The sequence below is a fragment of the Deinococcus metalli genome (assembly GCF_014201805.1).
Classification (GTDB): Bacteria; Deinococcota; Deinococci; order Deinococcales; family Deinococcaceae; genus Deinococcus; species Deinococcus metalli.
In genome coordinates, this window is the sequence record NZ_JACHFK010000001.1 from 274053 (window position 1) to 329786 (window position 55734).

Annotated in this window: 57 protein-coding genes and 1 riboswitch (2 of these 58 running past the window's edge); of the genes, 23 read left to right on the forward strand and 34 right to left on the reverse strand. The window is 72.0% G+C overall.

All coding sequences use genetic code 11. From position 1 onward, the window contains the following. From mqnC to cysK, 3 genes are all read left to right on the forward strand, one after another. A protein-coding gene (mqnC, locus tag HNQ07_RS01390) for a cyclic dehypoxanthinyl futalosine synthase (protein WP_184109107.1) crosses the window boundary here: on the forward strand, window positions 1-907 show its 3' portion. Its footprint begins 275 nt before the window's first position; 907 of the gene's 1182 nt are visible here — the last part of the coding sequence; its start codon lies off the left edge, out of view; it ends in the stop codon at window positions 905-907. Continuing rightward, window positions 885-1298, forward strand: a complete 414-nt coding sequence (locus tag HNQ07_RS01395; RefSeq protein WP_184109108.1) for a hypothetical protein — start codon at window positions 885-887, stop codon at window positions 1296-1298. The genes mqnC and HNQ07_RS01395 overlap by 23 nt, the downstream gene beginning before the upstream one ends. Before the next feature lie 70 nt (window positions 1299-1368). Then, window positions 1369-2331, forward strand: a complete 963-nt coding sequence (gene cysK / locus HNQ07_RS01400) for a cysteine synthase A (RefSeq protein ID WP_184109109.1) — start codon at window positions 1369-1371, stop codon at window positions 2329-2331. Between the two features lie 52 nt (window positions 2332-2383). Here cysK and HNQ07_RS01405 read toward each other — a convergent pair whose 3' ends face one another. Further along, window positions 2384-3121, reverse strand: coding sequence for a DUF937 domain-containing protein (locus HNQ07_RS01405; protein WP_184109110.1), 738 nt, complete (start codon window positions 3119-3121; stop codon window positions 2384-2386). Between the two features lie 214 nt (window positions 3122-3335). Here HNQ07_RS01405 and HNQ07_RS01410 point away from each other — a divergent pair, with 214 nt between their 5' ends. The 5 genes from HNQ07_RS01410 to HNQ07_RS01430 all read left to right on the forward strand — a co-directional run bounded on the left by HNQ07_RS01410 (window position 3336) and on the right by HNQ07_RS01430 (window position 7762). Then, on the forward strand, window positions 3336-4142 hold the full coding sequence (locus tag HNQ07_RS01410; protein WP_229831796.1) for an ABC transporter permease: 807 nt from the start codon (window positions 3336-3338) through the stop codon (window positions 4140-4142). Then, a complete protein-coding gene (locus HNQ07_RS01415) occupies window positions 4135-4962 on the forward strand; it encodes an ABC transporter permease (RefSeq protein ID WP_229831795.1) in 828 nt (275 codons plus the stop codon). Before HNQ07_RS01410 ends, HNQ07_RS01415 begins: the two co-directional genes overlap by 8 nt. A 102-nt stretch (window positions 4963-5064) precedes the next feature. Next, complete coding sequence (locus tag HNQ07_RS01420; RefSeq protein ID WP_184109111.1) at window positions 5065-6012, forward strand: ABC transporter ATP-binding protein; 948 nt, start codon at window positions 5065-5067, stop codon at window positions 6010-6012. 116 nt (window positions 6013-6128) lie between these two features. Then, window positions 6129-7091 carry a glycosyltransferase family 2 protein gene (locus HNQ07_RS01425; protein WP_184109112.1) on the forward strand — a complete coding sequence of 321 codons (963 nt, stop codon included), beginning with the start codon at window positions 6129-6131 and terminating at the stop codon, window positions 7089-7091. Window positions 7092-7123: 32 nt separating this feature from the next. Further along, window positions 7124-7762, forward strand: a complete 639-nt coding sequence (locus tag HNQ07_RS01430) for a DNA-3-methyladenine glycosylase (protein WP_184109113.1) — start codon at window positions 7124-7126, stop codon at window positions 7760-7762. Window positions 7763-7812: 50 nt separating this feature from the next. Here the strand turns inward: HNQ07_RS01430 and HNQ07_RS01435 are convergent, their stop codons facing one another. Beyond that, a complete protein-coding gene (locus HNQ07_RS01435; RefSeq protein WP_184109114.1) occupies window positions 7813-8469 on the reverse strand; it encodes a hypothetical protein in 657 nt (218 codons plus the stop codon). A 3-nt stretch (window positions 8470-8472) separates the two neighbouring features. Beyond that, a riboswitch (cyclic di-GMP riboswitch) is annotated at window positions 8473-8556 on the reverse strand. A 170-nt stretch (window positions 8557-8726) separates the two neighbouring features. Here HNQ07_RS01435 and HNQ07_RS01440 point away from each other — a divergent pair. Both HNQ07_RS01440 and HNQ07_RS01445 read left to right on the forward strand, forming a co-directional pair. Further along, the gene (locus tag HNQ07_RS01440; protein ID WP_184109115.1) at window positions 8727-9260 is read left to right on the forward strand and encodes a PaaI family thioesterase; all 534 of its coding nucleotides are present in this window, start codon (window positions 8727-8729) and stop codon (window positions 9258-9260) included. Continuing rightward, window positions 9257-9664: a hotdog fold thioesterase gene (locus HNQ07_RS01445; RefSeq protein WP_184109116.1), complete on the forward strand. Its 408-nt coding sequence runs from the start codon at window positions 9257-9259 to the stop codon at window positions 9662-9664. Before HNQ07_RS01440 ends, HNQ07_RS01445 begins: the two co-directional genes overlap by 4 nt. Window positions 9665-9677: 13 nt before the next feature. Here the strand turns inward: HNQ07_RS01445 and meaB are convergent, their stop codons facing one another. The 4 genes from meaB to scpA are packed head-to-tail and all read right to left on the reverse strand — an operon-like array spanning window position 9678 to window position 13590. Continuing rightward, a complete protein-coding gene (meaB, locus tag HNQ07_RS01450) occupies window positions 9678-10631 on the reverse strand; it encodes a methylmalonyl Co-A mutase-associated GTPase MeaB (RefSeq protein ID WP_184109117.1) in 954 nt (317 codons plus the stop codon). A gap of 31 nt (window positions 10632-10662) precedes the next feature. Further along, window positions 10663-10989 carry a hypothetical protein gene (locus HNQ07_RS01455; RefSeq protein WP_184109118.1) on the reverse strand — a complete coding sequence of 109 codons (327 nt, stop codon included), beginning with the start codon at window positions 10987-10989 and terminating at the stop codon, window positions 10663-10665. A gap of 13 nt (window positions 10990-11002) precedes the next feature. Next, complete coding sequence (locus HNQ07_RS01460; protein WP_184109119.1) at window positions 11003-11416, reverse strand: hypothetical protein; 414 nt, start codon at window positions 11414-11416, stop codon at window positions 11003-11005. 23 nt (window positions 11417-11439) lie between these two features. Then, window positions 11440-13590, reverse strand: coding sequence for a methylmalonyl-CoA mutase (gene scpA, locus HNQ07_RS01465; protein WP_184109120.1), 2151 nt, complete (start codon window positions 13588-13590; stop codon window positions 11440-11442). Between the two features lie 217 nt (window positions 13591-13807). On the opposite strand from scpA, the gene HNQ07_RS01470 reads away from it, so the two are divergent. The 6 genes from HNQ07_RS01470 (at window position 13808) to nspC (ending at window position 19654) form a co-directional block, all read left to right on the forward strand. Beyond that, window positions 13808-14452 (forward strand): YbhB/YbcL family Raf kinase inhibitor-like protein, encoded by a 645-nt coding sequence (locus HNQ07_RS01470; protein WP_229831794.1) that lies wholly within the window; start codon window positions 13808-13810, stop codon window positions 14450-14452. 125 nt (window positions 14453-14577) lie between these two features. Continuing rightward, complete coding sequence (gene rpe, locus HNQ07_RS01475) at window positions 14578-15252, forward strand: ribulose-phosphate 3-epimerase (protein ID WP_184109121.1); 675 nt, start codon at window positions 14578-14580, stop codon at window positions 15250-15252. Between the two features lie 94 nt (window positions 15253-15346). Continuing rightward, window positions 15347-16072, forward strand: coding sequence for a 2-phosphosulfolactate phosphatase (locus HNQ07_RS01480; RefSeq protein ID WP_184109122.1), 726 nt, complete (start codon window positions 15347-15349; stop codon window positions 16070-16072). Window positions 16073-16129: 57 nt separating this feature from the next. After that, window positions 16130-16624 carry a DcrB-related protein gene (locus tag HNQ07_RS01485; protein WP_184109123.1) on the forward strand — a complete coding sequence of 165 codons (495 nt, stop codon included), beginning with the start codon at window positions 16130-16132 and terminating at the stop codon, window positions 16622-16624. A gap of 55 nt (window positions 16625-16679) precedes the next feature. Further along, window positions 16680-18302: a DUF4034 domain-containing protein gene (locus tag HNQ07_RS01490; RefSeq protein WP_184109124.1), complete on the forward strand. Its 1623-nt coding sequence runs from the start codon at window positions 16680-16682 to the stop codon at window positions 18300-18302. 131 nt (window positions 18303-18433) lie between these two features. Beyond that, window positions 18434-19654 (forward strand): carboxynorspermidine decarboxylase, encoded by a 1221-nt coding sequence (nspC, locus tag HNQ07_RS01495; protein ID WP_184109125.1) that lies wholly within the window; start codon window positions 18434-18436, stop codon window positions 19652-19654. Window positions 19655-20083: 429 nt separating this feature from the next. Here the strand turns inward: nspC and HNQ07_RS01500 are convergent, their stop codons facing one another. The 3 genes from HNQ07_RS01500 to HNQ07_RS01510 all read right to left on the reverse strand — a co-directional run bounded on the left by HNQ07_RS01500 (window position 20084) and on the right by HNQ07_RS01510 (window position 23306). After that, entirely contained in the window at window positions 20084-21364 is a 1281-nt protein-coding gene (locus tag HNQ07_RS01500) for a DUF4384 domain-containing protein (RefSeq protein WP_184109126.1), read from the reverse strand. A gap of 145 nt (window positions 21365-21509) precedes the next feature. Then, window positions 21510-22286 (reverse strand): DUF554 domain-containing protein, encoded by a 777-nt coding sequence (locus HNQ07_RS01505; RefSeq protein ID WP_184109127.1) that lies wholly within the window; start codon window positions 22284-22286, stop codon window positions 21510-21512. Window positions 22287-22355: 69 nt separating this feature from the next. After that, window positions 22356-23306, reverse strand: a complete 951-nt coding sequence (locus HNQ07_RS01510) for a leishmanolysin-related zinc metalloendopeptidase (RefSeq protein WP_184109128.1) — start codon at window positions 23304-23306, stop codon at window positions 22356-22358. Window positions 23307-23734: 428 nt separating this feature from the next. Here HNQ07_RS01510 and HNQ07_RS01515 point away from each other — a divergent pair, with 428 nt between their 5' ends. Together HNQ07_RS01515 and HNQ07_RS01520 are read left to right on the forward strand one after the other, a co-directional pair. Continuing rightward, window positions 23735-23938: a helix-turn-helix domain-containing protein gene (locus HNQ07_RS01515; protein WP_184109129.1), complete on the forward strand. Its 204-nt coding sequence runs from the start codon at window positions 23735-23737 to the stop codon at window positions 23936-23938. Window positions 23939-24034: 96 nt separating this feature from the next. Beyond that, window positions 24035-24757 (forward strand): hypothetical protein, encoded by a 723-nt coding sequence (locus HNQ07_RS01520; RefSeq protein ID WP_184109130.1) that lies wholly within the window; start codon window positions 24035-24037, stop codon window positions 24755-24757. A gap of 18 nt (window positions 24758-24775) precedes the next feature. Here the strand turns inward: HNQ07_RS01520 and HNQ07_RS01525 are convergent, their stop codons facing one another. The 3 genes from HNQ07_RS01525 to HNQ07_RS01535 are packed head-to-tail and all read right to left on the reverse strand — an operon-like array spanning window position 24776 to window position 27511. Continuing rightward, entirely contained in the window at window positions 24776-26041 is a 1266-nt protein-coding gene (locus tag HNQ07_RS01525; protein ID WP_229831793.1) for a cytochrome P450, read from the reverse strand. Further along, window positions 26034-26873 carry a DivIVA domain-containing protein gene (locus tag HNQ07_RS01530; protein ID WP_184109131.1) on the reverse strand — a complete coding sequence of 280 codons (840 nt, stop codon included), beginning with the start codon at window positions 26871-26873 and terminating at the stop codon, window positions 26034-26036. The genes HNQ07_RS01525 and HNQ07_RS01530 overlap by 8 nt, the downstream gene beginning before the upstream one ends. Continuing rightward, a complete protein-coding gene (locus tag HNQ07_RS01535) occupies window positions 26870-27511 on the reverse strand; it encodes a YggS family pyridoxal phosphate enzyme (RefSeq protein ID WP_184109132.1) in 642 nt (213 codons plus the stop codon). The genes HNQ07_RS01530 and HNQ07_RS01535 overlap by 4 nt, the downstream gene beginning before the upstream one ends. 255 nt (window positions 27512-27766) lie before the next feature. Between HNQ07_RS01535 and bamA the strand changes: the two genes are divergently transcribed. The 3 genes from bamA to HNQ07_RS01550 all read left to right on the forward strand — a co-directional run bounded on the left by bamA (window position 27767) and on the right by HNQ07_RS01550 (window position 33555). After that, a complete protein-coding gene (gene bamA / locus HNQ07_RS01540) occupies window positions 27767-30424 on the forward strand; it encodes an outer membrane protein assembly factor BamA (RefSeq protein WP_184109133.1) in 2658 nt (885 codons plus the stop codon). A 113-nt stretch (window positions 30425-30537) separates the two neighbouring features. Next, on the forward strand, window positions 30538-32103 hold the full coding sequence (locus HNQ07_RS01545; protein WP_184109134.1) for an NFACT RNA binding domain-containing protein: 1566 nt from the start codon (window positions 30538-30540) through the stop codon (window positions 32101-32103). A 96-nt stretch (window positions 32104-32199) separates the two neighbouring features. Beyond that, the gene (locus HNQ07_RS01550) at window positions 32200-33555 is read left to right on the forward strand and encodes an HD-GYP domain-containing protein (RefSeq protein WP_229831792.1); all 1356 of its coding nucleotides are present in this window, start codon (window positions 32200-32202) and stop codon (window positions 33553-33555) included. 55 nt (window positions 33556-33610) lie between these two features. On the opposite strand, the gene HNQ07_RS01555 is transcribed toward HNQ07_RS01550, so the two are convergent. The 11 genes from HNQ07_RS01555 to HNQ07_RS01600 form a co-directional block, all read right to left on the reverse strand. Then, window positions 33611-34546, reverse strand: coding sequence for a carbohydrate kinase family protein (locus HNQ07_RS01555; RefSeq protein WP_184109135.1), 936 nt, complete (start codon window positions 34544-34546; stop codon window positions 33611-33613). Window positions 34547-34865: 319 nt separating this feature from the next. Then, window positions 34866-35351 carry a GNAT family N-acetyltransferase gene (locus HNQ07_RS01560; RefSeq protein ID WP_184109136.1) on the reverse strand — a complete coding sequence of 162 codons (486 nt, stop codon included), beginning with the start codon at window positions 35349-35351 and terminating at the stop codon, window positions 34866-34868. Further along, a complete protein-coding gene (locus tag HNQ07_RS01565) occupies window positions 35351-35917 on the reverse strand; it encodes a QcrA and Rieske domain-containing protein (protein ID WP_184109137.1) in 567 nt (188 codons plus the stop codon). The genes HNQ07_RS01560 and HNQ07_RS01565 overlap by 1 nt, the downstream gene beginning before the upstream one ends. 58 nt (window positions 35918-35975) lie before the next feature. Further along, entirely contained in the window at window positions 35976-37010 is a 1035-nt protein-coding gene (locus tag HNQ07_RS01570; RefSeq protein WP_229831791.1) for a c-type cytochrome, read from the reverse strand. Continuing rightward, window positions 37010-37495, reverse strand: coding sequence for a cytochrome c-type biogenesis protein (locus tag HNQ07_RS01575; RefSeq protein ID WP_184109138.1), 486 nt, complete (start codon window positions 37493-37495; stop codon window positions 37010-37012). Before HNQ07_RS01575 ends, HNQ07_RS01570 begins: the two co-directional genes overlap by 1 nt. Beyond that, complete coding sequence (locus tag HNQ07_RS01580) at window positions 37495-38076, reverse strand: TlpA family protein disulfide reductase (protein WP_184109139.1); 582 nt, start codon at window positions 38074-38076, stop codon at window positions 37495-37497. The genes HNQ07_RS01575 and HNQ07_RS01580 overlap by 1 nt, the downstream gene beginning before the upstream one ends. A 39-nt stretch (window positions 38077-38115) precedes the next feature. Further along, on the reverse strand, window positions 38116-40098 hold the full coding sequence (locus tag HNQ07_RS01585) for a heme lyase CcmF/NrfE family subunit (protein ID WP_184109140.1): 1983 nt from the start codon (window positions 40096-40098) through the stop codon (window positions 38116-38118). Window positions 40099-40108: 10 nt separating this feature from the next. Further along, window positions 40109-40582: a cytochrome c maturation protein CcmE gene (gene ccmE, locus HNQ07_RS01590; RefSeq protein WP_184109141.1), complete on the reverse strand. Its 474-nt coding sequence runs from the start codon at window positions 40580-40582 to the stop codon at window positions 40109-40111. Further along, window positions 40579-40704, reverse strand: coding sequence for a hypothetical protein (locus HNQ07_RS23915; protein ID WP_260322697.1), 126 nt, complete (start codon window positions 40702-40704; stop codon window positions 40579-40581). Before HNQ07_RS23915 ends, ccmE begins: the two co-directional genes overlap by 4 nt. Further along, window positions 40697-41404, reverse strand: coding sequence for a cytochrome c biogenesis protein CcsA (gene ccsA, locus HNQ07_RS01595; protein ID WP_184109142.1), 708 nt, complete (start codon window positions 41402-41404; stop codon window positions 40697-40699). Before ccsA ends, HNQ07_RS23915 begins: the two co-directional genes overlap by 8 nt. A gap of 222 nt (window positions 41405-41626) precedes the next feature. After that, entirely contained in the window at window positions 41627-43438 is a 1812-nt protein-coding gene (locus tag HNQ07_RS01600; protein ID WP_184109143.1) for a S8 family serine peptidase, read from the reverse strand. A 173-nt stretch (window positions 43439-43611) separates the two neighbouring features. Here HNQ07_RS01600 and HNQ07_RS01605 point away from each other — a divergent pair, with 173 nt between their 5' ends. After that, window positions 43612-46068, forward strand: a complete 2457-nt coding sequence (locus tag HNQ07_RS01605) for a tetratricopeptide repeat protein (RefSeq protein WP_184109144.1) — start codon at window positions 43612-43614, stop codon at window positions 46066-46068. A 34-nt stretch (window positions 46069-46102) separates the two neighbouring features. Here the strand turns inward: HNQ07_RS01605 and HNQ07_RS01610 are convergent, their stop codons facing one another. From HNQ07_RS01610 to HNQ07_RS01660, 11 genes are all read right to left on the reverse strand, one after another. Further along, window positions 46103-46804 carry a heme exporter protein CcmB gene (locus HNQ07_RS01610; protein ID WP_229831790.1) on the reverse strand — a complete coding sequence of 234 codons (702 nt, stop codon included), beginning with the start codon at window positions 46802-46804 and terminating at the stop codon, window positions 46103-46105. Further along, complete coding sequence (ccmA, locus tag HNQ07_RS01615; protein WP_229831789.1) at window positions 46801-47457, reverse strand: heme ABC exporter ATP-binding protein CcmA; 657 nt, start codon at window positions 47455-47457, stop codon at window positions 46801-46803. Before ccmA ends, HNQ07_RS01610 begins: the two co-directional genes overlap by 4 nt. Next, the gene (locus HNQ07_RS01620) at window positions 47442-48125 is read right to left on the reverse strand and encodes a cytochrome c biogenesis CcdA family protein (RefSeq protein ID WP_184109145.1); all 684 of its coding nucleotides are present in this window, start codon (window positions 48123-48125) and stop codon (window positions 47442-47444) included. The genes ccmA and HNQ07_RS01620 overlap by 16 nt, the downstream gene beginning before the upstream one ends. Before the next feature lie 59 nt (window positions 48126-48184). After that, the gene (locus HNQ07_RS01625; protein WP_184109146.1) at window positions 48185-48598 is read right to left on the reverse strand and encodes a penicillin-binding protein; all 414 of its coding nucleotides are present in this window, start codon (window positions 48596-48598) and stop codon (window positions 48185-48187) included. A 58-nt stretch (window positions 48599-48656) separates the two neighbouring features. Next, window positions 48657-51086: a transglycosylase domain-containing protein gene (locus HNQ07_RS01630; protein ID WP_184109147.1), complete on the reverse strand. Its 2430-nt coding sequence runs from the start codon at window positions 51084-51086 to the stop codon at window positions 48657-48659. Window positions 51087-51117: 31 nt separating this feature from the next. Then, window positions 51118-51495 carry a response regulator gene (locus HNQ07_RS01635; protein WP_184109148.1) on the reverse strand — a complete coding sequence of 126 codons (378 nt, stop codon included), beginning with the start codon at window positions 51493-51495 and terminating at the stop codon, window positions 51118-51120. A 61-nt stretch (window positions 51496-51556) separates the two neighbouring features. Beyond that, the gene (locus HNQ07_RS01640; protein WP_184109149.1) at window positions 51557-52651 is read right to left on the reverse strand and encodes a GGDEF domain-containing protein; all 1095 of its coding nucleotides are present in this window, start codon (window positions 52649-52651) and stop codon (window positions 51557-51559) included. Window positions 52652-52777: 126 nt separating this feature from the next. Continuing rightward, complete coding sequence (locus HNQ07_RS01645; RefSeq protein ID WP_184109150.1) at window positions 52778-53395, reverse strand: thymidine kinase; 618 nt, start codon at window positions 53393-53395, stop codon at window positions 52778-52780. A gap of 111 nt (window positions 53396-53506) precedes the next feature. Beyond that, window positions 53507-53725, reverse strand: a complete 219-nt coding sequence (gene rpmE / locus HNQ07_RS01650) for a 50S ribosomal protein L31 (protein ID WP_184109151.1) — start codon at window positions 53723-53725, stop codon at window positions 53507-53509. An 82-nt stretch (window positions 53726-53807) separates the two neighbouring features. Further along, window positions 53808-54371: a nucleotidyltransferase family protein gene (locus HNQ07_RS01655; RefSeq protein WP_184109152.1), complete on the reverse strand. Its 564-nt coding sequence runs from the start codon at window positions 54369-54371 to the stop codon at window positions 53808-53810. Continuing rightward, window positions 54368-55372: an ADP-ribosylglycohydrolase family protein gene (locus HNQ07_RS01660; protein ID WP_184109153.1), complete on the reverse strand. Its 1005-nt coding sequence runs from the start codon at window positions 55370-55372 to the stop codon at window positions 54368-54370. The genes HNQ07_RS01655 and HNQ07_RS01660 overlap by 4 nt, the downstream gene beginning before the upstream one ends. 85 nt (window positions 55373-55457) lie before the next feature. Here HNQ07_RS01660 and HNQ07_RS01665 point away from each other — a divergent pair, with 85 nt between their 5' ends. Further along, window positions 55458-55734, forward strand: partial view of a DUF4388 domain-containing protein gene (locus tag HNQ07_RS01665; RefSeq protein WP_184109154.1) — the 5' portion only. 245 nt of this gene lie beyond the right edge of the window; 277 of the gene's 522 nt are visible here — the first part of the coding sequence; its start codon is at window positions 55458-55460; its stop codon lies off the right edge, out of view.

A 55734-nucleotide genomic window follows, 5' to 3' on the forward strand; every position in this document is an offset into this window, starting at 1 on the left:
CGAGCAGATCTCCGCAAAGATCCGCGAACTCGAGGCGGTGGGCGGCACCCGCATCCTGCTCCAGGGCGGCGTGAACCCGGAACTCGGCCTGGAGTACTACACCGGCCTGCTGCGGCATGTGAAGGCCCACCACCCCACCATCCGTATCGACGCCTTTTCCCCGGAAGAGGTGCTGTTCATGGAAAAGGCCTTCGGGCTGACCCTGGACGACCTGCTCGACACCCTGATTGACGCCGGACTGGACGGCCTGCCGGGCGCGGGCGGCGAGATCCTGGAGGACGACGTGCGCGCCAAGGCGGCGCCCGCCCGTATCCGCAGCGCCGACTGGTTCCGGATCATCGATGCCGCGCAGCGCAAGGGCCTGTACACCATCGCCACCATGGTGATCGGCTTCGGCGAGACCTACGCCCAGCGCGCCGCTCACCTCGTGAAGATCCGCGAGCAGCAGGACCGCGCGAACCGCGAGTACGGCGGCAACGGCTTCTCGGGCTTCGCCATGTGGACGCTCCAGACCGAGCACACCCGGCTGGCGGGCAAGGCGCCGGGCGCGACCGCGCACGAGTACCTTCAGCAGCTTGCCGTGGCGCGGATCGCGCTGGACAACGTCCCGAACATCCAGGCGTCGTGGCCGGCGCAGGGCTTCAAGGTCGCGCAGGCCGCGCTGTACTACGGCGCGAACGACCTGGGCTCGACCATGCTGGAGGAGAACGTCGTCTCGGCCGCGGGCGGGCACGGGCGGCACAACGCCACCGTGCGCGAACTCATCCGGATTGCCGTGGACGCGGGCTACACGCCGGCCATCCGCAACAGCCGTTTCCAGATCATCGAGTGGCCGGATGTCCGCGCCGCCCTGCACCAGCAGGACGCGAACCCGGAGCGAGAGCGTGCCGTCGGTGCGGCCGGGTAACGGCCCCGAGACCGGCGCGCCGCGGACGACCATGCTGGCCCTGGTCTACATCCTGTGCGAGCGCCGGCCCCGCGCGCCCGCCGTGGGCGAATGGGAGGCCGAGGCGCGGTTTCTGCTGCCCACGCCCACCGCCTTCCTGGAGGCGCTGGAGACCGCCGGGCTGGCCGACCGGGGCCATCCCACGGATCTGGGCGTGCAGGTCAGCACCGACATCCTGTTCGAGGACGGCGACATCACCGGGCAGACCGTGGTGCACCCGGCCGAGCTCCTGTCGCTGGCGGCCCATGTGGACGACGCCACCCGCGTGCGGGTGCACGCGTGGCACGCCTTCGCGCAGGCCCTGGAGCACGACGGCCAGGACGCGCGGCTGGTGATCTGGTTCATCCGGTGAGCATGGCGTCTGGCATCGCAATCCTGCACAGCGTTCCGGTGCGCGCGGCGGCGGCGCCTATCCTGAACGCATGATCGAGTCCCTGATCGGCCACACGCCCCTCGTGCAGCTCATGCGCGTCACGGACCGCAGCATGGCGGACGTCTTCGTGAAACTGGAGGGCCAGAACCCCGGCGGCAGCATCAAGGACCGCACCGCGCTGGGTCTGATCGAGGATGCCGAGCGCCGCGGTGTCCTGCCCCCCGGCGGCACCATCGTGGAGCCCACCAGCGGCAACACCGGCATAGGGCTGGCGCAGGTCGCGGCGGCCAAGGGCTACCGGCTGATCCTGTGCATGCCCGCCAGCATGAGCGAGGAGCGCAAGCGCACCCTGGTCGCGTACGGCGCCGAACTCGTGCTGACGGACCCCAAGCGGCGCATGCTCGCCGCCATCGAGGAGGCCGAGAAAATCGCGCAGGAACGCGGCGCGGTCATGATGGGCCAGTTCACGAACCCCGCCAATCCCGCCGTGCACGAGGCCACCACCGGCCCGGAGCTGTGGGAGCAGATGGATGGCCGCATCGACGCCTTCGTGTACGGCAGCGGCACCGGCGGCACCATCAGCGGCGTGGGCCGTTACCTCAAGCGCATGAACCCGCAGGTGCAGGTGATCGCGTGCGAGCCCGCGCGCAGCAACGTCCTGACCGGCGGCGAGATGGGCACGCACGGCTTCCAGGGCATGGGACCGGGCTTCATTCCCGCCAACCTCGACCGCAGCGTGATCGACGACGTGATCGACGTGTGGGAGGAGGACGCCTACCCCCTGGCCCGCCGCCTGGCGCAGGAGGAAGGCATCTTCGTGGGCATGAGCAGCGGCGCGATGGCGTGGGCCGCGCTGGAGGTCGCCCGCCGCCTGGGGCCAGGCAAGCGCGTGGCGACCATCGCGTGCGACACCGGCGCGCGCTACCTGACCACGAACCTGTTCTCCGACGAGAGCGCCACGCCGGCCGGGTACCTCCCGTACTCGCGCGAGAAGATCGTGACGCCAGCCTGAACGCACAAGAGCGCGCGGCGGCCCACTCCGGCCGCCGCGCGTTCTCTTCTCTTCAGCTCCGCCGACCGCCGAACATGCCGATCAGGTCATTCAGGGCGTTGCCGTCGCCGTCGCGGTCGAGCACCGAGTTCAGGGTGCCGACCATGCCGCCCAGATCACCCAGACCTCCCGGCGCGCCCTGTGACGGCAGCCCCGGAATGACTGCCCCGCCGCCCAGGCCGCTGTCCTGCGGCGACGGGTAGTGGGGCTGCTGATACTGCGGCTGCTGGGGCTGCGCCTGCTGACCACCGCCCAGGATGCCGCCCAGCACCGAGCCCAGGCCGCCGCCGCCGAGCACGCTGCCCAGGATGCCGCCCAGATCGCCCATGCCGCCGGCCCCGCCGCCCTGTCCCTGCTTCTGCCGGCCCAGGTACGCCATGACCAGTGGGGCCAGCATGCTCAGGATCTGGAGGGCGAGCTGCGGGCTGATGCCCGCGCGCTGGCTGACCGCGTTCGCAGCGGCCGACTGCTGCCCGCCGAACACGTGGCCCAGAATGCGCTGGCCGTCCTGCACGTCCGGCACCTGACCCTGCTGGAACTGGTCGATGGCCGAGCCGTCGTGCTGGTCCACGGCGTTGGCCAGGGCGTCCAGACCGCCCGGCTGCGTGGCGTTGCGCGTCAGGGCGCCGAGCAGCAGCGGCACCGCCGCCTCGATCGCGGATTCGGTCTGCTGCGGTGACGTGCCGAGCTGCTGCGAGACCGTCTGCTGCGCCTGTCCCATACCGCCGAGCCTGCTGAGGATGTCCATCATGGTGGGGTGCCTCCTGTGGAGTGATGTGCGGTTCAGCGTACCCCGCGGGAGCGCGGCGTCCCATGATGGCCACGTGAAGGACCCTGCCGGCAGAGCTGGCCGGCGCTGAGCCATCCGGCGTATTTCGCCTGCGGCGGCCCACGGGTACGTTAAGCCGTTCCCAAGGCAGCGTCACCGGAGGTTCCCCCTGCATCCAGCCCAGATCCTCACGCGCGTGCGTCCGTCCGGGCTGGCCCTGGCCGTGTCGGTGGCCCGGCTGGGCTTCCGGCGGCAGTTCGCGTACCCGCAGGCGGCGCTGTGGGGCATCGTCACGAACGGCTTTTTCGGGGTGCTGCGGATCGCCATTCTGGTCGCGCTGTTCGGCGCGCGCCCGCAGGTGGCGGGCTACACGGTCCAGGCGGCGGTCACCTACGCCGGCCTGACCCAGACCCTGATCGCGGCGCTGGCGCTGTTCGGCTGGACCGACTTCATGCGCGCCGTGCACCGCGGTGAGGTCGTCACGGACCTGCTGCGCCCGCATGACCTGCTGGGGTTCCACGCGGCGCAGGACGCCGGGCGCGCGGCCGGCCAGTTCGTGCTGCGAGGCCTGCCCATGCTGGCGCTGTTCGCCGTGGGCTTCGGGGCCGTGTGGCCGGCGGGTGTGGAGGGCTGGGTGACGACGGTCCTGAGCCTGCTGCTGGCGTGGGCGCTCAGCTTCGCGTTCCGCTTCGTGGTGAACTGCGCCGCGTTCTGGTCGCCGGATGCCGTCGGGATCGGCCGCTTCGCGTGGGCGCTGTGGGGTCTGGGCTGCGGCTTCCTGATGCCGCTGGCGTTCTTCCCGGCGTGGCTCCAGGCCGCGCTGGCGTGGACGCCCTTTCCCGGCATGCTGAACACCCCGGTCGAGGTGTGGCTGGGCGTGCGAACCGGCGGGGACGCGTGGCGGGCGCTGGGGGCGCAGCTCGCGTGGACCGTGGCGCTGTACGCCCTGGCGCAGGCGGTGCTGGCGCGCGGGCTGCGCCGCCTGGAGATCCACGGTGGGTAGGGCCGTGATCATGCTGGGCGACCTGCGGCTGTACGCCCTGCTGCTGCGCGCCCAGATCCGTTCGCAGGGCGTCTACCGCGTCTCCTTCGCGCTGGACGCGCTGGCCGCCGCCCTGATCACGGCCACCGAGTACGCCGCCTTCGCGCTGGTGCTGCCGCGCTTCGGGTCGCTGTCGGGCTGGACCCTGGGCGAGGTGAGCGTGCTGTACGGCCTGGCCGAACTCGCCTTCGTGCTGATGGACCTGCTGTTCGGCGGGTTCGACGCCCCGAACCTGTCTGCGCACATCCGCAGCGGATCGTTCAGCACCTTCCTGCTGCGGCCGGCACCGCTGCCCGTGCAGGTCTTCGGTTCGGACTTCGCGCTGCGCCGCGTCACGCGGGTCGTGCTCGCCGCCGGCATCCTGTGGTACGGCGTGTCGCAGGTCGCGGTCCCGTGGACGCCCGGCGACGTGGCCCTGCTCGTGGGCAGCGTGGTCGGGATGATCTGCTTTTTCGGCGGCCTGTTCGTCATTGGCGGCACCCTCACGTTCTGGACCGTGGACAGCGTCGAGGCGATGAACGTCCTGACCTACGGCGGCCGGGCGCTGATCTCGTACCCGATGGATATCTACGGCTCGCTGCTGCGCCGCGCCTTCACCTACGTGATCCCCGCCGCGTTCCTGTCGTACTTTCCGGTGCTGCACGTCCTGCACCGGCCGCTGCCGGACGGCCTGCCCGGGTGGGCCGCGTTCGTGTCGCCGGTTGTGGGACCGCTTATGCTCGCGGCCGCCTTCGCGTTCTGGACGCTCGGCGTGCGCCGCTACCAGGGCACGGGAACATGAGCGGGGGCCGGAGCACACAGGGCAGGGCGCCGAGGGCAGCGGCGCTCCGGCTCCTCTGGTCGTTCCTCAGCTCTTGCTCCACTGCCCTCCGGAGGCGCCACCATGATTGACGTCCAGCAGCTCCGCAAGATCTACCGGGTCCGCAGCGGCGGCGTGCTGCGCGGACAGACGCGCGTGATGGAGGCCGTGAAGGACGTGAGCTTCACCGTGCAGGCCGGCGAGGTGGTCGGGTATCTCGGGCCGAACGGGGCGGGGAAGAGCACGACCATCAAGGTCCTGACCGGCCTGCTCGTCCCGGACGGCGGCGTGGTCACGGTGGGCGGGCTGGTGCCGTGGCGCGAGCGGCGCCGGCATGTGGCGCGGCTGGGCGCGGTGTTCGGGCAGCGCACCACCCTATGGTGGGATCTGCCGGTGCGCGACAGCCTGGACCTGCTGCGGCACGTGTACCGCGTGCCGGCAGGCCGCTTCCGCGAGAACCTCGCCCGCTTCACCGAGCTGCTGGAGCTGGAGCCGTTCCTGGGCACGCCGGCGCGCTCGCTGAGCCTGGGCCAGCGCATGCGCGCCGATCTGGCCGCCGCGCTGCTGCACGACCCCGCCCTGCTGTTCCTCGACGAGCCGACCGTGGGGCTGGACGTGGTGGCGCGCGAACGCATCCGGGCCTTCGTGGAGCACGTGAACCGCGAGCAGGGCGTGACCGTGCTGCTCACCACCCATGACCTGATGGACGTGCAGCGCCTGGCCCGGCGGGTCATGATCATCGACCACGGCACGCTGCTGTACGACGGCGCACTGGCCGCCCTCCAGCAGCGCTACGGCGGCGCGCGCGAACTGCTGGTCGACTTCGAGACCGCGCCCACGTGTCCCGACGTGCCCGGCCTGGACCTCGTGCACGCCGAGGGCGCCCGCGTGCGCTACGCCTTCAGCGGCCCCGCCGCCGGACCCATCGCCCGCGTGACTGCCCACGCACCGGTGCGCGACCTGACTGTGCAGGAACCGGACCTCGACACGACCATCCGCCGCATCTACGAGGAAGGGCTGCTGCGCGTCTGAGTCCAGACTCCGGATGGATCTCCCATCCGACCCCGACCTTCATTCAGCCTTAGCATTTTCGGTAGGTTAAGGCAGGTCGGCAGTCCGGGGCCGCCCCCTGCTCTTACAGTTTCGGCATGTCGCCGGACCCCGTCACCGTCATCCTGTGCGTGTACAACGGGGCCACCCACCTCGACGAGACGATCCGCAGCGTCCGCGCCCAGACGTACGCCGCGTGGCAGCTGCTGATCGTGGACGACGGCAGCACCGACGCCTCCGCCGACATCGCGCTGCAGCACGCCGCGCAGGATGACCGCATCCAGCTGGTCCGGCAGCAGAACGCGGGCGTGCGCGCCGCCCGGAACCTCGCGCTGCGCACCGCCCGCACCCGCTGGGTGGCCCTGATCGACCACGACGACCTGTATCTGCCCACCAAGCTCGAGACGCAGATGACGTATCTGGCGGCGCACCCGCACCTGGCCGCGCTGGGCACGCACGGGTACCGCATCGGGCAGCGCGGCCGGCGCCTGGGGTACTTCGACGTGGGACCGCGCGACGAGGCGCACAGCCGCGCCCTGGTGGCCGCGCACTCGATCATCTATCTGCTGGCCGCCAGCGTGGTGTTCGACCGGGAACTGGCGCTGCGGGTGGGGGGCTTTCCCGCCCTGCAGACCGCGGACGACATCGGCCTGTGGAGCCGCATGGCCGACCACGCGCCCGTCGTCGCGCTGCCCGAGCGGCTGGTCGCGTACCGGGTCCACGCCGGCAGCCTGAGCGGCCGCAAGCTCAGCTTGCAGCGGCTCGAGGCGGACTACATCCGGCACGGCAACGCCCAGCGCCACGCGGGGCAGCCGGAGCAGACCTTCGGGGCCTTCATGCAGGCGTGGGACGCGCAGCCGCCCGCCGTCCGGCGCGCGTTTGAACGCGAATCGGCCAGCCTGAGCGCGTACCGCACCGCCGGGGGCCTGCTCGCGGACCGGCACCCGGCCGGCCTGCTGTGGCTGGCCCGCAGCGTCCTGCTGAGTCCGCGCGCGCGGCTGGAGCGCGTGGTGCGCCAGCTTGGCCTGCGGGACCTGTGGCGCCGGCGCGCGGTCCCCTGACCGGGCCATGAAGCGGATAAGCTCGGCAGCGTATGTCGCTGCCTCCGCCCGTGACCGGACCCCTGCCGCCGGCCCACTTCGCCGGCGATCCGGTGCGCACGGCGCGCGGCCTGCTGGGCGCGACCCTCGTCCACGTCACGCCCGGCGGTGGGCGGATGGCCGGCCGCGTCGTGGAGACCGAGGCCTACGACTGCCCGCGCGACCCGGCGTGCACGGCCGGCCGTTTCCACGCGGCGCGCACGGCGGACATGGCGGTGTCGCCCGGCCAGTGGCTGTTCTGGACCGCGCACGGGCACCCGCTGCTGCAGGTCGCGTGCCGCCCGGCGGGCGTGCCGGCCAGCGTGCTGATCCGCGCCATCGAGCCGCTGGAGGGCGTGGCCCTGATGCTCGATCACCGTCCGGTCACGCGGGAACGCGACCTGACGAACGGCCCGGCGAAACTCGTGTATGCCCTGGGCCTGGACCCGGCGCGGGTGGCCGGCACGCCGGTGGACAGCGCCGCGCTGCACCTGCTGCCGCCTCCGTGCCCCCTGCCGGACGCCGAGGTGGCGGTCACGGCCCGCATCGGCATCCGCGAGGGCCGCACCCTGCCGTGGCGCTTTTTCGTGCGGAGCAGTCCGTGGGGGTCGCCCGCCGTGCCCAGCATGGACCTGCTGCCGGGCAGCGAATAACGCGCGCCGTCCGTACCCCTAGGGGCGCGGACGGCGGAGCAGGTCGGGCTTTACTTGAAGTTGCTGAGGGTGACGCTGGAATCGCCGATCTTGAAGCTCAGGTTGCAGCCAGCCATGCCGTTGTTGTCCGCGCTGATCTTGGCGCTCACGCTGGCGTCGTTGGTGCCGCCGGAGGTCAGGATCGTCAGGGCCTTGGACACGTTCGCGTCGCCCTTGCCGACCGACGCGACGTTGCCGGACAGCGCGTAGGTGCTCTGGCCCACGCCGCTGTCGGTGCGGGTCGCGGTGATGTTCACGGCGGGCGTGGCGGTCAGGGTGACGGCGCCGGCCTTGTTCGAGGAATCCCACACGGACACGCTGAGCGAGTCGACGCTGAGGCTGAACGAGTCGGGCATGACGCAGGTGCCGGACAGGACGACGGACTTCAGGCTGGCCTTGATCTCGGCGGCGTACGGCTTGATGCCCAGCGGAACCTTCGAGAGGTCGAAATCATCGAAGGAGCCGGCGGGCACGGTGGCGCTGGTGTCGTACTGCACCGACGTGCCGACGCGCTGGACCATCAGGGGGCTGGTCGCGGTCAGGGTCGCGCCGTCCAGGTGGGCGGGGTTGCTGATGTTGACCGGGGGAATCACGGCGCCGACGATGCTGCCGCAGCTCGCCAGCAGGGGAAGGCCGGCGGCAAGCACGGCCAGGGTCTTGATCTTCATGGAGGGCTCCTCGATCGGTCTCACCACTGGCTCGCTTCACCCCAGGTGACCGGGTAGGGGGCGAAGGTCACGGCCTCCGAGGGGAACAAAGGGGCGACGGACGTCACCGGCCAAAGGACGTGCTCTGGTTGACTCCAGTCTGGGCACGGCCCTCTGACAGGATTCTCACCTGCGCCCCGGCGCGGGTTCGCCCGAGCGGCCCCGTAGAGTATGATGCCCATCATCTCATCAGGGCCGAGTGCCCGGAAGGACTCTCCATGCAGGACGTCAGCACGCCGGCCCCGCCCACCCGCCACCGCACGTACTCCTGGGGCGATCCGCTCACCGGCGCCCACGCCGCGCGCGGCATGAGCGGCCTGGAGTATCTGCGCGCCATGTCGCGCGGCGAGTACCCGGCCCCGCCCATTGCGCACAGCCTCGACTTCAGCCTGGCCCACGAAGACGACATCGAGCCCGGCCGGGTCACGTTCCGCATGACCCCGCAGGAATTCCACTACAACCCCATCGGCAGCGTGCACGGCGGCGTTTTCGCCACGCTGCTCGACTCCGCGCTGGGCTGCGCGGTCCACACCCAGCTGCCGGCCGGGGTGGGTTACACCACCCTGGAACTCAGCGTGCGCTACCTGCGCCCCCTGCTGGCCGGCATGGGCGAGGTGCGCGCCATCGGTGAGGTCGTGAGCGTGTCGCGTCAGGTCGCCACCGCGCAGGCCCGGCTGCTCGACGCCCGCGACCGCCTGTGCGCGACTGCCACCACCACCTGCCTGATCCTGCGCCCGGAGGCCCAGCCATGACCACGTCCCCCATATTGTCGTCGGAGAACACCCTGCTGAATCACCTGGGCATCGAGATCGTGGAGGCCAGCGGCACCCGCGTGGTCGCCACCATGCCGGTGGACGCGCGCACGCACCAGCCCATGGGCCTGCTGCACGGCGGGGCCAGCGTCGCCCTGGCCGAGAGCGTCGCCAGCCTCGGCGCGCACCTCAGCGTGGCCGCGCAGGGCCACACGGCGGTCGGTCTGGAGATCAACGCCAACCACCTGCGCGGCGTGCGCTCCGGCAGCGTGACCGCCACCGCCACGCCCATCCACCAGGGCCGCACCACCCAGGTCTGGAGCATCGAGATCGTGGACGACGCCGGCCGGCCCGTGTGCACGTCGCGCTGCACGCTGGCGATCATTCCCGCGACGCGGAGCTGACGAGCGCCGGGCGTCACTCTGGCGCCAGCAGGGCCGCGACGCCCTGGACGGCCGTGAGGGCGCCTGCCTGGACCCTGGAGCGCACCGAGGAGAGGCGGGCCGGGTCGATCCCCGCCTGGAACGCGCGCCACGCGGACTCGCGCAGCAGGTCGTCGAACCACGCGGCCGTCTGCGCGCGCCGCCTGGCCGCCACGTCCGTCACGCGCAGGTACGCCTCGACTGCGGCCCACACCTCGGCCAGGCCCTCGCCGGTGCGGGCGGACGCGCGCAGGGCCACCGGGCGCCACACCGCGCCGTGCGGAGCGAGCAGCGTCAGCGCCGTGCGGAGTTCCGTCTGGGCGCGCACCGCCGCCGCCGGGTCCACGTCCGCCTTGTTCACCACGCACAGGTCCGCGAGTTCCATGATCCCGCGCTTGATGCCCTGGAGTTCGTCCCCGGCGTTCGGCAGCGTGAGCAGCACGAACACGTCCGTCATGGCGGCCACGTGCGTCTCGCTCTGGCCCACGCCGACGGTCTCGACCAGCACGGTGTCGTAGCCGGCGGCCTCGCACAGCGCCAGGGTCTCGCGGGTGCGCCGCGCCACGCCGCCCAGCGTGCCCCCGCTGGGGCTGGGCCGAATGAAGGCGTGCGGGTGCACCGTCAGGCCGGGCATGCGGGTCTTGTCGCCCATGATGCTGCCCCCGGTGCGCGCCGACGTGGGATCGACCGCCAGCACCGCGACCCGGTGCCCCGCGTCCACGAGCCGCAGGCCCAGCGCCTCGATGAAGGTGCTCTTTCCCACGCCCGGTACCCCGGTCAGGCCGATCCGCACCGAGCGCCCGGCGTGCGCCGCGACCTGCGCGAGCAGTGCCTGCGCCTGCGCCTCGTGCTCCGGCCGGGTGGATTCCACCAGCGTGATCGCCCGGGCGAGCGCCCGCCGGTTCCCCGCCAGCAGGGGAATGGTCAGCGGGTGCGGCTCGGACGGCATGCGCGGATGCTAGCGGATGGCGGGGGAGCGCTCAGGACCCGCCGGGCTCGGCGCAGGTCTGCTGTGCCCTGGCCGGCAGAGGCAAGATCAGGGCCGTCACGGGGGTGGTCAGGCCGGGCGCGCGGTGGCCCTCCTCCTTGACCGTCCGGCCCTGCGTGTCGAAGGTCGCGGTCACGTCCAGCACCCGGCCCACGAAGCCCGACCACGTCACCCGCGCGCTAAGGAGCGTACCGGCGGCGTTGTGGCGCTGCTCCACCATCTGCACGTTGTCCGGAAAGCGGTGCCCGTGAGTGTAGAGCAGGGTGCCGCCTGGCTGCGTCTGGACGGTCTCGATCTGACCGGTGCGTGCTTCGGTCATAGGAATGACCCTCTCAACACGGAGGCCTGGCCGGCCGGGGCCGCAGGTACGCCGTGAGCGGCGTGGTCACGCCCTTGGCGCGGAAGCCCGATTCCTTCACCAGCCGGCCGCGCGCGTCGAACGAACCCCGGACGTCGAGCAGCGGCCCGGCGAAGCCCGTCCACCGGACGGACGCGCCCGTGAGCCGTCCGGCACGGTCGTAACTCTGCCGCACGCGCAGGGTGTTGTCCGGGATCAGGCGGGCGTAGTCCACGCTGCGGACACGGCCCGCCGTGTCGAGCCGGTACGTCGTCTCACCGGCGGTACACACCCGCAGATCGCCCACAGCCTGGGCCGTGGGGGCGGCCCGGTACGGCACGGCGGGCAGGCCCTGTGCTCCGGCCACAGTCACGAGGGCCAGCAGCACCGACCAGACAGTGGATGTCATACCGCACGGGTACGCGCCGGGGCTCACGCGGGTTGCGTGCGCCGCTCGCGCAGCAGCCGCAGCACTTCCCGCGCCGAGTGCAGGATCGGGGTGCCCGGCCCGAAGATGCCGGCCGCGCCCGCGTCCCGCAGCGCCGCGTAGTCCTGCGGCGGGATCACGCCGCCCACCACCACCAGGATGTCGCCGGCGTCCTCCTCGCGCAGCGCCTGCACGAGTTGCGGCACCAGGGTCTTGTGCCCGGCCGCCTGGCTGCTCACGCCCACCACGTGCACGTCGTTCTCGATGGCCTGCCGCGCGGCCTCCGCGGGCGTCTGGAACAGCGGGCCCACGTCCACGTCGAAGCCCAGGTCCGCGAAGCCCGTGGCGATCACCTTAGCGCCGCGGTCGTGCCCGTCCTGGCCCATCTTCACCACCAGCAGGCGTGGGCGCCGGCCCTCCTCACGCGCAAAGGCCTCGATCTCGCCCTTCAGGGCGCTGAAGCCCTCGTCGCCGTCGTAGCCGGCGGCGTACACGCCGGACAGCGTGCGGATCTCGGCGGCGTGGCGGCCCCACGCGCGTTCCAGGGCGCCCGAGACCTCGCCCACCGTGCAGCGGGCGCGCATGGCGTCGACGCTCAGGGCCAGCAGGTTGCCCTCGCCGCTGCGGGCCGCGCGTTCCAGCGCGTCCAGCGTGGTCTGCACCGCCTGCGGATCGCGGCTGGCCCTGACCTGCTCCAGCCGGGCGACCTGCGCCGAGCGTACGGCGGCGTTGTCGATGTCCAGCACGTCCACGGCGGTCGTCTCGGCCGGGCGGTACTTGTTCACGCCGACGATCACGTCCTCGCCCCGGTCGATGCGGGCCTGCTTGCGCGCCGCCGATTCCTCGATCCGCAGCTTCGGCACGCCGCTCTCGATGGCCTTGGCCATCCCGCCCAGCTCCTCGACCTCGCGCATGAGGTCCCGCGCCTTCTCGGCCAGGTCGTGCGTCAGGCGTTCCATCAGGAAACTGCCGCCCCACGGGTCGATCACGTCCGGAATGCCCGTCTCCTCCTGGAGCACGAGCTGCGTGTTGCGCGCGATGCGGGCCGAGAACTCGGTGGGCAGCGAGGTCGCCTCGTCAAACGAGTTCGTGTGCAGGCTCTGGGTGCCGCCGAACACGGCCGCCATCGCCTCGATGGTCGTGCGCACGACGTTGTTGTACGGGTCCTGCTCGGTCAGCGACCACCCGGAGGTCTGGCAGTGGGTGCGCAGGGCGCGGCTCATGGGGTTCTTCGGCCCGAACGGCTCCATCAGCTCGCTCCACAGCAGCCTCGCGGCGCGCAGCTTGGCGATCTCGGTGTAGAAGTTCATGCCGATGCCGAAGAAGAAGCTCAGGCGCGGCGCGAAGGTGTCGATGTCCAGGCCCCGGTCCAGCGCGGCCCGCACGTACTCCAGACCGTCCGCCAGCGTGTACGCGAGTTCCAGCGCAGCGTTCGCGCCGGCTTCCTGCAGATGGTAGCCGGAGATCGAGATCGAATTGAAGCGCGGCATGTGCTGCGCCGTGTACTCGATGATGTCCGCGATGATCCGCATGCTGGGCGCCGGCGGGTAGATGTAGGTGTTGCGCACCATGAACTCTTTGAGGATGTCGTTCTGGATGGTACCCGAGAGCTGCTCCAGTCCCGCGCCCTGCTCCAGCCCCGCCACGATGTACCCGGCCAGGATGGGCAGCACCGCGCCGTTCATGGTCATGGACACCGACATCTCCGACAGCGGAATGCCGTCGAACAGCAGCTTCATGTCCTCGACCGAGTCGATGGCGACCCCGGCCTTGCCCACGTCGCCCACCACGCGCGGGTGGTCGCTGTCGTAGCCGCGGTGCGTGGCGAGGTCGAAGGCCACCGACAGGCCCTTTTGCCCGGCGGCGAGGTTGCGGCGGTAGAAGGCGTTCGATGCTTCGGCGGTGGAGAAGCCCGCGTACTGCCGGATCGTCCACGGGCGGGCGGCGTACATGGTGGCGCGCGGGCCGCGCGTGTAGGGCGGCAGGCCCGGCAGGGTGCTCACGTCCACGCCCGCCAGGTCGGCTTCGGTGTACAGCGCTTTCGTGGTCAGGCCCTCGGGCGTGTCGCGGTTCAGGGTCTCGGGCTCGGCGCCCCTCAGATCCCTGCGGGCCACGGCCTTCCACGCGCTCAGGTCGGTGGGGGTGGGGTCGGTCATCGGTGCCTCCGTTGACCGACATGATGCCACGCGCGGCCTAACGGGCGTTTGGGGCGGGCGTGCTGCGACCTGCCGGACGTCTCGATACGCTAAAGCCCCTCCCATCCAGCCGTGACGCCCGGCCGTTTAACGTTCATGTGATCTGTGGGCCGAATCACGCGGCGCGTCCAGCGTGCCGCGCCCTGACCACAGGCATCTCATTTCCTGGAGGATACCCATGTTCACTCCTGCACAAGCCCTGGGTCTGCTCGCCGTCGGTGTGGGTCTCGCCGCGTGCGCGCCCACCACCATGATCGGCGGCGCGAACGCCGGCAACGGCGGCCTGCCGCCCGCACAGCGCCTCACCGTCGCGCAGCCGGCTCCCGCCGCCACGCCTATGAGCCTGCGCCTGACCAGCCCCACCGTGGCCAACGGCACGGCGCTGCCCACCGCGCAGGTCGGCAGCGGCAACGGCTGCACCGGCGGCAACATCAGCCCGGCCCTGAGCTGGGGCGGCGCGCCCGCCGGCACCGTCAGCTACGTGCTCACCATGTACGACCCGGACGCTCCCACCGGCAGCGGGTTCTGGCACTGGGCCGTGTACAACATCCCCGCCAGCGCGACCGGCCTGGCCGAGGGCGCCGGCAGCGCGGGCGGAACCCTGCCCGCAGGCGCCGCGCAGCTGAACAACGACGGCGGTGGCCCCGGCTACACCGGCGCGTGCCCGCCCGTGGGCGACCGCGCCCACCGCTACGTGATCACGCTGTACGCGCTGAACAAGACCCTCCCGCTGCCGGCCGGGGTGTCGCCCGCCGTGCTGGGCTTCAACCTGAACGGCGCGACCCTCGCCAAGACCAGCCTGACCGCGTTCTACGGCCGCTGACGCCGGCCGGCACGCCGCCCCGCACTGGCCTTTGAGCGGCCGGCGCGGGGCGGCGTGCGTATGGGGCAGAATCGCCGGCCTGCGTTCTGTTCCCAGTCAATGTGAGCAATGTTAGACTGCTTGGCGTGCCTCCAGATTCCGCCGCGCCGCGCCGCGTCCACCTCGCGCCCAGCCTGCTGTCCTGCGACTTCACCCGACTGGGCGAGGAACTCCGGGCCATCCAGAGCGCCGACTGGGCGCACGTGGACGTGATGGACGGGCAGTTCGTGCCGAACATCTCCTTCGGTCTGCCCATCCTCGCCGCCGCCCGGCGCGCGTCGAACCTGTTTCTGGACGTGCACCTGATGATCGACCGTCCCGAGCGCTACCTGCGCGACTTCGCGGAGGCCGGTGCGGACGGCCTGACCGTGCATGTGGAATCCACACCACACGTGCACCGCGCCGTGCAGCAGATCCGCGAACTCGGCAAGAAGGCCGGCGTGACCCTCAACCCCGGCACGCCGCTGGAAGCTGTGCGCCCCGTGCTGGCCGACGTGGACCTGGTGCTGGTCATGAGCGTGAACCCCGGCTTCGGCGGGCAGAAGTTCATCCCGCAGAGCCTGGATCGCGTCAGGACCCTGCGCCGCTGGCTGGACGACCTGGACAGCCCCGCCGAGCTGGAGGTGGACGGCGGCGTGAGCCCCACCAACGCCCGCGCCCTGGTACATGCCGGCGCGACCGCCCTGGTCGCCGGCAGCGCCGTGTTCGGCTCGGACGGTGCGGCCGCCGGCCTGGAGCGGCTGCGCGAGGCCCTCAAGTGAGCCGGACGTGCCCTGGCCGGCTCACGGCCGTCCCGGACGGTCTGCCGGTCCCGCATACCTCCTTCACAGCGGCATGGTGCCGTCCGGGGCGCGCTTGAGGCTGCGCGTGGACCTGCTGCCGCACGGGCAGTACCCCGACGTCGTGATGGTCATCGACGTGCTGCGCGCCACCACCACGGCCGTCACGTACCTGGAACGCGGTGCGGAGGCCCTGCTGCTGACCGCCACGCCGGACGTCGCCCTGAACCTGCGGCAGGAGGGCAGCGGCGCCTACGTGCTGGGCGGCGAGCGCGGCGGCCTGCCCATTCCCGGCTTCGACTTCGGCAACAGTCCGGTCGAGGCCGCCGCGCAGAACTTCACCGGCCGCACCGTCGTGATGAACACCACCAACGGCACCGGGGCCGCGCACACCGCCGCGCAGACCGGCAAGCACGTGTTCCTCGCGGCCCTCACGAACGCCCACGCCGCTGCCCGGCGTGCCCGCGCGACCGCTACCGAGGAGATCGCCATCGTGTGCGCTGGCACCGACGAGCGCGTCGGCCTGGAGGACGTGTACGCCGCTGGCGTGCTGGCCGAATACCTGCTCGCCATGGGAGAATTCAGCATTGACGACGGCGCCCGCATTGCCCTGACGGTGCGCCGCAGCGGCGGCAACCCGCTGGAGGCGCTGGGCAGCAGCGCGCACGGCGCCCGCCTGGCCAGCCTGGGCCTGGGCGAGGACGTGCGCTACGCGGCGGGCCTGAGCACCAGCACCCTGGTGCCCACCCACACGCCGGGCGGGGACGTGCCGCCCGGCACGCTGCGCTTCACGGCCGGCTGACGGGGCCACCACGCCGGGTTGGACCGGTCCCCTCACGCCCGCTGCCTACACTGGGGCATGACCCGCACTCGCCTGGCCCTCGCGGCGCTGCTGCTCGGCAGCGCCCACGCCGTCACCTTCACGGACAGCAAGAACGGCTTCACCGTCACCGCCCCCGCCGGGTGGGACAAGGTGGACTACGCCGGCACGGCGGTGGTGTACCTCAACCCGCAGCGCGTGAACGGCTTCGGACCGAACATCAACGTCATCGTGCAGACTGTCCCCGCCGGGACCACGCAGGCGCAGTTCCACCAGGGCAGCCTCGCCCAGATCAGGAAGTACGTCAGTGGCGGACAGATCATCCAGGCGCGGGCCGTCACGCTGGGCGGGCGGCCGGCGAACGAGGTCGTGTACACCGGCAAGCAGGGCGACTTCAGCCTGTACTTCATCGCCATCTACACCGTCAAGGGCACGCGGGCGTACATCGTCACTGGCACGACCGTGCTGGGCAAGCAGGGCGATATGGCCCAGAAGACCAGGGCGTTCGCCGCGAGCTTCCGCATCACCCGGTAGGGGCGTGCGGATCTGCACCTCGCGCAGAGGTGCGTCCCGCTAGCATGAAGGGACGATGAACGATGCGGCTCCTGCTCCCTTGTCCCTGTTGCGCTCCGGTCACATCGGTCAGCTCCATACGTTCCTGAATGGCCGGCAGGGGCAGTTCGAGGCCGGCGAGATCGGGGAGCGCGACCTGCTGAGCGCCTTCCAGCCATTCGACTCGTCGGATCTTACGCTGGCCGAGGGCTTCCGGTCATGGCTCTCGGAGCACCCGGACGCCTACGCGCCACACGTCGCCATGGCCGCGTGGTTCCTCGGGCGCGGGTGGGAAGCGCGCGGCCACATGACGTCCAATCTCGTCAGCGACCAGGGCTGGCGGGCCCTACAGCACTTCCTGGCCCAGGCGGACGCCTTCGCGCACCGGGCCACCACCCTGACCGCGAATCCGCTGGTGGCCGCCACCATCCTGGGCCGGGTGAGTGGTACCCGGGGCTGCGACCTGACCCTGGACGACGTGCAGCGCCAGGCCTATCCGGAGTGGTTCACCCGGGGCGTGCACGACAATCCGGGCAGCTACACACTGCGCCGCCTGATGCTGCTGAACCTGCGCGCCGAGTGGGGCGGCAGCGAGGAGCACATGCTGACCTTCGTGCGCCAGCAGCAGGAGGCGCGGCTGCTCTCCGACATGGACGTGCAGCGCCTGTGGGCGGAGTTCCACTCGCACGTGTCGCATCACGCCCTGCACTTCGCGAACGACCCGGTGCTGGGCGTGGAGCGCGCCCGACTGGCCGCAGACCTGCACCCCGCACAGTCGGAGCAGCTCTTCATCGCCCTGTCCCACGCGAGGGCCGTCACCGCCGAGCGCCTGGAGGCCCTGCGCCGCTTCCTGACAGCCGCCGAGCAGGACGACACCATCACGCCACACGGAAACTTCGCGTGGGCGCTACACAACAGCGGCGACTGGGCGCTGCCCGAAACGCCACGGATCGGGGCGCTCCTCACGCGCGCCGCGGGTGCCGGCGATCCGGACGCGGCGGTCATGCTCGGGAGACTGCAGCTCACCCACCCGAACTGGCGGCTGCCGGACGCCCTGCCGCTGCTCAAGGCTGCCCGTGATCAGGGCCACACCGAGGCGGCCGAGACCATCGTGTACCTGCGCGGCCTGGTGACCCACCCGACCGAGTCGGACGCCGCGCAGAAGCGGGACGACATCCTGCAGGCCGCGAACCTGATGAGCGGAGAGATGAGCTGGGAGGTGTACCGGCAGTACGACGACTACGAACGCCAGTTCGCCCTGGAGCCGCGCCAGAAGTACCGCTACCTGCACCGCGCCGCCGATGCTGGCGACAACGACGCGCGCCTCGAGCTTGCTCAGCAGCTGCGTGCCGGCAATGTCGAACTTGGCGAGGACGATGTGCTGCGGCCGGTCGACACGGCTCCCCTCCAGGGCAGCCTGGACTACGCCAAGCACCTGCTGGAGCGGGCGGCAGGTAGTGGCCACGCGGCGTCAGGGAAAGTGCTGAAGAAGACCTCCGACCGGGACTGGCAGGCGGCCACGGCCAGGCGCCCCGCACTCAGGCCCATGTCGCACGTCCCGGCCCCGGCCCGCTCCGGCTTCCGCCTGAGCTGGTGGCACTGGCTGGCCGGAATCGCGGTCGTGCGTCTGATCGCCTCGCTGTTCGGGCACCAGTGGTAAGGAGGGCGGTGGTATCCAGCCGCACACGGGCACCGGCCGGGCGTGGCAGGACACGTGGCCGGAGCGCCCGTGACCTCTCACCGCAGCGCCACTGACGATCCGGGGCACCGTCAGCCGTTACCCTGTGCGGCATGACCGTTGCCGATCTGCGCCTGCCCGACGTGATGCCCGTGGAGTCCATCGACTGGGCCGCGATTCCCAGTCCGGCCTTCGTGCTGGACGAGTCCCGCCTGCGCCGGAACCTCGCCCTGATCGAGTACGTGCAGCGCGAGAGCGGCGCGCAGATCATCGTGGCCTTCAAGGGCTTCTCGATGTGGTCGGCGTTCCCGGTCCTGCGCGAGTACGGCATCACCGGCGCGACCGCCAGCTCGCTGAACGAGGCGATCCTGGCGAAAGAGGAGATGCAGGGCGAGGTGCACGTCTACGCCCCCGCGTACGCCGACGAGGACTTCCCCCGGGTGCTGGACCTGGCCGACCACCTGGTGTTCAACTCCTTCTCGCAGTGGGCGCGCTTCCGGCCACAGGTCGAGGCGGCGCGGGCGGCGGGCAAGACCGTGCATGTGGGCATCCGCGTGAATCCCGAGTACGCCGAGGTCGAGACCGACCTGTACAACCCGGCCGGGCCGTACTCGCGCCTGGGCGTCACGCGCCGGGAATTCCGCGAGGACCTGCTGGACGGCGTGGACGGCCTGCACTTCCACACGCTGTGCGAGAAGGACAGCGACACGCTGGAGCGCACGCTGGAGGTGCTGGAGCGCAACTTCGGCGAGTTCCTGCCGCGCATGACGTGGGTGAATTTCGGCGGCGGCCACCTGATGACCCGCGAGGGCTACGACATCGACCGCCTGATCCGCGTGGTGCGCGCGTTCCGCGAGAAGTGGGGCGTGCACGTGATCCTGGAGCCGGGCAGCGCCTTCGGGTGGCAGACCGGGTGGCTGGTGAGCCGCGTGCTGGACGTGGTGCACAACGTCAAGGACGCTGCGCTGCTGGACGTGTCGGTCTCGGCCCACATGCCCGACGTGCTGGAGATGCCGTACCGGCCGCGCATCCTGGGCGCCGGCGACCCGCCGGAGCATGACCACCGGGAAGCGGTGGACGCGCCGGCCGGGCACGCCTACCTGATCGGCGGGACGACATGCCTGGCGGGCGACGTGGTGGGCGAGTACGTGTTCGGCCGCCCGCTGGAGGTGGGCGACCGCGTGGTATTCGACGACATGATCCACTACACGATGGTCAAGACGACCTTCTTCAACGGCGTGAAGCACCCGGACATCGGCATCCTGCACGTGGACGGCTCGTACGAGCGGGTCAGGACCTTCGGCTACGAGGAGTTCAAGGCCAAGCTGAGCTGAGGGCCACACGCGCCGCGTCCCCGGCTGCTGAGGGCCGGGGACGCGGGCGAGGGGCGGTGAACTGGAGTGCGGAGTGGCGCGCCGGACGACGCGTGCCGATTCTGACCCGGCCGCCGGCTCACATTGCCAGCGGGATTCCGGGAGAGCGGGGGGCCAGGAGCGGGGCGAGGGGGCAGCCAGTCGCGCCCGGCGCGGAGCGGAGTGCATCCCTCGATTGGTCTTAACCTGTTTCGAGGTGCCCGTACTGTAGCGGCTGAATCTGACGGAGGGCTGAACAGGAAAGCGCCGTGCAGGACGATGAAGATGCCCGCGTCTGAACGCGCTTGCATGTGCCCGGCCTGAGACCCGGGCGAGAACTCCAGCCGCAGGCACCACCCGACGAAAAGGCCACCGGAACGCTCTGTCCGGTGGCCTTTTCGCTTCGGGACGTTACTTGCGGTACACCTTCGGCGTGCCGTTCACGGTGCGGATGCTGCCGCCCTCGAAATCGGCGGCCCACGCGCCGTTCACGGTGTACTGGTCACGGGTGGGGAAGCCCAGGAACGACCCGCTGCCGCCCAGGCCCTGGTAGGTCTTCAGGACGGCGCCCTGCAACCAGAACACGCCGTACTTGTCGGTGCCGTACAGCGCTCCGTTCTGGAAGAAGCCGTACAGGCCGCTGGTGCCGCGCGGGTTCTGCGGGATGACCTTCTCGTCGCCGGCCGCCCAGCCCAGGCGCGCGGGCGGGCGGGTCGCGCCGTTCTCGGCCTTCGCCAGGGCGAGGTAGCGCTCCAGCAGCATGCCGTGCACGGCGTACGAGCGGCTGCTGCCGTTCGCGTGCAGCAGCACCGCGTCGCCGTACGCGCCGACCCCCGCGAACTTCTGCCACAGACCGTCGCCCCACGGCACGGCGTACGTGGTGGCCTGGCCCAGCGAGTCCTCGCCCTTCGAGCGGGCATAGGCGTCCACCATCGCCTGATCGAGCGAGGAATCCTGCTTCTCGCCCGGCTGGTACGTCGCCGCGGCGGGCGCGGGCTGTGGGGCGGGGGTCGGGGCGGGCTGGGGGGTGGGTGCCGGCTGGGCCGCGGGCTGTCCGGGGGTGGTGGTCACGGTGCCGGTGGCGGTCCCCAGCGGCTGGCCGCCCACGCGGAACGTCACCACGTCCGTCGTCCAGCCATCGGCGGGCAGGGGACTCACGATGATGCTCAGGGCGCGCGCAAGGTTCTCCTGGCCCTGCACGCGCACTTGCGCGAAGCCCTGGTCGCCGGCGAAGCGCGCGATGTCGTCCAGGGTGAGCTGTGTGGTGCTCGCCAGCGCGAGCAGCTTGTCCTGACCGTTCGGGCCGCCCACCGTGAGTGTGTATTTGGCGTCCTGGGTGGGGAACACCCTGGTCACGCCGGCCTTCACGAAGTTGCTCTCCTCGTAGCTGTTGGGGAAGAACAGGTCGATCTTGCCGTTGGCGTTCACGTTGAACAGGTACACGTAGGCGTCCTGGTTGGTCTTCAGGCCGATCTGGACCTGCTCGCCCTTGCGGTACACCGGGTTGCCCTTCCCGCCCGGGTCGCGGTTGACCCACACGTCTACGCTGAGCTTGGTCTCGACGGGGTTCACGATGATGCTCTGCGCGGTGATCTTGGCCGGGCTGGCGTGTGCGGCGCCCAGGCCGAGCAGCGTGGTCAGGGCCAGGGCGGCGGCGCGTTGGGCGGGACGGACGGTCGTTCGCTGGAACATGGTGAAACCTCCTTGGGTGGAGGCACCCTACCCGCCCAGCCTGACGCGGCACTTAAGGAACCGTGCGCCCACACGGAGAATCAAGGAAGCCTGAACGCATCTGTAAGCCCAGGTGTGCGTCCGGCCCGCGCTGGCGCTGGACGCGCTATCCCTGGACCCGCAGCGCCGCCCACAGTGCCAGCGGCGCGATCAGCAGCGCCGGGAGCAGGCTGCCGACCCGCACCCGCCGGTCGTCGAAGCCCAGGCCCGCCAGCATCAGGTTCCAGCTGATCCCAACGATCATCATGCCGCCCGCACCGGTGACCAGCAGGATGTAGGGATTCGTCTTCAGCACGCCCGGGTCCGCGCCGCCCAGCAGCCCCGAGGCGAAGGCCCCCGCCGCCACGCTGAGGCCGCCCTGCACGAGCAGCACCGTCAGGGCGCTGAAGCCCACGCCGATGCCGTACACGCCCGCCAGCGCGAGGGCCGCGATGCCGTCCAGCACGCTCTTGAGCACGTAGGTGGCAGTGTCGCCGGTCAGGCCGTTCTGGAGCCCGCCGATCACGGTCATCGGCCCGACGCAGAACAGCAGGCTGGCCGCCACGAAGCCCTCCGTGAAGCGGCTGCCGCCCCGGAAGCGCTCGCGCAGCCGCTCGCCCAGGCGCTCCAGGCGGTCCTCGATGCCCAGCGCCTCGCCGATCACCGCCCCGGCCGCAAGGCTCAGCAGGGTCAGGATCACGCCGGGCACCGCGCCGCCGGACACGCGGTTCACGCTGCCTGCCATGTCCAGCCCGATGAACAGCACCACCAGGCTCAGCGTCTGGAGCAGGGTGCGCTGCGTGCGCTGCGGCAGGCGCCCCCCGATGGTCAGGCCGATCAGTGTGCCCAGCAGGACGGTAGCGACATTGACCAGGGTGCCGGACAGCTGGGAGAGCAGAGTCATCGCCCGTGATCGTAGAGCACCCCGCCCCGGGCGCGTGCCGGGAACGGGGTGCAGGGCGGGCGGCGGGGCTCAGTCCACGCGGTACTTCGGTTCGATGATCTGCTCGCGGCCGTCCAGGTCGATGCCCGACCGTCCCTGCGCGGCCAGCGGCACGCTGTAGGCATCGGCCCCGGCGTAGTTCACGGCGTAGCCCATGTCCTGCAGGCTGCCCACGCTGATCCGCGACAGCGGGTTCTTCACGCCGCTGTTGAGGTAGCCGGTCATGAGTTCGGTGTTGAAGGTCGTCTCGCGCCAGTGCGCGCCCTTGGTGCCGCTGCCGCCCTGGTTCTCGACCGGCACGCTGCTCAGGGTGCCGCCCGCCGCGCGGTACTCGCGCACGCCGTTGGCGCCGGTGTACACCGGGTTGTTGGAGTTCGCGCCGCTGACCAGCCGGAAGCGCGACCACAGCGACCCGATGCCCAGCGAGTGCCCGAGTTCGTGCGTGGCGATGTCGGTGAGCTGCGAGCCGAACTGCGCCAGGTCCGACGAGTCGAAGATCAGGGTGGAGTACAGCGTCAGGCCGCTCGCCGTGCGCACCGAGCACGGGCCGCTCTGCGCCAGGATACCGCCGGGCCCGTCGATGTTCTTGCTGCCCGTGAACACCAGCAGGTCGTCGATGGTGCCGCTGTAGGCGGCGTTGCTGCCGCAGGTGTTGGCGGCGATGTTCACCGTGGCGTTCGGCAGGCCCTGCGTGACCAGCCCCTGCCAGCGCTTGGCGGCGGCCGTCATGGCGTTCACGACGCTGCTGGCGCTGCCCGGTGCGAAGTTCAGGGTGATGGCGTACGTCTCGGTGGCCTGCGGTTGCAGCGCAGCGATGCGGGCGCCGGGATCGACTGCCAGGCCCGAGAGGTCGGGCGCGCCGGCCTGCAGGGCCGGGCCGCTGGACACGGCGGACGTGGAGTCGCTGCGCCCACAGGCCGTGAGGACGGCGCCGATGAGGGCGGTGCAGCACGCGAGTCGGAACAGGGGGGAACGGGTCATGGGCACCTCCGGGGAACGGCGGCGGGACCGGGCGCGCGCGCCGTCGCAGCAGACTTCGGTGAGGATGGCGTGTGGATCGGGGTGGACAAGCGGACCCTAGCGCCGGTCACATGAACTTCGTGTGAATGCGCGGCGGGTGGGCGCCGAACAGGCCGTCTGAGGCGCAGAAGGGCGATCTCATGGGAGCAAGGCGGCGCGGTTTCAACATGAACATTCCCCCCGGCAAGGGTGACATCGCGGTGACAATCCGTGTGTTACGCTCTGCGCAAGTTGACGCGAGTGACCCGACTGACCGTAACTCCGCGCCCCCAGGGTGCCGGGCCGGGCGGCGGCGCGCGGGCGACCGAACTCGACCGATCTGAAATCCTGCTGGGGCTGCCGTGTGGCGGCCCCACGCGCTTTTCTGGGCGCTTTTCTGGAGGGCTGCCATGACCCTGACCGAACAGTTCCACACCCTGCCCAAGCTCCTCAAGGTGGCCGAGGTCGCCGCCTTCACCGGCACCCACGAACGCACCGTGCGCCGCTGGATCCGTGACGGCCGCCTCGTCGCGGTCGAGCACGACAGCGGCCTGCGTGTGCCGCGGCGCGCCCTGTGGCGTTTCCTCGGTCTGGATCTGGCGCTCAGCGCGTAAGCTCATCCGCTCCGGTATCCTGAGCGGGATGGTTCCACCACACGGGCGGCCCACCGCCACTCACGCCGCGCCCCGCCCGCCCACCGGGGCGCGGCCTTGAGTCTCGCCGCCGCCCTCGACGCCGGTCACCCCGACGTGCAGGCCGTGTACCAGTCCCTGGTGCCGGACGATCGGGCAGGCGCGGCGTCGCTGGCGCTGTCGTACGGCCGCCCGACCCTCGCCGCCGCGTGGGCCGCCGATCCCCGGCACACGGACGCGCTGACACTCGCCGCCGCCCTGTTGCGGCTCGGACGGGCGGCCGAAGCGCTGGACGCGCTGGAGGCGCAGCCCGACACGGCCCGCACCGCCCTGCTGCGCGCCCGCGCCCGCTGGCAGCTCGGGCAGCGCGCGGATCAGGCCGACGTGGCCCGCATCCTGGCGCGCCGTGAGGGCGACACCCCCGCCCTGATGGCCGCCGTGACGCTCGCCGGGGAACAGGCGCTGGGCGCCCCGTACGCCGCGCTGCGCGTGCTGGCCGAGGGCCTGAAGGTCGCGGAACTCACTGGCCGCCCCGCCGACGCGCATCTGCTGGCGGTGCTGGCGCACGCCCAGCTCCGCTCGGGCGGCGCCAAGGGTCGGCGCACGGCCGAACGCGCCCTGGAACGCAGCGTGGCGCGCAGTCCTGCCCGCGTGCTGGCGCTGTTCGCCCTGTCCCGCGACGCCGAGGCCCTGCGCGACGCCCGTGACGGTGAACTGCACCCGGTGTGGTGGGAGGTCGTCCGGGTCGGCCGGCCCACCGCCGCGGCCCTCGCGCCGTCCACGCCGGCCGACGACCGCTGAGCGCGCCCGGGCGGAGCGTCAGCCCGCCACCACGTCCAGCCGGGCCAGGCCGCGGATCACGAAGCCGCCGGTGTACTGGCCTAGTTCGTCCGGGTCGGCCAGGCGCAGGTCCGGCAGGGCGCGGCACAGGGCGCGCAGGCTCAGGGCGAGTTCCAGCCGGGCCAGCGGCGCTCCCAGGCAGTAGTGGATGCCCAGCCCGAAGGTCAGGTGCGGGTTGGGCTGGCGGTCCAGCCGCAGCTCGTCCGGACGGTCGAAGGCGGCCGCGTCGCGGTTGCCGCTGGCGTACAGCAGCGCCACCCGGTCGCCGGGCCGCAGCTCGGCGCCGTGTAAGGACAGGGGCTCCAGCACGATGCGCTCGAACATCGGCAGCGGCGTGTCGAAGCGCAGCAGTTCCTCGGCGGCGGTGCGGAAGGCGGGCAGACTGTCCGCCGAGGGTGCGGCGTCCACCAGGGCCTGCCAGTGGGCCGGGCGCCTCAGCAGGGCCAGCACGCCGGCAGACAGGCCGTTCACGCTCGCCTCGTGCCCGGCGTTCAGCAGCAGGATGCAGGTGTCCACCAGTTCCTGCTCGCTGAGGCGGTCGCCGCCCTCGTCCTGAACCTGCACCAGCGCGGTGATCAGGTCGTCTTTGGGGTCACGGCGGCGCGCGGCGCCCAGGTCGCGCAGCAGGGCGCTGAAGTCGCGCACGGCGTCCTCGGCGGCGTCCTGGTCCTGCGGGGTGGGTGAGGGCTCGTACAGTTTCACGATGGCCGCCGACCACGGCCGCAGCTGGTGGCGCTCGGCGTCCGGCACGCCCAGCAGCTCCGCGATCACCGTGACCGGCAGCGGCTCGGCATAGGCACCGACGAGGTCGAAGGCCCCGGCGTCCCGCAGGCCGGCCAGCTGAGCCCCGAGAATCGCCTTGATGCGCGCCTGGAGTGCCTCGACACGGCGTGGCGTGAAGGCCAGCCCCACCAGCGAGCGCAGCCGGGTGTGCTTGGGCGGCTCGGAGTCGAGCAGGTGGTTGCTGTTGAAGGCGTCGAAGGTCGCCTGCCGCGGGTCCGGTGGCGGCCAGCCCAGCTCGTCCCGCGAGTAGCGGTGCAGCGCGCTGCGCCCGAAACGCCGGTCACGCAGCAGCGCGGCGATGTCCGCGTGGCGGGTGAGCACCACGCGGTTCAGGCCGGGGTCGTGAAACACCGGCGTGTGCGCCCGCAGGTCCGCCAGCAGCGGGTACGGATTGCGCACGAACGTGGGGTCACCGACGGGCAGGGTGGCGGTGGGCAGCGCTGCGGCAGCCGGGTCACGCACCCTGGCGCTCCTCCTGCCCGGTCAGGGTGCCGTCGGAGTGGGGCTCGCCGGCCGGCAGGTCCGGCTGGGCCGCGTCCAGCACCCGGGAGGACTCATCCGGGCTGGTCGCCGCGCCCGCTTCCTGGGAGCCGCGCACGGCCAGCGCGTCGGCTTCTGGCGCCGCCAGCGGGGGCATCAGGTCGTGCGAGGGCAGCCGCGGCGCGTTCAGGGCCGCCTCGGCCGGCAGGACGTGCTGGGCGGACATCTCCGCGAACGAGGACATCAGCGAGCGGTACGCGCTCAGGAAGTGCGCGTACTCGGTGCGGGCCGTCGACAGGCGGGTCGTGAGTTCCCCGTGGCGCTCCGTGAACTCGCGCTCGAGGTCCATCAGGCGCTGGGCCTGCACCCGGTCGCGTTCCAGCGTCAGGTCGTGCAGGCGCCGCTCCAGCTCCGCGAAGCGCGTGCGGAAGGCCGCCTCCAGCGCCGCGGCGCGCGCCTGGTGCCGCGCCTCGAGTTCCGCGCCGCGGCTCTGCGCGTCGCGCAGCACGCCCTCGCGCTGGGTGGTGGCCTGCGCGAGCAGCAGGTCGCTCTCGCGCGCGGCGTTCTCGCGCAGTTCGTGCGCGATGCGCTCGGCCGACACCACCGCGCGGCGGATCTCGTCCTCGTGCTGCTTGCGTTCCTCAAGCTGCTTCTCGAGGTCGAGCAGGTAGTCCTGCTGTTCCTGCTGACGTTGCAGCAGCATCTCGAACTCCTCGGCCAGATCGCTTAGGAAGGCCCGTACGCTGTGCCGGTCGTAGCCGTTGAACCGCTGGGGAAACTCCTGGTGCCGGATGTCGAGCGGAGTGGATTTCACGTGAACAGACTCCTTCCCACCCGGATCAGGGTGGCGCCGGCCTGCACGGCCAGGGGGTAATCAGCGCTCATGCCCATGCTGAGGTCACTCAGGCCCAGGTCGTGGGCGCGGGCCGCCGTGTCCTGGAACACCCGCAGAATACCTGCCTGATCCGCCCCCGCCTCCGCGTCCGGCGCGATCACCATCAGGCCGCGCACGCGCAGTCCGGTCGCCTGCACCGCCCGCAGCGTGGCCGGCAGCTCCGGAGCAGGAATGCCGTGCTTCTGCGCCTCGCCGTTGTGGAGTTGCAGCAGCACGTCCGGCGCGTGGCCCCAGCCCTGCGCGGCCTGCGCGATCGCCTCGGCCTGCCACGCCGCCTCGATGGTGTGCACCAGCCCCACCCGGTTCAGGTACTTCACCTTGTTGCGCTGCAGCGGCCCGATGAAATGCCACTCCAGGTCCGGCCGCTCGGCGGACTTGTCGCGCAGTTCCTGCCCGCGGCTTTCGCCCAGCGGAAACGCACCGTGTGCCAGGACACGCGCCTCGATCTCAGCCAGGGTGTGGCCCTTGGTCACCGCGACCAGCCGGGCGCTGCCCTCGGGCCGCCCGGCGGCGCGTTCGGCGGCGCGCAGTCCCTCAAGCACGGCTGGAACGCTCACGCGCGCTCCCCGCTGCGGAACTGGGCGCCGGGCTGGCAGGAACGGACGGGGCGTCGCATCTCGCCGTGATTGTCCCGTACGGGGCCGGTCCGCTCAAGCCCTGCGCCGGCCGGAGCGCTGTGGGAGCGGCCACCCTTCACCCTTCTCAGGGGCAGAGCGGCAAGTGTGGGCGCAGGATTTCGCCACGTCCGGCCCCCAAGGCGCCCTCGCCGCCGTGGGGGCGACTTCAGGGCCATGTGCGACACTAGGAGAAGCATGCGACACCCCCTCACCCTCGCCGTCACCGTGCTCCTCGCCGCGCCCGCTGTCGCCCAGACGGCCGGCACCGTGCAGGACATCACGGTGGTCGGCACCAGCGAACTGCTGGCCAATTACCTGCGCGCCACCCTGACCGTCCAGCCCGGCGCCGCCCTGTCCAGCGTGAACCTGCGCCAGGTCGAGCAGGAGGTGCTCGCCAGCGGGTACTTCAAGACCGCCGTGGCGGAACTGCGCACGGTCGGTGGCAAGGACACCCTGCAGATCACCGTCACGTCCAACCCCACCATCAGCGCCGTGAACGCCACGGGCCTGACGTTCCTGCCGGCCGAGGGCTTCAAGAAGTCCATCGGTGAACTGCTGAACATCGCGCCCGGCGCCACCCTGAACACCCAGCGCCTCGAACAGGCCAAGGAAGCGCTCGCCAGCAACTACGCCAGCGAGGGCTATCCGTTCGCGCCCAGCATCAGCTCGGACGTGAAGACGAACACGGACGGCACCGCCACGGTGAACTTCGTGGTGGACGAGACCGCGCCCATCAAGCGCGTCGAGGTCAGCGGCGTGACCCTGCTGCCGTCCAGCACGGTCACCGCGATCTTCAAGCCGCTGTACGATGCCAAGAAGTTCACCCCGGACGCGTACTACGCCGCCGTGCAGGGCCTCCAGCAGGCCTACGACCAGGCCGGGTACCTCCAGGCCGGCGTGGACACCCGCACCAGCACCCTCGCGGACGGCGTCCTGAAGGTCCAGGTCGTCGAGGGCAAGGTCGCCGCCATCAACACCAGCGACCTGGGCAACCCCCAGGCCACGCTCCAGACGCAGCAGGGCAAGCCCGTGACGCTCGCCTCGCTCCAGGCGGACGTGCGCACGCTGGCGAACCAGACCGGCAAGCCCGTGGGCTTCGCGCTCCAGCCCGACGCCCAGAACCCCGGTCAGGTCACGGTGCTGTTCGGCGCGGCCGACGTCGCCAGCGGCCCGGTCAAGAGCATCGCGGTCAGCGGCAACACGCTGGTGCCCACCGCGCAGCTCCAGGCGGCCATCAAGACCAAGGTCGGCGACACCTACACCCCGCAGCTCGCGCAGGAGGACTTCCTGGCGCTGCGCGACGTGTACCGCAAGGCCGGCTATGAAATCAGCACCCGCGACGCCATCACCTTCACAGACGGCGTGCTGACCTACACCGTCCGCGAGGTGAAACTCGTCGGCTACGAACTGCAGTGGGCCGGCAAGCACCGCACGGTCGACCGCGTGATCCTGCGTGAACTGCCGGAACCCGGCAAGGCCTTCAACCTCAACGAACTGCGCGCGTCGCTGGGCGCCATCGCCCGCCTGGGCTTCGTGAAGGTCACCACCGAGACCGTGCGCAGCGACCCGCAGACCCCGGAGAACGTGACCTACGTGCTGGGCCTGTCCGAGACCACCACCGGCATTCCCGTGAACCTGGGCCTGACCTACGACTCCTTCGCGGGCGGCTGGGGCGGCGACGCCGCGTACACGAACACCAACGCCTTCGGCCTGGGGCACAACTTCACGGTCGGCGTGGGCGCGCAGCAGAACGAGGCCGGGCAGAGCCTGGTCGGGAACGTGTCGTACACCATCCCGTGGCTGGACCTGGACTTCCTGGACTTCCGCAAGAACCGCACCGCCCTGAGCGTCGCGGCGGGCAGCAACGTCACCGGCAACACGCCGATCCTGACCACCCCCACCAGCGGCACCCTGACCTCCTCGGACGGCACGAAGACCGTCCAGCCCGACGCCGGCAGCGACACCGGCTTCGACTACACCACCCGCACCACCAGCTTCAGCGTCAGCGCGGGCCGCAACCTCACCAAGAACCTCAGCGCGAACGTGGGCGTGGGCGTGTCGTACCGCACGTACTACCTGGAAGCCCTCAAGGCGGACACCACCACCGCCGTGCAGGACGGCAACGCTAAGGTGAAGGTCAAATCCACGGACGCCAGTGGCAATGTGACCGAGACCGAGGTGCTGGTCGCGCCGACCTACGCCACCCCGCTGATCCCGGACGCGTCGGTCACCACCCGCATCAGCGGCGGCCTGAGCTACGACAGCACCGACAACGCCGAGTTCCCCGGGGCAGGCCTGCGCGGCGGCCTGGCGGCGGGCTACAACATCGGCCGGCAGGGCGACACGCCGCTGTCGTGGACGGACGTGCAGGCCGGGATCATCAAGTATTACGGCTTTGGCCGCACGCTGGAAAAGGAACTCAACGTCCAGACCAAGCAGCAGGTGTTCGCGGTGCGCCTGAACGCCGGCACCATCCTGAACGCCGGCACGGCGCCGGCCGGCACCGGCTTCTCCATCGGGGGCGGTAGCAGCCCCAACCCCGCGTTCCAGCTGCGCGGCCTGGACAACGCCGCCCTGTTCGGCACGCACTACGTGACCAGCAGCGCCGAGTACCGCTACGACTTCGGTCTGAAGTCCGGGATCGCCCAGGGCCTGTACGGCGTGCTGTTCGCGGACGCCGGCACCGCGTGGAGCGACACGACCGCGGCCAAACTCAACTACGGCTTCGGGGCGGGCGTGCAGCTGAACCTGGGGATCGGCGGGGCGCTGCTGCCCAGCCTGCGCTTTGACTACGGGTACTCGCCGCAGAACGGCAGCGGCAAGTTCTCCTTCCGCCTCGGCAACTTCTGGTAACGCGCCGCCCATGACGCCGGACGTCCCCACCCCGGGGGCGTCCGGCGTGTCACGGGGCGCTACCATGCCCGGATGACCTCCGCCTACTTTGCCCGATCCACCGGAGGTGCGCCGTGGAGGGCCTGATGCTCGCGCGGGTGCTGCGCGACCTCGCCCCGCACCTGCCGGCCCGCACGCTGGGCTGGGTCTTCCCGGACGAGACGACCGCCGCGCTGCTGCTCGACGGCGTGGGCAACGTGGTGTTCGGGTACCGGCCGCCGCAGCCGGTGCTGTTCCTGTCGCGCGAGAGATTGCGCGGCGAGCCCCGCAGTCCCTTCCAGCGCACGCTGGCCGCCCGCGCCCGGGGCGACCTGCTGCGCGTGGAGCAGCTCAAGCTCGACCGGGTGGTGGCGCTGCACTTCGCCGGCGAGAGCGGCTTCGTGGACCAGGCGCCCACCCGCATCATGTTCGAGGTGACCGGCCGCAACGCGAACGTGCTGCTGCTGGAGGAGGGCGAGGGCTGGGACGGCCGCATCCTGATGGCGGCCCGCGAGGTCACGGGGCGGCGCAACCGCTTCCGCACCATCCGCACCGGCGGGCCGTACACGCCGCCCCCGCCCTACGACAAACCGGACCCGCGCGCGCTGACGCAGGCGCAGGCCACGGCGCTGGCGAGCGTGCCGCTGGGCCGCTGGCGCGAACATCTGGACGGGTTGGGTCCGCTGCTGGGCGCGGAACTCGTCCGGCGCGCCGGCCTGCCCGCCGACGCCGCGCCCGGCGAGCGCGTGCCCGCGGCCCTGGACGCCCTGACGTCGCTGGTCGCCGATCCCAGCGTCAGCGAGGGCGTGATGCAGGACGGCGCGCGCGAGGCTGCCCGGGCGGAGAAGGCCGCCGCGCTGCGCCGCGCTCTGCGCGAGCCGCTCGACAAGCGCCTGACCCTCCTGCACAACCAGCTGGCCGACGTGACCCGCGCCGAGGCCGGGCTGGACGCCGCGCACGTGGACCGCGAGGAGGCCGACCTGCTGATGGCCTACGCCGCGCAGGTGCCGCCCGGCGCGAGCAGCGCGAGCCTGCCCGCCTTCGACGGCAGCGGGCCGCGCCCGGTCGCGCTGGAACCGCAGCTGAGCGCCGTGCAGAACGCCGAGAAGCGCTACGCCCGCGCCCGCCGCCGCGAGGACGTCTACGAGCGCCTGGCCGAGCGGGAGCCCGCGCTGCGCGGGGAACTGGCCGAGACGCAGGAGCGCGCTGGCCGCCTGGAGGTCGCCTCGCTCGACGACCTGGAGGCGCTGGCCGCCAGCCTGCACGCCGAGCGGCCCGGCAAGAGCCCGTACGGCCTGCGCTCGGTCACGCCCGGCGGCTTCGAGGTGCTGGTCGGCCGCAACAACAAGGAGAACGCCACGCTCACGCACCGCATCGGGCGCAGCACCGACTACTGGTTCCACGCGCAGGGCTACCCCGGCAGCCACGTGCTGGTCCGCACCGCCGGCAAGGACCTGTCCCCGCCGGACATCCTGTATGCCGCGCAGCTGGCCGCCGCGCACAGCAAGGCGCGCGGTGGGGGCACCGTGCCCGTGGACTACACCCGCGTGAAGTTTGTGTGGCGCCCGCGCGGCGCGCCGGCCGGTCAGGTGCACTACACCGACCAGAAGACCGTGTGGGTGGACGCCGAGCTGCCCCCGGCGGCTGCCCCGGAGGCGTGATCCCAGCGGGTCTGGCCGATGTTTCGGCGCTGGAGCCACCAGCCGGGGGGCGTGGCAGCCTTTAGAAATGCTTTATGACGGTGGTACACTCCGGGCGTGTCCCGGCCGTCCGTGTGGTCGTTCCTGCTGCTCGCGCTGTGTCTCGGCGCGGTCGGCTTTGCGGCCCTGACCGGCCAGGCGGTGCTGCTGGCCGGCGCCGCGCTGCTCGTCGGGGTGATCTCGTGGCCGCTGGGCGGCGCGGCCCGCTGGCTGGCGCCCATCGTGTACGCCATCGGATTCGTCGTGGCGCTCACGCTGCCCGGCGCGGCCGCCGGCCCGCTGGACCTCGTGGGCGCGCTGCTGCTGATCGGCGGCCTGGGCTTCATCACGCTGCGTGACCAGGGCTCCGCGCGCGAACTCGCGTGGCAGCGGAACACCATCGCCGCCCTGCGCGCCGGCAGCGAACGTCTCGCGGAGGCGCGAGATGCCGACGCCATCATCCGCGCCGGCATCAACATCCTCGACCGGCTGCAGGTCGCTCCCAACATGGCCTTCGTGGCGTACCGCCAGGGCACCCCCATGATCCTCGCGGCGCGCGGCGCCTTCGAGGCCTACCTGGAACGGCCCATCCACCCCAGCGACAGTGACAGCCGTTCGGTGCAGGCCGACCACTGGGTGGCCGAGGAGGTGCTCGCACTGATGAAAAAACCCCAGCGCCGCAAGTACCATGTCGCCGCCGTGTACGGCCGCGCCACCACCCACCTGGGCGTGCTGATCCTGACCCGCAGCGAGGACGTGGACTTCGACGAGGACGAGATCACCGTGATCGCGTCCTTCGCCCGGCTGCTGGGCGCGCAGCTCGGCCAGTGGACCGCCATCCGCGAGCTGCGCGACGCGAACGAGCTCACCCTGCGCTCGCTGGGCGCGGCCCTGGAACGCCGCGACGACGACACCGGCGGCCACACCCTGCGCGTGGAGCGCAGTTCCGAGCGCCTCGCGCGCCGCCTGGGCTGGGCGGAGGAACAGGTCAAGGCGCTGCGCTGGGGCGCGTACCTGCACGACCTGGGCAAGCTCGCCATTCCCGACGCTGTGCTGCACAAGCGCGGGCCCCTCGACCCTGAGGAGCGCCGGGTGATCCAGCAGCACACCATCATCGGCTACGACATGCTCCAGGACCTGCATTTCCTGCCGGCCGAGACACTCGACCTGGTGCGCTACCACCACGAGCGCTGGGACGGCACCGGCTACCCCTCCGGTCTGCGCGGCCAGAACATTCCGGACACCGCGCGGCTGTTCACGATCATCGACGTGTACGACGCCCTGACCAACGCCCGGCCGTACAAGCCCGCGTGGACACGCGACCGCGCCCTGAACGAGATCCGCATGCAGGCAGGCCGCCAGTTCGATCCGCAGTACGTGGACGCCTTCCTGCGCATGATGGCCGAGCAGGACGACGCCCACCTGGTGAGCTGAGCGTCCCGGACGGACGGCGCCGGCCACGTTCAGGCCGGCGCCGTCCGTCTGCGGATCAGTTCATGGCGTCCAGGTCGGCCTGCGTCGGGGCGTATGCGCCCGCGTGCGCGCACGCGACGGCCGCGGCCTTCAGGCCCATGCGCAGGTGCTCGGTCCACAGCGCCTCCGGACGGCGCGTGGCGCTGAAGAGCAGCCCGGCGCACAGGGCGTCGCCGGCCCCCACGGTGTCCGCGACCTGCACCGGGAAGGTCGGCAGGTCCACGCTGCCCGCCGAGTGGTACAGGGTCGCGCCCTTGGCGCCGCGCGTGATCACGATGGGCGCGTCGTGGTTCAGGCCGCGCAGCAGCCGCAGCGCCTCCTCCTCGGTGGTCTTGGGGTAGAAGAAATCCAGGTCCTCGTCGCTGAACTTGATCAGGTCTGCGGCCTTCAGGACGCGCTCGAACACCGCCGGATAGTCCGGGTGCCGGTGAGTAATGCGGGCGTTCGGGTCGAAGCTGATCTTCACGCCCGCGGCCTTCGCCGCGCCGATCATGTCCAGCAGCGTGTCGGCCAGCGGCCAGCGGCTGAGGCTGATGCCGCCCACGTGCAGCCAGCGCGCCGCCTTCATCCAGCCGCCCGGCAGGTTCGCCGGCTCGAACAGCAGGTCCGCGCTGTTCTCGCCGAGGAAGCGGTACGCCGGCGGATTGGCCGAGTACACGACCGCGATCAGCGTGGGGGCCGGAAGCTGCTGCAGGAACCGCGGGTCAAGGCCTGCCGCGTCGCTGGCCGCCTTCAGGTCGTCGCCGAAGTTGTCCTGTCCGACCGCGCCCGCGAAGGCGCTCGGCACGCCCAGCGCCGCGCACGCCCGCGCCACGTTCCACGGCGCGCCGCCCGGATGGGCGTGCCACGCGTTCCCGCCGCCGGTCACGAGGTCGATCAGCGCCTCGCCCGCGCTCACGATCAGCGGCAGGGAGGTGGCGGCAGGGGCGGCCGGATCAGTCGCGTCAGGCATACCTCCTGATCGTACCGCGCGTCCAGATGCCTGCCGATCATGGTCTGATCATGGCCCGCGCGGGACGATGGTCGCGGGCGGCGTTCCGGCTTCATTTCCGGGGGGAGACACGCGCCGGAACGCGCCCGCCACGCACGGAGTCGGTCCGGTGGACCTGGGCCGCGTCGGAGCCGGCGGCGCGCGCTCCTGCGTCTCGCTGGACGCGCGGAGGCAGCCCGAGGGTGCGCGAAGTCTGCCAGGTGGTCGGGGACGGCAGGGCCATGACGTCATCACCTGGGGATGTTGTGACGGTGCAGGTTCCGTGTCCGTGGAGTGCCGCTCAGCGCAGATCGAGCGTGTACAGCGTCACGTCGAAGCCCAGCACCCGGCGCTCGGCCACGCGTTGAAAGCCGTAGGACTCGTACAGTGCGCACAGTTTCGGGCGCGCGGTCGCGGTGTCGAGTTTCAGCGCCGCCAGCCCATGCTCGCGGCCTTCCTGCACGGCGCGGTCCAGCATCCAGCCCGACAGACCACGGCCCTGCGCGTCCGGATGCACGGCCAGTTTGTGCAGGTACAGGGCCGTTCCCGGCGCATCCTCGGGCCAGAACAGGAGGTCGCGGTCCTGGAGCGACATGCACGCGGCGGCCCGGCCGCCCTGCCACGCCACCCGCCACGACGCGGCCGGATAGTGCTTCAGCAGCCGCTCGGGCGTGAGGGTCGCGGGCGGCCACAGCGGTTCACTGCGCGCTTCCAGCGCGGTAGCCGCAGCGATCAGCACGGCCGAGGCGGCGTCCACATCGCCGGTGGTCAGGGTCAGGTCGGGCATCAGCTCTCCGGGGCCGGGGCGGGCTCGATGCCGGTGGCCCAGACCTCGGCTCCCCGGCGTTCCAGGCGCACGCGGGGCAGCGGCGCGCGGGCCTTGCCGAACTCGGCCACGCCGGCGCGCAGCGGATCGAACACGCTGAAGTGGCAGCGGCAGCCCAGACGCGGGTACCCCTCGCCCTGCGGCGGGCGGTAGTTGAAGGCGAAGGCCAGCACCTCCGGGTCGCGCACGAGGTTCACGGCGCAGCCCAGGTGCGTGCATACCCGCGAGTACGCGATCAGGTGGACGCCGGACGGATCGTCCAGGCCGCCCGGCACCGCCTGCGGCACGCGCAGCAGCGTACACGGCCGGCCCGCGTAGGTGAACGTGCGCTCGGTCCACTCGCCCGCCACGTCGGTCAGCGGAGCGATGGCCAGGGGCGCCGCCCCCTGGAACGCTGGCGGCCCCGCGCCCTCCTTGCGGAAGGTCACGCGCGCCGCGTACCAGCCCAGGTACCCGAAGGTGCCCAGCGTGCCCGCCACCGGCAGCAGCCACCAGCGCTCCAGCACGTCCCGGCGCGTGAGCTTCATCCGGCCTCCGGGGGAAGGAAGGAGGGGGAGAGGAGCCGTGCTCCGGACGGCATCCCGCTCACTTGCCGGCCTTCTGCCAGCCCTCCAGCAGGGTCAGGAGCAGCGTCACGTCGGAGTCTTTCAGGGTCGGGAAGGCGGGCATGGCCCCCTTGCCCTGCCGGATGATGGTCGCCATCGCCTCCCGCGTCAGGGTGGACTCGCGCAGGTTCGGGCCGATGCCGCCCGCACCGGCCGGGCCGTGGCAGCTCGCGCAGTTCGCGGCGTACACGCTCAGGGCGGGATCATCCTGCTGGAGCCGTGTGCGCAGGGCGGTGATCAGCTCGTCCGCGTCGCGGCCCGAGGGATTGAGGGTGCGGTAGCGTTCCAGGGCGCTCAGGGCATCCTGGCTCTGCCCGAAGCGCGCCAGCGTGAAGCCCAGCAGGAGCTGCGACTCCGCGTCGTTCGGAGCGAGCTGCGCGGCGGTGCGGACCAGCAGCGCGGCCTGTGTGGCGTCCTTCTCGCCCAGCGTCTGGCCCGTGCGCTCGCCGCGCGTGAGCAGCAGGATGCCCAGGCGCCGAAGCGCCACCGGCTGCCGTGGATCGAGCTTGAGCGCGTTGCCGTACGCGGTGAGCGCCTGGTCGTAGGTGCCGGAGTCGAAGGCGGCCTTCCCCCACGCCAGGTAGTCCGCGTTTGCGCCCGTGCGCTCGGCCGTGGCCCGGAGCTGCGGCAGGTTCAACACGTTCTGCACGTTCGCGGCCTCGGTGGCGTCCAGCGACGCGAGCTGCCAGCGCGGCACCACCGTGAAGGCCGCGATCACCGTGATCACCAGGGCGAGCACGGCGCCGCCCAGCGCGAGCCGCCGCGCTCCGCCGGGACCGGGTGCGGGCGGCAGGGCGTCCAGCGCCCGCAGGGTGCGCGCCGCGCGGCGTTCCAGATCCGGTCGCCGGGTGTCGTCGCCAGACGCGGCCAGTTCGCCGTACAGCACGTCGCGCTGCTCCAGCAGTTCTGTGCGCTGGGCGGCGTCCGGGTCGGCGGCCTGACCGCGCCGCAGCGGCTCCAGCACCAGCCACAGCGCCACCAGCACGATCACGCCCAGCAGGATCACGCTGGCCATCAGCCCTCTCCCCGTCCGGCACCCGGCCGCGTCTCGCGCCGCACCTGCTCCAGGTACGAGTCGAAGGGCTCGGGCTCCATGACCGGCGCCGGGGTCGTGGCCGCCGGGCGCCGGCGCAGGAAGGTCCACCACACGCCGCCGCCCGCGGCCAGCGCCAGCAGCGGCGCGCCCCACAGCAGCAGGTTGCGTCCGCTCTTGGGCGGGTCCAGCAGCACGAAGTTGCCGTAGCGCTGCGCGAAGTACGCGTAGATGTCCGCGTCCGCTCTGCCGGCGGCGACCTGTTCACGCACACTCGAGCGCATCTTCACGCTGATGTCGCTGCGCGACTGCTCGATGGACTCGCCGGTGTCGCACAGCGGGCAGCGCAGGTTCTTCTGGATGGTGACCGCCCGCGCTTCCTGCGCCGGGGTCAGGGTGGGGGCGGCCGCCAGCGCGGGGCCCAGGAGCGCCGCGGTCAGGACGACGGCCGTCAGGACGCGCCGCATCAGATGCCGGGGACGCCGATGGTCACGAGCCCGGCGTTCAGGCGCTCGCGCGTCAGGCCGCCGCGGTCCATGTAGCGCACCACGCCAGTCTTGTCGATGAACACCGTCTCCGGGATGCCCGATACGCCGTAGTTCACGCCGGTGTCGATCCCAGGGTCCCTCAGATTCGGGTACGCCAGGCCGTACTCGCGGATGAAGTCCCGCGCGCTCTTCTCGCTGGTCTCCTGGAACAGGATGCCCAGGATCGCCACGCCGGACGCGCCGCCCTGCTTGTCCGCGAGTTCGCGGAACATCGGCGCCTCCTCGCGGCACGGCCCGCACCACGACGCCCAGAAGTTCACCACCACCGGGCGCCCGCGCAGGGCCTCCAGGCTGACCGGCACGCCGTCCAGACTCGTCAGGGTGAAGGCCGGCGCGGGCTTGCCGATCAGGGGACCGCCGGTCGTGGCGTTGTGCGCGGGCCGCAGCAGCGTGTAGCCCAGCACGGCAACCAGCGCGGCGGCGATCAGGGGCGGCAGGACGCGCCGCCACGCGGGAGCCGGCGGGCGGGACGCGGTGGACTGTGGGGCAGGTGTGGTCATCGGAACTCTCGGTCTCCAGCGGCAGGAAGGCGGGTGGGGTCAGTCGGTGGCGGGGGCGAGGCCCGCGGGCACGGCGCGCGGGGCCACGCGGCCCGGCGGCACCAGCGTCAGGCCGGCGCCCACGCAGATGATCACGGTGCCCCACCAGATCCACGACACCAACGGACTCTCGATCAGGTGCACGCTGACCCACTTCGGAGTGGCGCTCTGGTCCAGCGCGGTCAGGACCAGGTAGGTGTCGCCCAGTGCCGAGTAACGCACGGCCGGGGCGGGGAAGGCGGTGTTTCCGGCCTGCGTGTAGGTGTTCAGGCGGGCGCGGAAGGGACGGCCGTCGATCAGCACGCTGGCGACCGTGCTGGTACCGAACGGCAGCGCCTCGCGCCGGACGTCCTGCACCTGCACGCGTTCGTGCAGCAGCGCCGTGGGCGCGGCGTTCACGTTCAGGGTCGCCTGCGCCTCGGCGCGGTACGTGCCGCTGAACGCCAGCCCCAGCGCCACCACGACCAGCCCCACGTGCGCGAGGTACGCGCCGTAGCGGCGCGGGTTGAGCCGCACGGTCTGGCCCAGGCTGCTCTGCCGCGCGGCGCGGGCGGTCAGCAGGCCCAGGCCCAGCAGGTTGTACGCGGCCAGCCCCACCGTGGCGAGCACCGCCGGGCTGCGGACGCCGAACACCAAGGCGAGCAGCGCCGCGCCCAGCCCGGCGATCAGCAGGGGCCGCAGCGCCCGCCACAGCGTCTGGCCGTCGGCGCGGCGCCACGGCAGCAGGGGTCCCACGCCCATCAGCAGCAGCAGGCCCAGGCCCAGCGGAATGGCGAAGGCGTTGTAGAACGCCGGGCCGACCGACGCGTCGCGCCGGCCCTGCCACGCCTCCACGAAGGTGGGGAACAGCGTGCCGAGCAGCACCATGAACGCGAACACCAGAAAGATCCAGTTGCCGGCCAGGAACGCGCCCTCACGGCTGACGGGTTCCGGCAGCTCCGCGTCGTCGCGCAGTTTCGGGGCGCGCCACGCGGCGAGCGCGATCCCGGAGACCAGCAGCAGCGCCAGGAAGCCCAGGAACACTGGCCCGACCGGCCCGCCCGCGAAGGCGTGCACGCTCTGCACGATGCCGCTGCGGTTCAGGAAGGTGCCCAGCACGGTGCTGGAGTACGCCAGCACGATCAGCCACACGTTCCACGAGCGCATCAGGCCGCGGCGTTCCTGGATCTGCACGGAATGCAGGAAGGCGGTGGTCAGCAGCCACGGAATGAAACTGGCGTTCTCGACCGGGTCCCAGGCCCAGTAACCGCCCCAGCCGAGCGTCTCGTAGCTCCACCATCCGCCGGCCACAATGGCGGCGGTCAGGAAGGTCCACGCGACCAGCGTCCAGCGGCGGGTGACCGTGACCCAGTGGTCGCTGAGCCGGCCGGTGACCAGCGCGGCCACCGCGTAGGCGAAGGGCACGCTCAGGCCCACGAAGCCCAGGTACAGCAGCACCGGGTGCACGGCCATCATCCAGTGGTTCTGGAGGGCCGGGTTCGGCCCCAGGCCGTCGGCCGGTACGGTGGCCAGCGGCGTGAACGGCGACGCCACGCTGGCGCACACGCCCACGAAGAACAGCAGGCTCACGAACATCGCGCCCAGCGCCCACGGCCGCAGCGCGTCGCGCCGCAGCGTCAGGCTCATGATGAACGCGTACCCGGCCAGCAGCCACGCCCATAGCAGGATGCTGCCTGCCAGCGCGCCCCACAGACTGGTGATCTTCACCCACAAGGGCGAGGCGCGCATGGAGTGCTCGGCCACGTAGCGCACGCTGAAGTCGTCTTTCAGCAGCGCGGCCATCAGGATCACGCATGCCAGCGTGACCAGTGCGAAGACCGCCCACGTGGAGCGCCGGGCGGCCTCGGTCACGCGCGCGTCCGGGCGCACGCCGCCCACCACCGCCAGCCCCAGGCCCGCCAGCGTGAAGGCCAGCGCTGCCAGCAGCGCGAGCTGCCCCAGCGCCCCCAGCGGGCTGGCCGTGAACGAGATCAGGTTCAGCATGCCCGCGCGCTCACTGGCTTTGCCGCAGCAGCTGGTCCATGTCCGCCTGCGTCTTCGGCACGTTGTATTCCTCGGAGTGCTTCACGATGAGCTCCGTGGCGTGGAAGGTGCTGCCCTGGAACGTGCCGCGCACCACCACCCCCTGGTTTTCCTTGAACAGGTCGCTCACGGCGCCGCGGTACTGCACGGGGAAGCTCGCCCCGCCGTCCGTGACCGTGAAGGCCAGTTGCAGCGTCTGCGGGTCGTACTTCACGCCGCGCACCAGCCCCCCGATGCGCAGCGGGCGGCCCTGGAGTTCGGCGCGCTGCTGCACGTACTCGGTGGGCGTCACGAAGTACTCCAGGCTCTTGCCCAGGTTTCCGAAGGCGATGAAGGCCACGACCCCGATCAACGCCACCACGCCCAGCACCACTGGCAGCGGCGAGCGCCGGCGCCTCCTCGCCTGCGGCAGCGGGGTCAGGGTGGGCGGGGGGGTCGTGGTCACGCCCGGCCCCGGTCATCCTGGCGCGCGGCGCGCAGCCGGAGCCACATCCATGCCAGGTACGCCAGCAGCAGGCCGAAGGTCACCACATACACCACGATCACGTACCACGCGTACTTATCCACGGGCCACCCCCAGCGGCGTCTCGGCCTGCATCTCCAGGTCCTCGCGGGCGTCCTCGCGCGCGGCCAGGATGGCCCGCACGCGCAGCAGGTACACGTACAGCAGCGTGAACGCCACGGTCGCCATCAGCAGCACCCAGCCGTACACCGGGGCGGCGTCGAAGCGCACCTTGCCCAGCAGCTTGAGGGTCTGGGTCTGGTGCACGCCGCGCCACCACTCGACTGCCATGTAGTTGATCGGCACGTACAACGTGCCCACCAGCCCCACCACCGCCGACACGCGCGCGCGGCGCTCCGGGTCGTCGATCATGGTGCGGATCAGCAGGTACGCGCCGTACACCACCAGGCTCAGCGCCGTGGTCGTCAGTCTGGCGTCCCACACCCAGTACGTGCCCCACGTGGGCTTGGCCCACAGCATGCCGCCGACGATGGTCACCACCGTGAACAGCACCCCGATCTCGGCGCTGCTCATCGCCAGGCGGTCCCAGCGGCGGTCACGGCGGATCAGGTACAGCAGTCCGAACAGGCCGGTGCCGCCGTACGCGAGGTAACTCAGCCACGCGCTGGGCACGTGCACGAACATCAGGCGCACCAGCGAGCCCTGGTTGATGTCGAGCGGCGCGCTCAGGCCCAGCCCGGCCGCGATCAGCAGCGTGAGCAGCGTGGCCGCGCCCAGCAGCGTTGTCGTGAGGTCTCTTTGCATGTCGCTCCCCATTCTGAACCCCCCACCGGGGTCACACCGTGAGGCGGTGCGAGTGGGACGTTCTGGACGCTGCCAGGATCGTGCGCGGCGCAGAGCCCGGCAAGTGCGAGTGTCCTGATGGGCTGGTCGGCCCGGACAGGGGAGGGCAGGTTCGGCGGTGGACGGCACTACATGCCACAACCGGGCCGGCGTGGCGGGCCGGCCCGGTCGTGGTATGGACGCTTACTTGACGGTCGTCACTTTGTCGGTCTGGGCGGTGCCGGTATACGCGGTGGGGGCGTTCAGGAAGCCCTGGAGCACGACCTTCCACTGCCCGGCCACCGGGTTGGGAATGCTCACGGCCTCGCTGGCGCTGGTGCCCTGGGCGCTGGAGCCCACCAGCTGCCCGGCCGGGTTGTACACGTACAGGTCGAGGTCGTACGCGGGGTTGCCCCAGTCGGTCAGCACGCGCAGGGCGCTCGCGCCGGCCGGCACGCTCAGGACGTGCTCGTCCCTGGCGGTGGCCACGCAGTCCGCCACCGGGGCGCACGCGGAGGTGCTGACGTTACCGCTCCACGACGCGAGGGGCGACGTGGTCACGGTGGTGCGGCTGGGGTTCAGGCGGGCCGCCTCGCGCACCGCCGCGTCGGCGTTCACGTAGCCGAAGCCGACCTCCCACTCCTCGCGCTTCTTCACGACCACCTGGGCGGGATCGAAGCCGTTGGTGGCGCTCGCGGCGTAGTACATCGCGCGGCTGGTCTTCTTGAAGATGCTCAGGACGCCGTCCAGCGTCAGGCGCGGGTTGGCCTCCAGCATCAGGGCGACGACGCCGCTGATGTGCGGGGTGGCCATGCTGGTCCCGCTGATGGTCGCGTAGCGCGGGTTGTCGGTGTCGGGCACGGTGGTGGCGGCCACGCCGGTCAGGGAGCGGGCAGCGCTGATGTCCACGCCCGGCGCGGTCACGTCTGGGTGCACCAGCGCGTCGCCGGGGCGGCCCCGGCTGGAGAAGTCCGCGAGGTACCCGGTCTTGTCGCCGGCCGCGACCGAGATCACGCACGGGCTGGCCGAGTACGGGTTCAGGGTGTTGGCGTCCGGGCCCTCGTTGCCGGCGGCGAACACCACGACCATGCCCGCGTCGTAGGCGCGTTTGGCCGCCAGACTGATCGGGTTGTACGGCGCGAACTCGCCGGTGGTGCCCCACGAGTTGCTGATCACGCGGACGTTGTAGGTCTCGCGCACCTCGGGTTTCATTAGGTAATCGAAGCCCTGCAGCGCGTACAGGATGCTCAGCCCCTCGCCGCTGCCCACCCCGACGATCGACGCGCCGGGCGCCACGCCCCGGCGCATGCGGGCGCTGCCGGCCGAGGCGGCGCCTGACCCGCCGATGGTGCTGGCGACGTGGGTGCCGTGTCCGCTGCTGGTGTCGGTGTTCGGCAGGTCCACGTACAGGTAGCCGCCGGCCGGCGTGTCGGTCAGCGGCCCGACGATCTTGACGTTCTTCTTCAGGGCGGTCGAGAAGTCCGGGTGGGTGCCGTCCACCCCCGAGTCGATGATGCCCACGCCGATGCCCTTGCCGCTGACGTTGTAGGTGTCGCGGGCGGTGTCGGCGCCGATGAACTTCACGCTCTCGGCCAGCTTGTACTGCAGCGGCGCGTCCTGGTAGATGGACTGCAGGCCCGGCAGGTTCGCCTTCAGCGATTCGATCAGGTCGGGCGTGACCACCGTCTTCACGGCGATCATCGGCAGGCTGCTGAAGACGCCCAGGCCCCGGCCGGGATCGACCGGCAGGGTGGCGTCCATCCACGTGATCGCGCGGCCCTTGCTGACATCGTCTGCGAAGGACAGGATCAGCGTGCCCACCTGGCCGTAGCGCAGGCTGCTGTCCACCTGCACGCCCGCACTGCCGCCGGCGTAGAGCGCCTGGCACGCGGTCTGGGTGGTGGCCTGCGCGCCCAGGGTGGTGTGCTGAACGTCGGTGGCCGTCTGACCACAGGCAGCGAGGAGGACGGTGAGACCCAGGCCGATCACGGTTGGCAGTGTGGACGCGTTCTTCATGTGAGGCTCCTTGTGGGGTGGGGGTGCGTGGAGCCATTCCAGCAAACGGCCCTCAAAAAAAACACAAACGCCCTTCACGGTGCCCACAGGAACGGACGCTGGCACCCCGAGGGCGACGGGACAGCGGGTGACGGCCACAAAACGCCGTTTTGAACCGGGTCTATACTGCCGCCATGCTTCCAGTTCCGCGCGCGCTGCTTGAGCGTCTGCTCATCAGCCGGGCGGTGGTCGCGCCGGTGGAGCGCGGCGCCCTGCACACCGAACTCACCGCGTGGGCGCACGCGCAGGGCTGGACCGTGACGACGGAGCTCCCGGAGCCCGGTTCGCACCGGTGGCTGTGGCTGCCCACGTCCCGCCGCGCCCTGGAACAGCTGTGCGCCGCCGGCCCGGACGTGCTGATCCTCGACGGCGCTGACACCCTGCTCGGCCCCGAGGACTGGGCGGCGGCGCTGCCGGCCCTGAGCCCCGACCAGCAGCGGACCACCCACCGCGCGGCCGGCGGGTGGCCCGGCGCGCTGCCGGTCGCGCGGGCCCTGGGCCGCGCCGGCCCGGACGCCGCGCGCCACCCGGTGACGGCCGTGCTGCTGGGCGATCTGCTGCCCCCCGCGCCGCTGCGCTCGGCCGCCACGCGGCTGGCGGTGTCCACCCTGATCACGCCCGCCGTAGCCGACGCGCTGGACGTGCCCCCAGAGTCGCTGGACGCCCTGAGCGACGGCGGGTGGCTGTGGCCGGCGCCCTCCGGCTGGGCGTATCCGGCCCTGCTGCGCGCCGTGCTGTGTCCCCTGCCGGAGCCGGCCGCCGCGCGCCGCGCCGCCCACGCCCTGCACGGGGCCGCGCACGACGACGCCGCGCTGGACACGCTCGCCGGCGCGGAGGTATGGGACACCTACGTGGACCTGCTTGCCCGAAGCGCGCGCGCCGGCCACGGCGAGGCAGCGCTGCGGGCCCGCTGGGAGCCGCTGCCGGCGCGCTGGCGCGACGAGCCGGCCGCCCGGTACCTGGCCGGTCTGCTTGCGCGGGCGGCGGGCGACCTGCGGGAAGCCGACCGGCTGTACTCGCTGGCCCTGCCGGAACTGAGCGGTCCGGTGCACGCCCAGGCGAGCAACGCCCGCGGCGTGGTCCGCGCCATGCGCGGCGACGTGGACGGCGCGCTGACCGACTTCGAGGCGGCCGGCGCCGCCAGGGGCCTCGCGGCCGGCGAGGCCAGCCAGAACCGCGCGACCCTGCTGATCCAGCTCGGCCGGCACGCCGAGGCGCAGAGCAGCCTGAACGCGGCGGTCAGCGCGTTTCGCAGCGCCGGCGACCGTCACCGCGAGGCGCACAGCCTGGAAACGCTGGGCACCCTGCACTTCGGGCGCGGCCTGCTGCACGAGGCGCTGCCCGCGTACCGCAAGGCGCTCGACCTCTTCCTGCCGGACCAGGCGTCGCAGGCGGCGCTGGTGCACCTGAACCTCGCCGAGAGCCTGGCGCCGCTGGGTGAACTCGCGCAGGCGCACGCGCACCTCCAGGAGGCCGCCGCGCTGCCCGGCACCCTGGACGATCCGCGTACCGCCGGGTGGTGGCGCCGCGCCCGCGCGTCCCTGGCGCTGCACGCCGCCGACCCCGCTCAGGCGCTGACCGAACTCGGTCAAGTGGACACGGGTGACCGCAGCCTGCGGGCCGAGACGGCGCTGCTCACGGCGCGGGCGTGGCGCGAACTCGGTCAGCCGGACGCGGCCCGCGCCGCGCTGGCGGGCGCCGCCTCGCTGGGTCTGCGCGCCGACCTGGAAGCGGCCCTGCTGGGCGATTCTCCGCTGGACCCCGTGATCGAGGAGGCGCGCGCTGAGGAGGCCCGGCTGGAACTCGTGACCGGCCTGCTGGGCCGCGGGCGGCCGGACGACCTGGGCGAGGCCTTCGACGTGATCCGCGCGCACGGCTACCTCGCGCTGCTCGACACCCGCGCGGCGTCCCCGCTGGCTGGGCTCGCGCAGGATGCCGAGAGCCGCGCGCTGTTCCCGCTGCGGGTGCAGACGCTGGGGCCGCTGCGCTTCACGCACGCGGGCCGCACCGTGCAGCTCGCGGACTTCCCGACCCGCAAGAGCGCCGCGCTGCTGGTGGCCCTGGCGCTGGCCGAGCACCCGCAGTCGCGCGAGGTCCTCGCCGAGCGCTTCTGGCCCGGCGCGAAGAACCCGCTGGCGAGCCTCCAGACGGCCGTGTACCACCTGCGTGGCGTGTTCGGCGTGTCCCTGGTCGCCAGCGAACGCGGCCTGCTGAGCCTGCAGTTCCCCGTCCACAGCGACGTCTCGGCGCTGCGCCGCGCCCTGGGAGAACGCGACCTGGACAGCCTGAGCGCCCTGCTGCGCCCGGTGACCGCGCCCCTGAGCGTCCTGCCGGACCTGCCCGCCGAACTGGGTGAGGAACGCCAGCAGGCCGAGCGGCTGCTGCACGACGCCCTGCGCCTGCACGCCGAGGCGCAGCCCGCCGGCGACCTGCGCCGCCGCGACGCCCTGCGCGCGTTGATCACCGCCGATCCGCTGGACCTTGAGGCGCGCGACGACCTGATCCGCTGGCACGAGGCGCGCGGCGAGCACAACCACGCCGAGCAGGAACGTCGGCAGCGCGAGGAAGCCCGGCGGTCCCTGCACGGCTGAGCGCTGCCTCTGGGTCAGGCGGGGAGCCCGAGCGTCAGCCCTCGGCGGCGTAGGGAAACAGCAGGGTCGCCAGGATCACTGTGCCCACGTCGAAGGCGGTCAGGAATGTCAGCCACGTGCCCACCTCGCCCGACCAGCCCTCCGAGAGCAGCAGCGCCGTGGCCTTCACGGTGGCGATCACGACCGGCACCACGATGGGGAAGGCCAGCGCGGGCAGCAGCGCTTCGCGCGCGCGCAGGCTGACCGTGATGCTGCCGTAGAAGGTCGTGCCCGCCGCGAAGCCCGTCACGCCCAGCAGCGTGGTCAGGGCCAGCGCCGGCCACGGCACGGCCGTTCCGGCGCCCGCCGCGCCGAACAGGATCAGGCCGGTCGGCACCGCCAGCGCCGCGACCAGCAGCAGCGGCCCCAGCACGCCCAGCAGCTTGCCCACGTACAGCGCGCCGTGCGGCCCCGGCAGCAGCAGCAGCTGTTCCAGCGCGCCCGCCTCCTGCTCCTGTGCGAAGGCCCGCTGCGCGCCCACCGCCGCCGACAGCGCCAGCGCCGTCCACAGCGCTCCGGCCGCGACTGCCGCTGTCTGGGCCGGCGTGCGCGCGTCGCTGCCGCCCAGCGCGAGGCCCAGGATCAGCAGCACCAGCCCCGCGAAGAACGCCGTGGCGAGCAGGGCGTCGCGGGTGCGGCCCGCGACCCGCAGGTCCTTGGCCGCGACCGCCCACGCCAGCCGCAGGCCACTCCTCACGCCTCCACCAGCACGCCGCGCTCCAGCCGCAGGGCGCGGGGGGCCACCTGCCGGCTCAACTCCGGCTCGTGCGCGGCGACCACCAGCGTCACGCCGCGCGCACGCAGCTCGCCCAGCAGTTCCAGCACCAGTGCGCGGCCGCCGTCGTCGAGGTTGGCAAAGGGCTCGTCCACCAGGGTCAGGGGGCGGGCCAGCAGCCACGCGCGGGCCAGCGCCAGCCGCTTGCGCATCCCGGCAGACAGGTGCCGCACCCGGCGGTTCGCCGCACCCTCCAGGCCCACGCGCCGCAGCGCGCCCGGCACGTCGCCCGGCTGGCCGTACACGCGCAGCGCGAACGCCAGGTTCTCGGTGCCGCTCAGGTCGGGGTACAGGCCGGCGTCCACCGGCATCAGGTGGACGCCCTCCCGGACGGAGCGGCCGTCGCGCAGGTCGTAGCCCAGTACCCGGCCGTCCCCACGGGTGGGCCGCAGGGCGGACGCCAGCACGCGCAGCAGCGTGGTCTTGCCGGCGCCGTTCTCGCCCAGCAGGGTCACGCCCTCCCCGGCGGAGATGTCCACGGTCACGCCGCGCAGGACCGGTTCCCGGCCCAGCCGCAGCCACACGTCCCGCAACTGCACCGCGTAGGCGTCGGCGGCGGTCACACCCGCAGCCACGCGGGCATCACCTGATAGAAGAAGGTCGCCAGCCGCGTGAACTGCCCGGTCAGCATCATCACGCCGACCACGACCAGCACGCCGCCTCCGACCTTCTCGAACACGCCTGCGTAGCGGTTCAGGCGCCGCAGGTTCACGCGGTGCCACAGCAGCGCGGCCAGCAGGAACGGCACCGCCAGCCCCAGGGTGTACGCCGCGAGCAGCCCCACGCCGCTCGCCAGGCTGGCCGTGCTGGCCGCCAGCCCCAGGATGCTGCCCAGCGCCGGCCCCAGGCACGGACTCCACCCGAAGGCGAAGGCCGCGCCCAGCGCCACCGGGCCGTAGCCGCCGGCGTTCAATAGGGCGCGGGTGTCGCGCATCAGCAGCGGCACGCGGATCACGCCCAGCATCACCAGTCCGAAAAAGACGATCAGCACCGCGGCCACCCGTCCCAGCAGGATCTTGTGCGGCGCCAGCACGGCGCCCAGCGAACTGGCCGTCGCGCCCAGCGCGATGAACACCAGCCCGAACCCCAGGATGAAGCCCAGCGCCCGCGCCAGCGGCGCCCGCGCGCCGCCGATCACGCCCAGGTAACTGGGAACGAGCGGCAGCACGCATGGACTCAGGAACGACAGCAGCCCGGCCACGAACGCGATCGTCAGCGTCGGGGAGGCGGCGGGCACGGTCATGCGCGGAGTCTAGCGGCTCGCCCCGCGGGTGCGGCGGGTCAGGCGTCCTGCCCGCGCGATCAGGGCGTGGCCGGGCCGTCCAGGTCCGCGAGGCCCAGGTCGCCCCGGAAGGTGCCCTCCCACGCGTTCAGGATGCGTCCGCCCTGCGCCAGGATCACCGCCGGGTACGTGCCGACCCGCAGCGAGCGGGCGAAGGTGGTCGCGTCCGCGCCGCGCCACACGTTCACGCCGGACGGCGCCGGAGCGGGGATGTCCTCGGCGTTCACGGCGCGCACCGGCAGGCCGCTGTCCAGGATCGCGCGCCACAACTCGCCCAGGTCGCCGCAGTCGTGGCTGTACACCACGATCACCTCGCGCCCCGGGCTGACCCACGGGTGCGCGGGCAGGGCGTCACCCAGGCGCACGCGGGCCTGGGCCGGCATGGTCCCCAGGGCCAGCAGCAGGGTCAGCAGGGGAGCGCGCCTCAGGGTCATGCGCGTCAGCATGCGCCGCCGCCGTGGGTGCCAGGTGGGCGGGCGGTGAGGAGCGCGTTCACGGAGAGGCCGGAGTCGGTTTGGGAGTCGCCGGAGTCGACACGGCCGGCGCCGTGGTAGTGGGCGTGGCCGGGGCGGGCGTTGGGGCGGTCTGCGGCGCGCTGCCCTGGCTGCTGGCAGACTTGACGGCCTCGGGGTCCGGCGTCTCGTCCGGGAGCGGCTGGGGATTCGGGTCGGGCGCGTAGGCGGGAAGCTGCTCAATGTACACGCGGCGTTCCACGATGTTCTCGGGCGGGGTGAACTCGGTCGCCTGCCGGTTGGTGGTGCGGTCCACGCTGATCACGACGGTCTTCGGGTCACTGGCTGGCCGCACGTAGGTCGTCTCGCGGTATGGCGTGGGCTGGGGCGCGTCGGCCAGCACCTCGGTGTTCGCGGCGTCGCGGTACTGCGGGTCGAGCATGGCGACCTTCACGTCCCGCAGGTAGCCGGGGGCCGGCGTGTCGGCGTACAGGATGCCCGGCGGCTCGCTGAACTGCCGGACGGTGAGGCCCTGGTGCGCGAGCTCCATCATGCGTTTCCAGATGGGCGCGGCCACCTGACCGGAGTAGTAGTAGTTGGGGTTGCCGCCGCCCTGCTGCTTGCCCACCCACACGGCGCCGGTGTACAGCGGTGTGGTGCCCACGAACCACAGGTCCTTCACATCGTTGCTGGTGCCGGTCTTGCCCGCCACCGGCCACTCTCCGAACTTCGCGCGCGCCGCCAGCCCACCCTGGCGCTCGGTCCAGTCGTTCACCACGCCGCGGATCATGTCCAGGCCCAGGAAGGCCACCTGCGGTGTCCACACGCGGGCCGGCCGGGTCGGGTCGTTGGCAGCGTCGTACAGCACCTCGCCGCGCGCGGTGGTCACGCGCGAGATGTAGCGCGGCGCGCGGTACAGCCCGCCGTTCACGAAGGGAGCGTATGCGGCCGCCATCTTGATCGGGGTGGTCTCGACCGCGCCCAGCGCCGCCGCCAGCCCGGTGCCGTCGTTGGGCGGAATGCCCAGCGAGCGGAGTTTGGCGAAGAAGGTCTGCAGCCCGATACGGTCGGCCAGGCGCACCGTGACCAGGTTCAGCGAGCGGTCCAGCGCCTCGCGCAGCGTCATGGAGCGGTTCTGCGTGGCGCCCTCGAAGTCCTTGGGCGCGTACACGCCGCCCTTGCACGTCGGGCACGGGTACTCGACGGGCTTGTCGTCCTCCTCGTGCGCCTGCGTCAGGCCGGTTGAGAGCGCGGTGGTGTACAGCAGCGGCTTGATGGTCGAGCCGATCTGCCGCTGGCCCTGCGCGGCGTTGTTCCACGCGGCGGGCGGCGTGTCGCCCCGCAGTTTCTGCCCGATCATGGCGAGCACCTCGCCGGTGTACGGGTCGAGGATCGTGGCGGCCAGCGTCGCGCCGGGCGGCAGGTACGTCGTCTCACGGCTGGCGGTCTCGGCGGCGTTCTGGAGCTTGGGGTCCAGCGTCGTGTACACCCGCAGGCCGCCGGAGCCGTACACCTTGTCCCGCCCGAAGCGCCGGACGAGTTCCTGCTCGACCTGCCCCATGAAGTGCGGCGAGCGCGTGGTGACCACGGACTTGAGGTACTTCTGGGTCTTGTCCACCAGTTTCGCGCTGGTGACGGTGCCGTTCGCGTCGTACGCGACCTGCCACCCGCTCGGTTGCAGCTTCTCGCGCCACGCGGCGTCCGCCTGCGCCTGCGTGATCCACTTGTCCTCGACCATGCGCGTCAGCAGGGTCTTCATCAGCGGGCGCATCGCCTGGTAGTTGAAGTAGCGGCTGGCGTTGGGCACCAGCACCGTCAGGTACGCGCTCTGCGCCAGGGTCAGTTTCTTGGGCGTGGTGCGAAAGTACGCCTGCGCGGCCGAGTAGATGCCGTACAGCTCCACCGGCCCGCCGTCGCCCCAGTAGATGGTGTTCAGGTACGACTGGAGGATCTCCTCCTTGGTAAAGGACCGCTCGACCTCCACGCTCAGCAGCCACTCCTTGACCTTGCGGTCCGGGGTGCGTGCCTGGTTGTACTCCGCGAGCAGCAGCGTGTTCTTGACGAGCTGGTTGGTCAGGGTGCTGCCGCCCTGCACCGTCTCGCCGCGCGCCACGCGCTGGAACTGCCGGCCCAGGCCGTAGGGGTCCAGGCCGTAGTGCTCGAAAAACCGCCGGTCCTCGTTGGCGATCAGCGCGGCCTCCATGAAGGGGCTGATCTCGTCGAGGGTCACGATGGTGCGCGAGATCGCCTGGTCCCCGATCCGCGGAATCAGGGTGCCGAGCGGCGTGTTGTCACGCGCGTACACCTTCGTCTCGGCGCCCAGCGAGCGGGTCAGGTTGTCGAGCTGGCGGTAGTCCGGCAGTTCACGCCACCACTTCGTGCCGTAGGTGGCGGCCACGCCCACGCCGGCGACGACGGTGGCGATCACGAGCGAGAACAGGAACTTGAAGAAGCGCAGGATGAAGATCAACGTTCGGACTCCAGTTGCCCTGCGTCCGGTGCTAGCGCCGCCGTGCCTCCACCAGCTGGTTCACGCGGCCGCGCAGGTTCTTCCCGGACAGCGGCTTGTACACGATATCGTCTGCGCCCACCAGTTTGGCGTGGTCGCGCGTCTGATCATCGTCGAAGCCCGTGAGAAGAAGCACAGGGATGCCCCTCAGGCGCTTGATGCGCTTCACGCGGGAGCAGATCTCGAAGCCGTCCATGTGGGGCATCTTGATGTCCAGCAGCATCACGTCCGGCGTGTTGTCGCGCAGATAGTCGAGCGCGGCCTTGCCGTCCGACACCGCCACGATGTCATGCCCGTCGGCCGACAGGATGACCTCCAGCATGGTGCGGATGGCCGGTTCGTCGTCCGCGACGAGGATGGTGTACGCCATGCCCTCATGATAGGACAGCGTGTCTGACGCGGATCAAACAGACGGCGGCGCGCACGGCCCGTCAGTCCTGCGGGCACAGCGGACTGGACCGGGGCGCGCCCTCGGACAGCTGGACATCGTTGCGGCCCTGCGCCTTGGCGGCGTACATGGCCCGGTCGGCGCGCGCCAGCACGTGGTCCGGGTGCTCGCCCGGACGCGCGCTCGCCACCCCGAAGCACGCCGTGATGCCCCGGACCGGGCCGTGCTCCTGGGCGTGCAGGCTGGCCCGCAACATGTCCAGCATGCCCTGCACGTCGGCCGGCGGGGTGGGGGGCAGCACCAGCAGGAACTCCTCGCCGCCCCAGCGGGCCGCCAGTCCGCCCACCGGCAGGCGCGAGCGCACGCTGGCCCCCACGCCGCGCAGCACGGCGTCGCCGGTCGCGTGCCCGTGCGTGTCGTTCACCGCCTTGAAGTGGTCGAGGTCGAACAGCACCAGCGTGAACGCCTCTGCGCGCGCGGCGAGGTCCGCGAGACGTTCCTCGGCGGCGCGGCGGTTCGCCAGGCCCGTCAGGACGTCCGTGAACGCGGCGGCCCGCGACGCCATCAGGCGGTGGTGCTGCACGCCGATGGTGCGGTTCAGCACGATCAGCACCGCGCCCGTGAGCAGGAACTGGACGGACGCGCTCGTCAGGCCCACGCGCGTGGCGGCCGGCACCGTGAAGCCGACGTGCCACGCGCAGATCAGTGCCGCGAGTCCCAGCACGCCGCCCGTCACCGCCGTGGCCGCCCGCGACGGAAACGCCAGGAACGCCGCGGCGTAGATCACCGCGAACCAGTAGGTGCTCTCCATCAGCGTGACGGACGTCTGGGACAGCACCGAGAACTGATGGTTCAGCGCGAGCAGCACGTAGGCCGCGCCGCCCACGTAGGCGACGCGCATCGCCGTCGGCAGCTCCAGCCGCCGGGTCCACAGCAATCCCTGGAGGGTCAGCAGCAGCAGCGCCAAGCCCGGCAGCGCCCACACGTCCAGCCGGTCGTAGTGCGGCCGTTGCAGCGCCAGGGCCGCCGCGCTCGCCACCAGGGTCAGCCCGACCAGCGCCGAGAACATCCGCTCCTGGCTGCGTTGCCACGCGGCGGCCTGTGGAACGTCGTGCGGGGTCGTGGGCGTGCTGGGCAAGCAGTCTCCGGGGTGTCAGGAACTTCTGGATGACGGAACGCCCGGGAGTCTACTGCTTCATGTTGAGCAACTCAAAAAGAAATGATGTGGAGTGTGACCGCCGCGCCGGTGACCGCCCGGCGGGCGTCACGAACCGTCCAGCACCACGTGATGCACCCGGCAGCGGGCCTCGTAGCTCTCCAGCGCGCCCACCAGCACCACCGGGTCGTCGAAGCGCGCCGGCTGCCCGCCGATCAGGCGCTGCGAGCGCGTGGCCGGCGCGCCGCATACCGTGCAGATCGCAGTGAGCTTCTCCACGCTCTCGGCGCGCGCCAGCAGGCCCGGCATGCACCCGAAGGGCTCCGCGCGGAAGTCCAGGTCCAGCCCCGCGAGGATCACGCGCACGCCCTGGTCGGCCAGGTCCAGCGCGAGCGGCACGACCTCGCCGTCCAGGAACTGCACCTCGTCGATCCCGACCACGTCCGGCAGGGGCAGCGGCTCCCCGCGCAGCAGCGCGCCCTCGCCGCTGAGGTGCGCGCGGATGTCGGCGGCGCTGCGCACGGCCACGGCGTCCACGGTGCGGCCCGCGTGGCTGGCGACCGCCGCCGCGTGGTAGCGGTCGTCCAGGGCGGGCTTGTACACCTGCACCCGCTGGCGGGCGATCACGGCGCGCGTCACGCGGCGGATCAGCTCCTCGCTCTTGCCGCTGAACATCGGGCCGACGATCACCTCGAGGTGGCCGCCGTGGTAGGGGGATCTGAGCACGTGGGGGAGTATGCCAGATGGGCGGCCCGCCTGACCGGGCTCCTGCCGACCCCCACACGGCGGCGGCACCCGCCGTCCTGGCCGGGTGCCGCCGCGTGCCGCGGAGCGGACTTACTTCTTCTTGTTGCGGTACGAGTCGCCGAAGCGCTTGTTGAACTTGTCCACGCGGCCCTCGGTGTCGACGAAACGCTCCTCGCCGGTCCAGAAGGGGTGGACGCCGCTCCACACGTCCACGTGGATCTCGGGACGGGTGCTCAGGGTCTCCATGACGACCTTGCCCTGGTAGATGATCTTGGTGGGAACGACTTTCGGGTGGATGTCCTTCTTCATGTGGTGCCTCCTCCGTCACGTCTGACCGGCTCGGGCCGGGTGTGCGTCACGGGCAACCGAAGAAGTATACACGTCCGGGGCCTCATCCGTGAAGGGCCGGCGGCAGCGCCACCAGCCACGGCCAGCGCGCCACGTACGACGCGACCTTCGCGGCATACAGGTCCGGCGTGTGGTTGCGCGGGTTCAGGCGCAGCAGCCCCGCCGCCAGATCGTCCAGGCCCGAGGGCGCGTACACCCGGCCGGCGGCGTCCACGCCCACCCGCGTGCACTCCACCAGAAACTGGTCGATGCCGTCCCGCACGCTGGTCAGCGGGGGCCGCACCAGGCCGGTGCGCTGCGGGAACCACAGGTGCACCCGCGCCTGGTTGCGCACCTCCACCCGCACGTCCAGGTCGCGGAACACCGCGGTGGCGCGGCGGATCACGCGGTCCTCGGCGTCGAAGCTCGCGTCGTCGTCCCAGTAGAAGATGTCGTAGTCGAGGATATACGCGCCCGGCGGCTGCCCGCTGCGCACGTTCCACACGGTCTGGAACAGCGCTCCGGCCACCAGATGCGTCTGCTGCGTGCCCAGGGCCGCGAGCCGCCCCAGGATCGCCGCCGTGACCGGGTTGCGCCGGACGGTGTCCAGGAACTCGGCCTCCGTCACGCCGGCCGTGCGTTTCGCAGCAGCGCCGGATAGCGCTCCGCGCACGGCCACGCGCGGTCCCAGCCGGGCCACGAGTGCCCCAGCCGCAGCGGCGGCAGCAGGTCTCCGGGCACCGCGATGCCGCGTGCGCCCAGGATGGCGCCAGTCACGCAGGCCACGGTGTCGCTGTCGTCGCCCAGCAGCACGGCCGGCTGCACGCCGCCCAGCCAGTCGTCCGCGCGGGCGTGCGCGACCGCCGCCTCCAGCGTGTCCAGCACGAAGCCGCTCTGCGACGTGACGTGTCCGTCCAGCCCGGCACGCACGCGGGCCCGTACCTGGGCGCGGGCGCCCCGGTCCTGCGCGGTGAAGGCCGCGAAGGCCCCACGCGACTCGACGCCCAGCACGCCGGCGTCCAGCAGCGCCCCGCGAGCGTCGAAGCGGTCCATGGTGTCCAGGGCGGCCGCCGCGGCCCCGGCGTAGGCCGCGCCTCTGGCCAGCGCGTCCAGGAAGGCTGTCAGGAACACCGACGCGTGTACGCAGCGCGGATCGGCGTGGGTCAGGGCCGTCACCACCGCCGACTCGCGGGCCAGCGCCTCGCCCCGGACGCCCGCGATCCACACGGCCGCGATCCGCATCAGGCCGCCGTTCCCGGCGCTGCGGTGCCCGCTGTCCTGCCACGCGCGCACACCGCCGTCCAGCCGGTCTGGCGCGCTCCGGCCCGTGTCCAGGGCGCTGCGGGTCAGCGACCCGACGTCCGGCGGACCGGCCGCCAGCCACGCGCGCAGCGCCGCCAGCACGCCCGGGTGCCCCTCGCTGCGGGCGTAGCCGAGCAGGGTGGCGACCACCATCTGCGAGTCGTCGGTCGCCTCGCCCGGCGCGAAGCCGAACACGCTGCCCGGCTGGTAGGTGTCGATCACGCCGTAGTGCGCGTGGATGGCCTGGGGCGTCTTGAATTCGGTCGCGGCCCCCAGCGCGTCGGCGGCGCTCAAGGACAGCAGGGTGGTCAGCGCGGCGTCGGGCATGCCCCAGATGCTGCCACGTCCGCTCCGCCGTGACGTGCCGGACCGCAAGGGTTCCGTCAGGGCCAAGGGAGTAGACTCCGGCCGTATGGTTCGCGGCGATCTGTCCGTCTTCCCGTTTCTCTCCGTGATGCAGATGCTGCTCACCAGCGGACGGGCGGGACGGCTCAGTGTGGACCACCCGCGCGGCGGCCAGCTGTGGATCGACCGCGGCGACGTGGTGCACGCCCGGACCAGCGCCCTGAAGGGGGAGGCGGCCCTGCAACTGCTCTCCAGCCTGGACAGCGGCCTGTTCACCTTCGAGCCCGACGCCCCGGCGCCCGAACGCACCCTGAACCTGCGCCGCGACGCCGCGCTGCGCCGCA

Bases quoted from the DNA above. Each gene is read 5' to 3' on its own strand.
- cysK (WP_184109109.1), top strand. From the start codon at position 1,369: ATGATCGAGTCCCTGATCGGCCACACGCCCCTCGTGCAGCTCATGCGC.
- HNQ07_RS01405 (WP_184109110.1), bottom strand. From the start codon at position 3,121: ATGATGGACATCCTCAGCAGGCTCGGCGGTATGGGACAGGCGCAGCAG.
- HNQ07_RS01420 (WP_184109111.1), top strand. From the start codon at position 5,065: ATGATTGACGTCCAGCAGCTCCGCAAGATCTACCGGGTCCGCAGCGGC.
- HNQ07_RS01425 (WP_184109112.1), top strand. From the start codon at position 6,129: ATGTCGCCGGACCCCGTCACCGTCATCCTGTGCGTGTACAACGGGGCC.
- HNQ07_RS01430 (WP_184109113.1), top strand. From the start codon at position 7,124: ATGTCGCTGCCTCCGCCCGTGACCGGACCCCTGCCGCCGGCCCACTTC.
- HNQ07_RS01435 (WP_184109114.1), bottom strand. From the start codon at position 8,469: ATGAAGATCAAGACCCTGGCCGTGCTTGCCGCCGGCCTTCCCCTGCTG.
- HNQ07_RS01440 (WP_184109115.1), top strand. From the start codon at position 8,727: ATGCAGGACGTCAGCACGCCGGCCCCGCCCACCCGCCACCGCACGTAC.
- HNQ07_RS01445 (WP_184109116.1), top strand. From the start codon at position 9,257: ATGACCACGTCCCCCATATTGTCGTCGGAGAACACCCTGCTGAATCAC.
- meaB (WP_184109117.1), bottom strand. From the start codon at position 10,631: ATGCCGTCCGAGCCGCACCCGCTGACCATTCCCCTGCTGGCGGGGAAC.
- HNQ07_RS01455 (WP_184109118.1), bottom strand. From the start codon at position 10,989: ATGACCGAAGCACGCACCGGTCAGATCGAGACCGTCCAGACGCAGCCA.
- HNQ07_RS01460 (WP_184109119.1), bottom strand. From the start codon at position 11,416: ATGACATCCACTGTCTGGTCGGTGCTGCTGGCCCTCGTGACTGTGGCC.
- scpA (WP_184109120.1), bottom strand. From the start codon at position 13,590: ATGACCGACCCCACCCCCACCGACCTGAGCGCGTGGAAGGCCGTGGCC.
- HNQ07_RS01470 (WP_229831794.1), top strand. From the start codon at position 13,808: ATGTTCACTCCTGCACAAGCCCTGGGTCTGCTCGCCGTCGGTGTGGGT.
- HNQ07_RS01485 (WP_184109123.1), top strand. From the start codon at position 16,130: ATGACCCGCACTCGCCTGGCCCTCGCGGCGCTGCTGCTCGGCAGCGCC.
- HNQ07_RS01490 (WP_184109124.1), top strand. From the start codon at position 16,680: ATGAACGATGCGGCTCCTGCTCCCTTGTCCCTGTTGCGCTCCGGTCAC.
- nspC (WP_184109125.1), top strand. From the start codon at position 18,434: ATGACCGTTGCCGATCTGCGCCTGCCCGACGTGATGCCCGTGGAGTCC.
- HNQ07_RS01500 (WP_184109126.1), bottom strand. From the start codon at position 21,364: ATGTTCCAGCGAACGACCGTCCGTCCCGCCCAACGCGCCGCCGCCCTG.
- HNQ07_RS01505 (WP_184109127.1), bottom strand. From the start codon at position 22,286: ATGACTCTGCTCTCCCAGCTGTCCGGCACCCTGGTCAATGTCGCTACC.
- HNQ07_RS01510 (WP_184109128.1), bottom strand. From the start codon at position 23,306: ATGACCCGTTCCCCCCTGTTCCGACTCGCGTGCTGCACCGCCCTCATC.
- HNQ07_RS01515 (WP_184109129.1), top strand. From the start codon at position 23,735: ATGACCCTGACCGAACAGTTCCACACCCTGCCCAAGCTCCTCAAGGTG.
- bamA (WP_184109133.1), top strand. From the start codon at position 27,767: ATGCGACACCCCCTCACCCTCGCCGTCACCGTGCTCCTCGCCGCGCCC.
- HNQ07_RS01555 (WP_184109135.1), bottom strand. From the start codon at position 34,546: ATGCCTGACGCGACTGATCCGGCCGCCCCTGCCGCCACCTCCCTGCCG.
- HNQ07_RS01560 (WP_184109136.1), bottom strand. From the start codon at position 35,351: ATGCCCGACCTGACCCTGACCACCGGCGATGTGGACGCCGCCTCGGCC.
- HNQ07_RS01565 (WP_184109137.1), bottom strand. From the start codon at position 35,917: ATGAAGCTCACGCGCCGGGACGTGCTGGAGCGCTGGTGGCTGCTGCCG.
- HNQ07_RS01570 (WP_229831791.1), bottom strand. From the start codon at position 37,010: ATGGCCAGCGTGATCCTGCTGGGCGTGATCGTGCTGGTGGCGCTGTGG.
- HNQ07_RS01575 (WP_184109138.1), bottom strand. From the start codon at position 37,495: ATGCGGCGCGTCCTGACGGCCGTCGTCCTGACCGCGGCGCTCCTGGGC.
- HNQ07_RS01580 (WP_184109139.1), bottom strand. From the start codon at position 38,076: ATGACCACACCTGCCCCACAGTCCACCGCGTCCCGCCCGCCGGCTCCC.
- HNQ07_RS01585 (WP_184109140.1), bottom strand. From the start codon at position 40,098: ATGCTGAACCTGATCTCGTTCACGGCCAGCCCGCTGGGGGCGCTGGGG.
- ccsA (WP_184109142.1), bottom strand. From the start codon at position 41,404: ATGCAAAGAGACCTCACGACAACGCTGCTGGGCGCGGCCACGCTGCTC.
- HNQ07_RS01600 (WP_184109143.1), bottom strand. From the start codon at position 43,438: ATGAAGAACGCGTCCACACTGCCAACCGTGATCGGCCTGGGTCTCACC.
- HNQ07_RS01605 (WP_184109144.1), top strand. From the start codon at position 43,612: ATGCTTCCAGTTCCGCGCGCGCTGCTTGAGCGTCTGCTCATCAGCCGG.
- HNQ07_RS01620 (WP_184109145.1), bottom strand. From the start codon at position 48,125: ATGACCGTGCCCGCCGCCTCCCCGACGCTGACGATCGCGTTCGTGGCC.
- HNQ07_RS01625 (WP_184109146.1), bottom strand. From the start codon at position 48,598: ATGACCCTGAGGCGCGCTCCCCTGCTGACCCTGCTGCTGGCCCTGGGG.
- HNQ07_RS01635 (WP_184109148.1), bottom strand. From the start codon at position 51,495: ATGGCGTACACCATCCTCGTCGCGGACGACGAACCGGCCATCCGCACC.
- rpmE (WP_184109151.1), bottom strand. From the start codon at position 53,725: ATGAAGAAGGACATCCACCCGAAAGTCGTTCCCACCAAGATCATCTAC.
- HNQ07_RS01660 (WP_184109153.1), bottom strand. From the start codon at position 55,372: ATGCCCGACGCCGCGCTGACCACCCTGCTGTCCTTGAGCGCCGCCGAC.